This window comes from Streptomyces sp. NBC_00322, from assembly GCF_036147535.1.
In the GTDB taxonomy this organism is placed as follows: Bacteria; Actinomycetota; Actinomycetes; order Streptomycetales; family Streptomycetaceae; genus Streptomyces.
Genome location: NZ_CP108019.1, coordinates 5,848,220 through 5,905,890, shown reverse-complemented (window position 1 = coordinate 5,905,890; position 57,671 = coordinate 5,848,220). Strand labels below are relative to the sequence as shown.

The following is a 57,671-nucleotide window of genomic DNA, read 5'->3' as shown; positions in this document are numbered from 1 at the left end:
TTCCTCGGTCTCCTCGACCAGAGTTTCGAGCAGGGTCGAGAGCACCGTGGAGACGGTACCCCGGTCCTCCGCCTCGAAGGAGTCGGGAAGGTCCTGCACCAGCTGCGGCACATCCGCGAAGCGGCGGCCGACGACCCGGCTGTTGAGCCGGGCACGCAGGTCCGCGAGCGAGGATTCCGCGAAAGGCGCGGGGCAGTCGATCATGCGCTGCTCGACCCGACCGGTGTCCGTGATCAGCACGAGCATCAGCCGGGCGGGCGCCAGGGAGAGGAGCTCCACATGCCGGACGGTGGACCGGGTCAGCGAGGGGTACTGGACCACCGCGACCTGCCGGGTCAGCTGCGCCAGCAGCCGTACCGTACGGCCCACGACGTCGTCGAGGTCGACGGCTCCGTCCAGGAAGTTCTGGATGGCACGGCGCTCGGGCGACGACAGCGGCTTGACGCCGGCCAGCCTGTCGACGAACAGCCGGTAGCCCTTGTCCGTGGGGATACGCCCCGCGCTCGTATGAGGCTGGGCGATGAACCCTTCCTCCTCCAGCACCGCCATGTCGTTGCGGACGGTGGCCGGGGAGACCCCGAGCTTGTGACGCTCGGTGAGCGCCTTGGAGCCCACGGGCTCCTCGGTGCCGACATAGTCCTGGACGATGGCGCGCAGCACCTCGAGTCTGCGTTCGCTGAGCATCGCGCACACCTCCAGCTGTGATTCCTCGGTGACTGCTTGGCACTCGATGCGTACGAGTGCCAGCATTTCCCCGTGCCAGTGTACGGCCGTGGGGTACATCCCTAGCAAGGGCGGCCGACCACGCCACCGAGCGACAGTGCTGGTCGGTTGCGGATAGCGTCGCGGTATGGACGTCAGTTGGGAAGACTTCGGCTGGGAGCGGTTGGCCGACGGAGTGGGGCGCCGGCGGCTTCCCGGCTGGGATGCGACCAGTGGTTTGATCGCCGGAGAGGACGGTGTCCTCCTGTACGACACCGGCTCGACACTCCGCGAGGGGGCCGAGCTGCGGGCCCAGGCGCAAGCCCTGCTCGGGGGCCGCCGGGTGACGCATATCGCACTGAGCCATCCCCACTTCGACCATGTGCTGGGCACGGCGGCGTTCTCGGGCGCGGAGGTGTACGGAGCGGTCGGCATCGCCGAATTGATGCGGCGGGAGCGGGACGAGATCCGCGACACGGCGATACGGCACGGGGTCACCGAGGCCGAGGCGACGGAGGCGGCCGACGTGCTGGTGTCGCCGCACCATCTGGTGTTCGGGGAGTGGACGCTGGACCTGGGCGGCCGCCAGGTGCTGCTGGCGAACATCGGCCCCGGCCACTCGGGCCACGATCTGGCGGTCCTGGTGCCCGGCAGCCCGGAGGTCGTCTTCTGCGGCGACCTCGTGGAGGAGTCGGGCGAACCCCAGGCGGGCCCGGACGCGATCCCCTCCCGCTGGCCCGCGGCACTGGACCGGCTGCTGTCGCTCGGCGGCGAGGACGCGGTGTACGTACCGGGGCACGGCGCGGTCGTCGACGCGGCGTTCGTACGCGCCCAACGCGAGCTGCTGGCGGCGCGCTTCGGGGTGTCGTAGCGTCTGGCCAATGCGCAGCTACAGCCCGGATCTGACCCCGCCCTGGAAGAAGTCGCAGCCCGCGCCCGAGGTGCCGGCCGAGCCCGATCTGGTCGTCGAGGAGGTCGGCACGGGCTTCTGCGGTGCGGTGATCCGCTGCGAGAAGACAGCGGAGGGGCCGACGGTCACGCTGGAGGACCGCTTCGGCAAGCACCGGGTGTTCCCGATGGTCCCCCGCGGCTTCCTGCTGGAGGGCCGCGTCGTCACACTCGTGCGCCCCTCCGCCGCCGCTCCGGTGCGCCCGGCCCGCACCGCCTCCGGCTCGCTCGCGGTCCCGGGGGCGCGTGCGCGGGTGGCGCGGGCGGGGCGCATCTATGTCGAGGGCCGCCACGACGCGGAGCTCGTGGAGCGGGTGTGGGGTGACGACCTGCGGATCGAGGGGGTCGTCGTCGAATACCTGGAAGGCATCGACGACCTCCCGTCGATCGTCCGCGACTTCGCCCCGGGCCCGGACGCGCGCCTGGGCGTGCTGGTGGACCATCTGGTCCCGGGCTCGAAGGAGTCCCGCATCGCGGCCCAGGTCACGGGCGAGGACGTACTGGTGGTGGGCCACCCGTACATCGACGTGTGGGAGGCCGTGAAGCCGTCCTCGGTGGGCATCCGCGCGTGGCCGTCGGTCCCGCGCGGCCAGGACTGGAAGACCGGGGTCTGCCGGGCGCTGGGCTGGCCGGAGAACACGGGGGCGGCGTGGCAGCGGATCCTGTCGGCGGTGCGGTCGTACAAGGACCTGGAGCCGGAGCTGCTGGGGCGGGTGGAAGAGCTGATCGATTTCGTCACGGCGGCGGACCTTTCCAGCCCGTCCGGCGTTTGAGGACACTCCCCGTACGCCCTGCGGGCGTGGGGACCCCCAGAACGGCGTACCGGGGTCTGGGAGCTTGCCCCCGGTTCGGGAAGCGGCGGGGTGGGGTGAAAGCCCGCCCCAGGCGCACCCCGCACCACCGCACCCCTAATCCACCAGGTCCCGCACCACCGCGTCCGCCAGCAACCGCCCCCGCAGCGTCAGCACCGCCCGTCCCTCCCCGTACGGCCCCGCCTCCAGCAGGCCGTCCGACAACGCCCGCCCCGCCGCCGCCAGCCCCGCCGGCCGCAGCAGCGTCAGTTCGCAGCCTTCGCGCAGGCGGAGTTCCAGGAGCACCCGCTCCACCCGGCGGTCCTCCGGTGCGAGCACCTCACGGCCCGCCCCCGGCGACCGGCCCTCCGCCAGCGCCGCCGCATACGCCCCCGGGTGCTTCACGTTCCACCACCGCACCCCGCCGACGTGGCTGTGCGCTCCGGGGCCCGCGCCCCACCAGTCGGCGCCGCGCCAGTACAGCTCGTTGTGCAGGCACCGGCCGGCCTGTGAGGTCGACCAGTTGGAGACCTCGTACCAGTCGAAGCCCGCCTCCGCGAGGACCGAGTCCGCGATCAGATAGCGGTCCGCGTGAACGTCGTCGTCGGTCATCGGCACCTCGCCGCGCCGGATGCGCCGCGCCAGCTGGGTGCCCTCCTCCACGATCAGGGCGTACGCCGAGATGTGGTCGGGGCCGGCCCCCACCGCCGCCGCGAGGGACGCGCGCCAGTCGTCGTCGCTCTCCCCCGGCGTGCCGTAGATGAGGTCGAGGTTCACATGCTGGAAGCCCGCCGCCCGCGCTTCCGCGACGCACCCCTCTGGCCGCCCCGGCGTGTGTGTACGGTCCAGCACCTTCAGTACGTGCTGCCGCGCGCTCTGCATCCCGAAGGACACCCGGTTGAAGCCGCCCTCCCGCAGCTCGGCCAGGTACGCCGGATCCACCGATTCCGGGTTGGCCTCGGTGGTGATCTCCGCGTCGTCCGCGAGGCCGAACTCCTCGCGTACCGCGGCCAGCATCCGTACGAGATCCGAGGCGGCGAGGAGCGTCGGCGTACCGCCCCCGACGAAGACCGTCTTCACCTGCCGCGGGTCGTCGCCCAGCACCTTGCGGGCGAGGCGGATCTCCTCGGTGACCATCGCGGCGTAGTTGTCGCGGGAGGCGAGGACGCCGCCCGAGCCGCGCAGCTCGGTCGCCGTGTAGGTGTTGAAATCGCAGTAGCCGCAGCGCGTCGCGCAGTACGGCACATGCAGATAGAAGGCGAGCGGCCGGTCGGCGGCCTCTTCGAGGGCGGATGCGGGCAGCGCCCCGTCCTCGGGCATGGGCTCACCATCGGGCAGTACGGAAGGCATGCCCCCCATTGTCCGTCACCCGCAAGGCTTACATCGCCTGCAGCACGAGCAGCGCGAGATCGTCCCCCGGCGGCGTCTCCGCGAACTCGTGCACCGCCTGCTTGATCCGTTCCGCGATCCCCTGCGCCGTCAGCCCCGCGCACCCCGCGAGCACCGTCGCGAGACCGTCGCCGTCGTCGAACATCCGTGACCCCGAGCGCCGCTCGGTCACCCCGTCCGTGACGCAGAGCAGCGTGTCACCGGGCTCCAGGTCGAAGGTCTGGCTCTGGTACGCCACCTCGTCGACGACCCCGAGCAGTACCTGCGGCTCGGCCGCCGTACGCACGGTGCCGTCGGGCCGCAGCAGCAGCGGCAGCGGATGCCCGGCGCTGGCGACGGTGCACCGCACACCGCCCAGGGGCGAGCGCACCAGCTCGCCGTAGAGCAGGGACAGGAACCGGGCCTGCGGCCCTTCCGGCAGGCCCTGGCCGCCTGCGGCGGCCACCATCAGCGCGGCCGCCTCCGCCGCTTCCATGGCGTCGTCGAGCAGCAGTCCGTTCAGCCGGTCGAGCACCTCGCCGACCTGGTAGCCCTCGCGGGCGAGCAGCCGAAGCCAGGGCCGGGCGAGGCCGGTGACGACGGCGGCCTCGGGCCCGCTGCCCTGGACGTCGCCGAGCATGAAGCACCAGCGGCCGCCGGAGCTCGCCGGGAAGATGTCGTAGAAGTCGCCGCCCGCGACTCCGTCGTCGCTCGGTTCGTACACGAGAAAGCGGTCCACGCCGGGGATCTCGCCGACCTTGCCGGGCAGCAGCCCCCGCTGCAGCACTTTGCTGATGGTGGCCTGCCGGGTGTACTGCCGGGCCGCGCCGATCGCGAGGGAGAGCCGCCGCGCGAAGTCCTCGATCAACGCGGTCACTTCGTCGGGCACGCGCGCCAGGCCCTGCCGGGCGACGAGCAGCGTGCCGAGACCGCGCCCGCCGGTGACGAGACGATAGGCCAGCACCGTCCCGGCGCCCGCGCCCGGCTCGCCCTCGCGCGGCCAGGGGATCGGCACGGGGCCGTTGCGTGGGGTGTCGGGCAGCGGCGGCGGCTCCTTGGCGAGGATCTCGCGCAGTTCCTCGATCCGGGACTCGTCGCTGTGCCAGACCCGGGCGAGCCGGGGCGCGGCTCCCGAGGGGCCACCCGTTCCCCACCTGGAATGGCCGCCCTCGCCATCGAGCCAGATCGCGCACCAGTCGGCGAGCCGTGGCACCAGCAGCTGCGCGGCGAGCGCCGCGACCATGTCCTCGTCGAGCTGTCCGGCGAGCAGGTCGGAGGCTTCGGCGAGAAAGGAGAGCGCCCCTCGGCTGATCCAGTCCGGGTCCTCGCGGGCGGTGCGCCGCGGCGTGGGGGCGAGGATCTCGGCGGCGCGCAGCCCGCGCTGGAGCGCCGGTTCGGCGCCTGGCACGGGGCAGGACTCCAGGCCGTCGACGGGCAGGCGGGCCCAGACGGTCTTGAGGGCGGCGCGATAAGTGATGCCCCAGCGCTCGGCGAGGGCGCCGACGAGATGGAGGCCGCGTCCGTATTCGGGGGTGGCGGTGCGGTCCTCGCCGTGCGATTCGTTGCGTACGGTCCTGGCGGGGTGGTGGTCGGAGACCTCGATCACCAGCGCGGCGGGCTCGCCCTCGGCCGATTCCTCCAGCCGGCAGAGGAGTTCGACGGTGGTGCCCGCATGGACTACGGCGTTTGTCACCAGCTCGTTGACGACGAGTACGGCATCGTCTGCGAGCCGGTCCGTACTGTGCCTACCCGGCGGGCAGCCCCCGCGGCCCGCAGTGCCCCGGCAGAAGGCGCAGGTGGCGAGCAGTCCGAGGTTGGTCCAGTCGGCGAGTGCGGCTCGTACGAAACGTCGCGCGGCACAGGGCGCGAGAGGGTTTCCGGGCAGGCTCGTGCGGGAAACCGACCGCGCGTCATCCCGTAGTGGGTACAACGGGGTTGCGCGTTGGACGGTGTCTCGCTGCATCGGAATGGGCCCCACTGTGCGGCTCCTGGTCGGTTCTGGCAATGCGCCGCTTATGACACCGACAGAGTGACAGACTGAGCCTGCCCATAAGCGCCGAGTCACTGAAGTGGGCGGATATGAACGAACAGAGTGCTTTGTCGCCCGCCCAGTCCTCCGGGCTGCCCGCCCCGTCGGCCTCCCGGCCGGCTGCCGGGCCGCCGCCCGACGGTGCCTGGATCCGGGTCTCGGAGCTCCGCCCTCTGCTGGCCGCCATGACGGCCCTGCGGGACGGCGACTTCAAGATACGGGTGGCGGAGACGCATGAAGGGATGTCCGCCGAGCTGGCGGCGATGTTCAACCAGATCGCGGTGCGCAATCAGCACTTCACGGATGAACTGACGCGTGTACGCAGGGAAGTCGTACGGCACGGACGCCTGGACGACCGGCTGGCGGCGAGCCCCGGCCAGGGCGCCTGGACCTCCGGCGTGATCAGTACGAACGCGCTCCTCGACGCCCTCGTGGTGCCCGCGGCGAACGCCACCCGGGTGCTGGACGCGGTGGCCGGCGGCGATCTGACCCAGCGGGTCGATCTGCACGACGGCAACCGCCAGTTGCGCGGAGATTTGCGGCGGCTCGGCCGCGCCGTGAACAAGATGGTCGACCAGCTCTCGCTCTTCACCGGCGAAGTGACCCGGGTCGCGCGCGAAGTCGGCACCGAGGGCCGCCTCGGCGGACGCGCCAAGGTCCAGGGCCTGTCCGGGAGTTGGCGGGATGTGACGGAAGCGGTCAACACCATGGCCTCCCGGCTGACCGCGCAGGTGCGGGACATCGCGGCGGTGACCACCGCCGTCGCCCGCGGCGACCTGACCCGTACGGTCACGGTCGAGGCGACCGGTGAGCTGCTGGAGCTGAAGCTCACCGTCAACACGATGGTGGATCAGCTCTCCGCCTTCGCCGACGAGGTCACGCGCGTCGCCCGCGAGGTCGGCACGGAGGGCCAGCTGGGCGGCCGCGCCCAGGTCCGCGGTGTGTCCGGCGTGTGGAAGGACCTCACGGACAACGTCAACTTCATGGCGTCCAACCTGACCTCGCAGGTCCGCAACATCGCCCAGGTCACCACCGCCGTCGCCAACGGCGACCTGTCCCAGAAGATCACCGTCGACGCCCAGGGCGAGATCCTGGAGCTCAAGTCGACCATCAACACGATGGTCGACCAGCTCTCCGCCTTCGCCGACGAGGTCACCCGCGTCGCCCGCGAAGTCGGCACCGAAGGAAACCTCGGCGGCCGCGCCCAGGTCCGCGGCGTCTCCGGCGTCTGGAAGGACCTCACCGAGAACGTCAACTTCATGGCCGACAACCTCACTTCACAGGTGAGGAACATCGCGCTCGTGTCGACGGCCGTGGCTCAGGGCGACCTCGGCAAGAAGATCACGGTCGAGGCGAAGGGCGAGATCCTGGAGCTCAAGTCGACCATCAACACGATGGTCGACCAGCTCTCCGCCTTCGCCGACGAGGTCACCCGCGTCGCCCGCGAAGTCGGCACCGAGGGCAACCTCGGCGGCCAGGCCCAGGTCCGCGGTGTGTCCGGCGTCTGGAAGGACCTCACGGACAACGTCAACTTCATGGCGTCCAACCTGACCTCGCAGGTCCGCAACATCGCCCAGGTCACCACCGCCGTCGCCAACGGCGACCTGTCCAAGAAGATCACCGTCGACGCCCGCGGCGAGATCCTGGAGCTCAAGGACACCGTCAACACGATGGTGGAGCAGCTGCGCGCGTTCGCCGACGAGGTGACCAGGGTCGCCCGCGAGGTCGGCACGGACGGCAGGCTCGGCGGCCGCGCCCAGGTCCTCGGCGTCACCGGCCTGTGGAAGGACCTCACCGACAACGTCAACTACATGGCCGACAACCTCACTTCACAGGTGAGGAACATCGCCCAGGTGGCGACGGCCGTGGCCCAGGGCGACCTGTCCAAGAAGATCGACGTGGACGCCCGCGGCGAGATCCTGGAGCTCAAGACCACCATCAACACCATGGTGGACACGCTCTCCTCGTTCTCCTCCGAGGTCACGCGTGTGGCCCGCGAGGTGGGCAGCGAGGGCCAGCTCGGCGGCCAGGCGCGCGTCGAGGGCGTGTACGGCACCTGGAAGCGCCTGACCACCAATGTGAACGAGCTCGCGCTCAACCTCACCACTCAGGTCCGCGCCATCGCCGAGGTGGCGTCCGCCGTCGCCCAGGGCGACATGTCCCGCTCGATCACCGTCGAGACCCGCGGCGAGGTCTCCGAACTCAAGGACAACATCAACCTGATGGTGTCCAACCTCCGTGAGACCACCCGCGCCAAGGACTGGCTGGAGTCCAACCTCGCCCGCCTGGCGGGTCTGATGCAGGGCCACCGCGATCTGATGGAGGTCGCCGACCTGATCCTGCGCGAGCTGACCCCGCTGGTGAACGCGCAGTACGGCGCCTTCTTCCTGGCCGACCCCGACGGCGACGGCACTCCGTCCCGTACGACATCGACCACCAAGGGACTCGCCTTCATCGCGGGTTACGGCTCGGCCCAGTCCGCCACCATCGACACGACCGGCATGCCGGGACACGGTCTTGTGCGCCAGGCGGCCCTGGAGAAGAAGCGGATCCTCCTGGAGGAGGCCCCGCCGGACTACATCAAGATCAACTCGGGGCTCGGTGAGGCGTCCCCCGCCAGCGTCGTCATCATCCCGATCCTCTTCGAGGACAAACTGCTCGGCGTCATCGAGCTGGCGTCCTTCTCCCGCTTCTCCGATGTCCACCTGGCCTTCTTCGACCAGTTCGTGAACACCATCGGCGTCGCGATCAACACGATCATCGCCAACTCCCGTACGGAATCGCTCCTCGGCGAGTCCCAGCGACTGGCCATCCAGCTCCAGGAGCGCTCCGACGAACTCCAGCGCCAGCAGGCCGAGTTGCAGCGCTCCAACGCCGAACTGGAGGAGAAGGCGGCGCTTCTGGCCACCTCCTCGCAGTACAAGTCGGAGTTCCTGGCGAACATGTCGCACGAACTGCGCACCCCGCTGAACTCCCTGCTGATCCTCGCCCGGCTGCTCTCCGACAATCCGGACGGCCATCTCTCCGACCAGGAAGTGCAGTTCGCCACCACGATCCATCGCTCGGGCTCCGACCTGCTCCAGCTGATCAACGACATCCTGGACCTCTCGAAGATCGAGGCGGGCCGGATGGATGTGCGCCCGAAGAAGCTGCCGCTGATCAAACTCCTCGACTACGTCCACGCCACCTTCCGCCCGATAACGCTCGACCGCGGGCTCGCCTTCGAGGTCGCGGTCGGCGAGGACGTACCGCGCGAGATGTACTCCGACGAGCAGCGGCTCCAGCAGATCCTGCGCAATCTGCTCTCCAACGCGATCAAGTTCACCTCCAACGGCCGCGTCGAGCTGAGGGTGAACCGGCTCAAGGACCCCGACAACAAGCTGCTCAAGGGCATCGACGACCTGATCGCCTTCGCCGTCACAGACACCGGAATCGGCATCGCGCCAGAAAAGCTGCCGGTGATCTTCGAGGCGTTCCAGCAGGCCGACGGGACCACCAACCGCAAGTACGGAGGCACGGGCCTGGGCCTGTCCATCAGCCGCGAGATCGCAGGGCTGCTCGGCGGCCGCATCATCGCGGAGAGCGAGCCGGGCCGCGGCTCCACCTTCACGCTGTACGTCCCCGTCCTCTACCCCGGCCACATCGGCGCCGACAGCGACGGCTCCCACGACGGCCTGGGCATCCACGACATCCACGACGTGCCGATGACCTCGCCGGAGCGCCATCACGCCGAGCACATGCAGCGCACGGACCTGGACGACGGCTGGCCGACCACCACCAAGCTGGAGGAGTGGAAGTCCGGCCGCGCGGGCCGGATCCTGACGGGCCGGCGCGTCCTCATCGTGGACGACGACATCCGCAACGTCTTCGCACTCACCCATGTGCTGGGCAGGGTGGGCATGCCCGTGCTGTACGCGGAGAACGGCCGGGAAGGCATCGAGACGCTGGAGCGGAACAACGACGTCGAGCTGATCCTGATGGACATCATGATGCCCGAGATGGACGGTTACGAGACGATCGAGGCGATCAGACGGAGCCCGCTGTGGACGGATCTGCCGATCGTGGCTCTCACCGCCAAGGCGATGCCCGGCGACCGTGAGAAGTCGATCGCCCAGGGCGCGAACGAGTATGTGCCCAAACCTGTGGACGTCGACCGTCTGCTGACCGTCGTCTGCGCCCTGCTGGACCCGGAGGGCGGCGGGACGAGCGGACCGGACGGCGCGACACCTGGAGCAACACCCGCGATACCGGGACAGTCAACCGGCGATGGGGATCCGGCAGTCCCACCGACGATCACGTGAGGCAGACACCATGAGCACAGAGGCGACCACCGCCGACCGCGCGAGCATCCTCCTGGTGGACGACATGGAGGACAATCTCGTCGCCTTGGAGGCTGTACTGGGGTCCCTCAACGAACCGTTGGTGCGCGCGCGTTCGGGGGAGGAGGCGATGAAGGCACTGCTGCGGCAGAAGTTCGCGGTGGTCCTGCTGGATGTACGGATGCCGGGCATGGACGGCTTCGAGACCGCGTCCAACATCAAGCGCCTCGACCAGACGAAGGACGTTCCGATCATCTTCCTGACCGGGACGGAAGCGGACAGCGGCTATGCGTTCAGGGGGTACGCGACGGGGGCGGCGGACTTTCTGACCAAGCCCTTCGACCCGTGGGTGCTGCGGGCGAAGGTGAACGTGTTCCTCGATCTGCACCGCAAGAACCGCCAGTTGGAGCGGATGCTGGCGCGCGAGCAGGAGCAGTTGGGCGAGCTCGCGGAGCGGCTGACCACGATAGAGACGGAACTGGGCCGCAGCGGTCCGGCGGATGTGCCGGAGCTGCGGATGCAGCTGACGCGGATGGAGGAACTCCTGACGGACCTGCGCCGCGGCAGGTGCGTGTAGCCGCGGGCGGGGCCCAGAATCAGCCCCGCCGGGCCCGAGGCGCGGGGTCCGGGGCCGAAGCCCCGGCGGAAGGCCCGGCCGGGCTCCGGCCCCCGCCCTCGGCCTACGCCTCGCGCGAGCCCGCGTACATGTCCTCGATCAGGTCCTTGTACTCCCGCTCGACGACCGGCCGCTTCAGCTTCAGGCTCGGAGTCAGCTCGCCGTGCTCAATGTCCAGGTCCCGCGGAAGCAGCCGGAACTTCTTGATCGTCTGCCAGCGCTGCAGCCCCTCGTTGAGCCGCTTCACATAGCCCTCGATGAGCTGCTCGGCCTCCTTCGTGGCCACGACCTCCGCGTACGACTTGCCGTCAAGACCGTTCTCCTTGGCCCAGTCGAGAATCGTGGGCTCGTCGAGCGCGATCAGCGCGGTGCAGAAGTTACGGTCCGCACCGTGCACCAGGATGTTGGACACGAACGGGCAGACCGCCTTGAACTGACCCTCGACCTCGGCCGGCGCGATGTACTTGCCGCCCGACGTCTTGATCAGGTCCTTCTTGCGGTCCGTGATCCGCAGATAGCCGTCCGCGGACAGCTCACCGATGTCCCCGGTGTGGAACCACCCGTCGGACTCCAGGACCTCGGCCGTCTTCTCCGGCAGCCCGTGGTAGCCCTCCATGATGCCGGGACCGCGCAGCAGGATCTCGCCGTCGTCCGCGATGCGCACCTCGGTGCCGGGCAGCGGCTTGCCGACGGTGCCGGTGCGGTACGCCTCGCCCGGGTTGACGAAGGACGCCGCGCTGGACTCCGTCAGGCCGTAGCCCTCCAGGATGTGGATCCCGGCGCCGGCGAAGAAGTAACCGATGTCCGGTGCGAGGGCCGCGGAGCCGGAGACCGCGGCCCGCAGCCGCCCGCCGAAGGCGTCGCGGAGCTTGGAGTAGACGAGCACGTCGGCGACCTTGTGCTTGGCACTCAGCCCGAAGGGCGCGCCGGCCGTGCCCGTACGCCGGTAGTTGTCCTGCGTGGCCTTGGCGTACTCGCGGGAGACCCCGGCCGCCCACTGGAAGATCTTGTACTTCGCGCCGCCGCCGGCCCTCGCCTTGGCCGCGACGCCGTTGTAGACCTTCTCGAAGATGCGCGGCACGGCGGCCATGTAGGTAGGCTGCACGACCGGCAGATTCTCGATGATCTTGTCGACGCGGCCGTCTACGGCGGTGACATGGCCGACCTCGATCTGTCCGGAGGTCAGCACCTTGCCGAAGACGTGCGCGAGCGGCAGCCAGAGGTACTGGACGTCGTCCGGGCCGATCAGGCCGGTGGCGGCCATGGCCTTGGCCATGTACGACCAGTTGTCGTGCGGCAGCCGGACGCCCTTGGGGCGGCCCGTGGTGCCCGAGGTGTAGATCAGCGTCGCCAGCTGGTCGGCCCTGATCGCACCGACCCGCTCCTTGACGGCCTCCGGGTGCTTGGCGAGATACTCCGCGCCGCGCGCCTCCAGGTCGGCGAGCGAGAGGACCCAGCCCTCGGGGTCGCTCTCGTCCGGCTCGACGCCCGCCATGTCGATGACGACGACATGCTTCAGCCCCGGCAGATCGGCCCGCTTCTCACGCGCCTTGGCGAGCTGGGAGGCGTTCTCCGCGATCAGCACCCGGCTCACGGAGTCGGCGAGGATGTACGCCGACTCCTCGGCGTTGGTGGACGGGTAGACCGTTGTGGTCGCGCCGCCCGCGCACATCACGCCGAGGTCGACGAGGATCCACTCGACGCGGGTGGAGGAGGCGAGCGCGACCCGCTCCTCGGGCTGTACGCCGAGATCGATCAGGCCGGCCGCGATGGAGTAGACCCGCTCGGCGGCCTGGCCCCAGCTCAACGACTTCCAGTCGTCGGGTCCATGACCGGAGGCGGGGGCCACCGGATACCGGTAGGCCTCGGCGTCGGGCGTGGCCGCCACGCGCTCGGCGAAGAGGGTCGCCACCGAGGGCGGTCGGTTCTCGATCAGGGTCTGTGTGTCGCTCACGACGTCCTCCGGGCCTGCGGCAGCACTGCACGACTGGCTGGTTGTTTAACTGGCGAGTAACCATCGAGCCGTGATCAGAGTAGAGCGCACCAAGCCGGTGCGTAAGAGGCAGCGGGCTGCCGCTTCATAACGAACAGACGGCAGGATCACTGGCCGGAACCGATAATCGGTGCACCTCTCACGTATCGGGGGATGCGCTTGCCTGACACGCGAAAAGCGCCCGTCCGGACCCCCGGCGGGCGCTTTCGCTCGTCATGTCAGCCTGTCGGTCTCCACGTGCCGGTCCCGACTCGTGGGCCACTCCCCTTGGGCTGCTTCTCCCCGGCTACTTCTCCGGGCCACTTCTCCTGGGCTACTTCTTCGCCTTGCCGCCCTCGTCGCTGGACAGCACCGCGATGAAGGCCTCCTGCGGGACCTCCACGCTGCCGACCATCTTCATCCGCTTCTTGCCTTCCTTCTGCTTCTCCAGCAGCTTCCGCTTACGGGAGATGTCACCGCCGTAGCACTTGGCGAGGACGTCCTTGCGGATGGCGCGAATGGTCTCGCGGGCGATGACCCGAGAGCCGATGGCGGCCTGGATGGGCACCTCGAAGGCCTGCCGCGGGATGAGCTCCCTGAGCTTGGCGACCAGCCGCACGCCGTACGCGTACGCCGCGTCCTTGTGCGTGATGGCGGAGAAGGCGTCGACCTTGTCGCCGTGCAGCAGGATGTCGACCTTGACCAGGCTGGAGGCCTGCTCGCCGGTGGGCTCGTAGTCGAGGGAGGCGTAACCGCGGGTCTTGGACTTCAGCTGGTCGAAGAAGTCGAAGACGATCTCGGCGAGGGGGAGGGTGTAGCGGATCTCGACCCGGTCCTCGGAGAGGTAGTCCATGCCGAGCAGCGTGCCGCGACGGGTCTGGCAGAGCTCCATGATCGAGCCGATGAACTCGCTGGGGGCGAGGATGGTGGCCCGCACGACCGGCTCGTGCACCTCGTCGATCTTGCCCTCGGGGAACTCGCTCGGGTTGGTGACGGTGTGCTCGGCGCCGTCCTCCATGACCACGCGGTAGACCACGTTGGGGGCGGTGGCGATCAGGTCGAGCCCGAACTCGCGCTCAAGACGCTCACGGATGACGTCCAGGTGCAGAAGCCCGAGGAAGCCGACGCGGAAGCCGAACCCGAGCGCGGCGGAGGTCTCCGGCTCGTAGACCAGGGCGGCGTCGTTGAGCTGCAGCTTGTCGAGGGCGTCGCGCAGCTCGGGGTAGTCCGAGCCGTCCAGTGGATAGAGGCCGGAGAACACCATCGGCTTGGGGTCCTTGTAGCCGCCCAGCGCCTCGGTTGCGCCCTTGGTGAGGGAGGTGATCGTGTCACCCACCTTGGACTGACGTACGTCCTTGACGCCCGTGATGATGTAGCCCACCTCGCCGACGCCGATGCCGTCGGCCGGGGTCATCTCGGGAGAGGAGACGCCGATCTCGAGGAGTTCGTGGGTGGCGCCGGTGGACATCATCCTGATGCGCTCGCGCTTGTTGAGCTGCCCGTCGACGACTCGTACATACGTCACGACTCCGCGGTACGAGTCGTAGACCGAGTCGAAGATCATCGCGCGGGCGGGGGCGTCGGCGACACCGACCGGGGCGGGGACGTCGCGGACCACGCGGTCCAGCAGGGCCTCCACGCCGACACCGGTCTTGGCCGAGACCTTGAGGACGTCCTCCGGCTGACAGCCGATGAGGTTGGCGAGCTCCTCGGAGAACTTCTCCGGCTGTGCGGCCGGCAGGTCGATCTTGTTGAGGACCGGAACGATCGTGAGGTCGTTCTCCATCGCCAGATAGAGATTGGCGAGGGTCTGCGCCTCGATGCCCTGCGCGGCGTCGACCAGCAGGACCGTGCCCTCACAGGCGGCGAGGGACCGCGACACCTCGTAGGTGAAGTCGACGTGCCCGGGGGTGTCGATCATGTTCAGGATGTGGGTCCTGCTCTGATCCGGCCCCTCGGTCGGCGCCCAGGGCAGCCGGACTGCCTGGGACTTGATCGTGATGCCGCGCTCGCGCTCGATGTCCATACGGTCGAGGTACTGAGCACGCATCTGCCGCTGCTCGACCACCCCGGTCAGCTGAAGCATCCGGTCGGCAAGGGTCGACTTGCCGTGGTCGATGTGCGCGATGATGCAGAAGTTGCGGATCAGCGCCGGGTCGGTACGGCTCGGCTCGGGCACGTTGGTAGGAGTCGCGGGCACGCAGGGTCCTGATTCTTGAGACGCGGGGCGTCTCGTCTCGGGCGATGGCGGATCGATACGTAGCCTCTATGGTCCCATGGCTGCGGGGCTGCGCCCGGTTTGGGCCGTCGGATGAACGGCTGGTAACCTGGGCAGCTGTGTCTCGTGCCCTCTCAGTGCGGGACGCAACCTCAGAGATCGAAGTTTCACCGAACCTGAAAAGGCTCTTTCGTGGCGAACATCAAGTCCCAGATCAAGCGGAACAAGACGAACGAGAAGGCGCGCCTGCGCAACAAGGCCGTCAAGTCGTCGCTCAAGACCGCGGTCCGTAAGGCCCGTGAGGCTGTCGCAGCGGGTGACGTCGAGAAGGCCACTGTGGCCGTCCGTGAGGCGTCGCAGAAGCTGGACAAGGCCGTCTCCAAGGGTGTCATCCACAAGAACGCCGCCGCCAACAAGAAGTCGGCGCTGGCCGCCAAGGTTGGCTCCCTGCAGGGCTGAACCTCTTGATTGTCGCCGGTAGGGATTCAGCGGGCCCTCTCTTCCGCTCCTGACCCGGCACCCTTCGCGCCGCACGCGGCCTGCGTTCGCCACGCGGGTGCGGCGCACCAAGCTTGATCCGTGGCCCCGGTCACCGTCCTTCCCCAGGACGGGACCGGGGCTTTCGGCGTTGGGGGGTGCGGGGGCGGGGCGGGCGCCGGGTGGGTCGCCTGCTCGGCGCCGCGAGAGCGGCCCTTCGGGGTGCGCCGGGCGCAGGGGTGGCCGGGACGCGGGTGCGCCGTCACGCCGGGCCGCGCCTGTGCCGCGAAGCCAGCGTCGGGCGCGGAGGCGGGTCGCCGTCACGCCGAGCAGCATCGCCGGCGCTTCGGGGTGTGTGCGGGGTACGAAGTACCCCGCACGTCTCCCCTCCCCGGGGGTCCGGGGGCCTACCCCCCGGTTCGGGGAGGGGCGGGGTGGGGAAAAGGCCACCGCAGGGCTCAGCGCCGCGACCTCGCCGCCCGCGCCACCGCCACCACCGCCTTCTCCAGCGCGTACTCCGCGTCGTCCCCCCCGCCCTTGACCCCCGCGTCCGCCTCCGCCACCGCCCGCAGTGCCACCGCCACCCCGTCCGGCGTCCAGCCCCGCATCTGCTGCCGCACCCGGTCGATCTTCCACGGCGGCATGCCCAGCTCACGCGCGAGATCCGCGGGCCGCCCGCCACGGGCCGAGGAGAGCTTGCCGATCGCCCGCACCCCCTGCGCCAGCGCGCTTGTGATCAGGACCGGGGCGACCCCGGTCGAGAGCGACCAGCGCAGCGCCTCCAGCGCCTCCGCCGCCCGCCCCTCCACCGCACGGTCGGCGACCGTGAAGCTGGAGGCCTCGGCCCGTCCGGTGTAGTAGCGCCCGACGACCGCCTCGTCGATGGTCCCCTCCACGTCGGCCGTCAGCTGGGACACCGCACTGGCAAGCTCGCGCAGATCGCTGCCGATCGAGTCGACCAGTGCCTGACACGCCTCGGGCGTCGCCGACCGCCCGAGCGCGCGGAATTCGGAGCGTACGAACGTGAGCCGCTCCGCGGGCTTCGTCGTCTTGGGGCAGGCGACCTCGCGCGCCCCCGCCTTACGAGCCGCGTCCAGCAGCCCCTTCCCCTTCGCCCCGCCGGGGTGCAGCAGAACCAGCGTGATCTCCTCCGCGGGCGCGTCGAGATACGCCTTGACGTCCTTGATGGTGTCCGCGGACAGATCCTGCGCGTTCCGCACGACGACGACCTTGCGCTCGGCGAAGAGCGAAGGGCTTGTCAGCTCGTCAAGAGTGCCCGGATGCAGCTGATCGGCGGTGAGGTCGCGCACGTCCGTATCGGCGTCGGCGGCCCGGGCGGCCGCCACCACCTGCTGTACGGCACGGTCGAGGAGCAGGTCCTCCTGGCCCACGGCGAGCGTGACAGGGGCGAGGGGATCGTCGGTCGAATTCTTCCTGGTGGCCATCGCGGTCCAGCATCCCACGCACCACTGACACCGCCCCCGGCCCCGCGATCACTACGGCTTCTCGAGTACTACGGCTGCTCGAGCCAGCCGTCCCACTCCCCCGCGAATTCGTCCAGCTTCACCGGATCGAGCCGCCGCTCCGGGTCCTCGACCACCACCAGCCACTGGGCGTCCTCGGCATCGTCCTCACCGGCCAGCGCGTCCCGTACGAGCAAGGGCTCATCGGCGATACCGAAGCGGTCCCGCAGGGCCTCGGCCGTCTCCTCCGCGGCGTCGCGGTCGGGCAGCACCAGTACATGTCTCACAGCACTCACAGGGTCATTGTTCAGGTGGCCCGGCCGGGAGCCGACGGCAGGCGGTCGAGCACCAGCCCGAAGTGCTCGCGGTAGGCCGCGAGCACCGCCGCGTCGTCGGCCAGCGGCTGCTCGTGGCGCTCGCCCCTCACGGTGGTGACCAGCTTGCGGCCGCTGAGCGTGATCCGGCCCTCCGGGGTGAGCCGCGAGCACACGACCGACCGCGGGAAGTGGGAATCGGGCGAGGTCCGGTGCCACCAGGCCCCCGCCCGGAAGTCGTCCAGGACGCGCGGCCGCCGCTCCAGGCGGAACTGCGGCTTCCCGTCGCGGTGGACATCGAGATCACCGCTCTCCGGAACCTCGACGATCCTGAACGTACCGGCCGGGTCCTCCTGGTCCCCCCTCTCGTCGAACGCCAGCGGGTAGTGGCAGTGGTCGCCGAAGCCGACATCCGCCAGCCAGGGACCCGTCGAGTCCGCCGTCTCGACCAACAGGGCGAGATGGTCGTACGGGATACCGAGGCGCCCCCCGTCGCCGAAGCCCCGCCCCTGGAGGAGGCTGACACCGAAGCCGAGGTCGCGCAGCAACCCGGCGAAGGCTCCGTTGAGTTCGTAGCAGAAGCCCCCGCGCCCGGCCTCCACGATCTTGGCCAGGAGCGCTTTCTCCTCCAGCACGATGTCCTCGCCGAGATGGATGGAGAGGTTCTCGAAGGGGACCGTCTGCAAGTGCCGCAGCTGCAGCTCGCGCAGTGCGTCGGCATCGGCGCGCCGCGGGCGGCTCGCGCCGATACGGCGGAGGTAGGCATCCATGAGCAGAGTGTGGCGCGCGGGGTGTCCGCACGCCATGGACCCCTGGTCCTAGGCCTGTGGCCCGATGCGCCGGCGTCATCCGCGGCGGCGGATCGGGGCCGCGCGGCACCGCCCGCAGGTCCCGGCCGCCTCCCGTCACCGCGACCGCCCCGTCCGTGTCCGTACGCAGCACCACCGCGCCCCCGGCCCGCAACGCGCCGATCGTCCGAGGCGAGGGATGGCCGTACGTGTTGTCCGCGCCCACAGAGATCAGCGCCAGCCGTGCGCGTACGCCCCGCAACAGGCCAGGGTGCTGATGGGCCGAGCCGTGGTGGGCGACCTTGAGGACGTCGACGGGAGGGAGTGCCGGGAAGGCACGCAACAGCCCCCTCTGGGCCGGTGGTTCGAGGTCGCCCAGAAGCAGCAGGGTCGGGCCGCCCTCGATCCGTACGAGCAGCGTCACGCTGGCGTCATTGGGCCCCTCCGGTACGTAGCCCAGCCCCGGAAGGCCAAGCCCGGCCGCACGGGCTGCCCCGGATGCACGGGCAGCCGGCGGCCACAGCACCTGCCACGCAAGCCGCCCCACCCTCCGCCTCTCCCCCGGCCCCGCACGGACCACGGGCACCCCGGCCGCAGCCGTCGTCCTCCGCACGAACACGCTCTGCTCCCAGGGCTCGTCGTACGTCGTCGTCTGGACCACGCCGACAGCTCGGCCCCGCAACACACCTGGCAGCCCCCGGACATGATCGGCGTGGAAGTGCGTCAAAAGGATCAACGGAACCCGGGTGACTCCCAGGTCACGCAGGCAGCGGTCAGCGAGCTCCGGATCGGGCCCCGCGTCAACGACGACGGCCGAACCCCCGCCCGCCGCAAGCACGATGGCGTCCCCCTGACCGACATCGCACATCGCGAACGTCCATCCCCGCGGCGGCCAGCCGGACATGGCTCTGGTGAGCGGGGCCGGACGCAGCACGGCGAGCAGAAGCAGCAGCGTGCAGCCTGCCGCCCACCAGGGATGCCTGGGAAGGCGCCGCGCGCCAAGCACGACCAGGACCGTGACGGCGGCCAGCAACAGCCCGCCCGGCCAGCCGTCCGGCCACCCCACCTCAGCCCCGGGCAGCGCCGCCCCGGTGCGCGCGACGGAGGCGATCCACCCCGCGGGCCACCCCGCACAGCGGGCCACCGCCTCGGCAACCGGCATCGCCACCGGCGCCGCGGCGAGAGCGGCGAACCCGAGAACCGTGGCCGGGGCGACCGCGAGCTCGGCGACGAGATTGCAGGGGATCGCCACCAGGCTGACCCTGGCCGCGAAGACCGCCACCACGGGAGCGCACACCGCCTGTGCGGCAGCCGCCGCACCCAGCGCCTCGGCGAGCCGGGGCGGCACCCTTCTGCCTTGAAGGGCCGCGCTCCAGCGGGGGCCGATGGTGAGCAGCGAGCCCGTGGCCAGAACGGAGAGCAGAAAGCCGTAACTCCGCGCGAGCCACGGGTCGTACAGGACGAGCAGGAGTACGGCGGTGGCCAGCGCGGGCAAGAGCGACCGGCGGCGTCCGGTGCCGATGGCGAGCAGAGCGACGGTCCCGCAGGCCGCGGCCCGCAGCACGCTCGGTTCCGGTCGGCACACGACGACGAAAGCGAGCGTGAGCCCACCGCCGAGGAGTGCGGCCCCTCGCAGGGTGATACCCAACCGGGGTGCGAGACCCCGCCGTTCGGCCAGCAGCGCGGTGCCCGGCGGTCCGATCAGCAGTATGAGCACGACGGTCAGATTGCTGCCCGATACGGCGAGCAGATGCGTGAGATCCGTTGCCTCGAAGGCATCTTGGAGGTCGGGCGGGACCCGAGTGGTGTCGCCCACGACCAGCCCGGGGAGCAGAGCGCGGGCATCCGGGGCGAGCCCGTCCGTTGCAGCGCGCAGTCCTGCCCTGAGCCCTCCGGCCGTGCGCTGAAGGGCGGTCGGCGGCCCCGTGATCGGCGGCGGACCGGCCCCGTCCGGCCGCAGGACCGCGGCGAACCGGTCGTCGGCATTCAACGGCGGCGCGAGCCGGCCCGCCAGCCGGAGCGGGGTGGAGGGCAGCAGCCGCAGCCACCGGGCTGCGGAATCGCCCGCCTCTCCGGACGCACCTGCCCGCACGATCACCAGCACGGGCGTCCGGGTCACGGTCACGGTGCCGCCTGGCCCCGTCACTCGGCTCACCTCCGCGTCCAGCACCACGGATCGTCCGGCCATCTGATCGCCGCGGACCCGGGGCCGGGTCAGTCGCGGATCTGAAGTGACGGTCAATTCGGCCGTGACGTGGGCATATTGGTCCGCCAATTCCGGCAGTGGACCGCGCCGCAGATCCGCGCCGTGCAGACCGGCCGAGGCCGCACCCGCGGCACCGCACAGCAACATGGCCGCCAGCGCGGTGGCGTTGAGCCGGAGCCCGCGTCGGCCGGAGCCCGCATCCTCGCCATCGGCCGCCGGACCTCCGCCGCCCGTTCGGGCACGCATCGCCCGCACCGACATCGGAGCCAGCAATAGCCCCGCGACGACAACGCAGACGGTCACGGCCAGCCCGGCCCACCAGCCCGGCACGCCCACGGCAAGAGCAGCCGCGGCCCAGGCCGCCAGGGCCGGGGGCACCAGCCGCAGATCCGCCGGTCCCTCCTGCCGCGGGTCGGACGCCCCCAGCCGACGGCCCGACGCGGCATGCACCGCGGGGCGCGTCATGGCCGTACGAGGGTCTGGAGGTCCGCGAACCGGCGGTCGCCGATCCCGTTGACCTCGCGAAGTTCGTCGACAGACCGGAAACCCCCGTGCTGGGTGCGGTAGTCGACGATGTGCTGGGCCAGCACGGGACCGACCCCGGGCAGGGTGTCGAGCTGCTCCACGGTCGCCGAGTTGAGGCTCACCGGTCCCGCCGGCTGGGCCCCTGCCGGACCCGGTGTGCCCGGACCCGATCCGGTGGCGGGCAACCCCGGCGGTACGGCGACGCCCACCACCACCTGCTCTCCGTCCATGAGCACCCGAGCCCGGTTCAGCCCGGTCAGGTCCGTACCCGCTCTGACGCCACCGGCCGCCCGCAGCGCGTCGGCCACCCTTGATCCCGCCGGCAGCCGGTGAACGCCCGGCCGCCGCACCTTGCCGCTGACGTCGACGACGACGATCCGCCCGCCGCCCGGCCCCGGATCGGGCGGCGGCGGCCCGGGGGACGGCCGTGGCTCCGGCGTGGCCGCGCCTTGCTGGACCAGCTCCGGGGCCCGTACGCTCTGGGGCCGCCCCACCCAGAAGTGCTGGACCGCGAAGCCCGCGGCCAGCACGAGCACGACGGCCAGGGCGGCGAGAGCCCTGGGCTCCAGACCACATCTGAGCTGCACCCACAACGGCAAGCGCTCCCGCACCGCCAGCCGCATGCGCTGCCGGGCGCTCGGACCAATGTGCACATCCGCGCCGACGTCCACATCCGCGGCTGCGACGGCGCGCCCTTCGGCACGCGAGCGGCCGACAGCAGCGTCGAGACTCGCGCCGGGCGGGTCGGCAGGTCCCGTACCGCCCGGCGATCCGTCGAACAGGGCGTCCGCGCGCCGGCGCAGGGCTGTGGTCGACGCGGCAGCCACCCGCCCGCCGCGAAGACGAGCGGGTCGGCGAGCAGGACGGTGCACGCCACGGCCGGGTCCACTACGCGAGCCGAAGTCGCGGACGCGGCCATCGCCGACGCGGCCGTCGCGAGCGCGGCCGTCCGAAGCCTGCGCCCTGCCCGGGCCACTACGTGCGGAACGTGTTCTCAGAGCCATGTCACAGGACGGTAGGCACATCCACCCGAACCCGCTGAGCAGGCCCAATTTCCGTGGACAACCGCCCTGTTGTGGATAACCCGGTCACCCACAAGAGCGTCGGCAGGTCCTCATCGAGGCGAGACCACAGCCCCCAGCAGCCCCGGTCCCGTATGCGCCCCGATCACCGCGCCCACCTCGCTCACATGCAGATCCACAAGGCCCGGAACCCGTTCCCGCAGTCGCTCGGCCAGCGCCGCGGCCCGTTCCGGCGCGGCGAGATGGTGCACGGCGATGTCGACGCTGCTCGTGCCCGCCCGGTCGACGACGATCTCCTCCAGCCGGGCGATCGCCTTCGACGCCGTACGCACCTTCTCCAGCAGCTCGATCCGGCCGCCGTCCAGCTGGAGCAGCGGCTTCACGGCGAGCGCAGAGCCCAGCAGCGCCTGCGCGGCACCGATCCGGCCGCCCCGGCGCAGATAGTCCAGGGTGTCCACGTAGAAGTAGGCCGACGTGCCCGCGGCGCGCTTCTCCGCGGCGGCCACCGCCTCGTCCAGCGTGCCGCCCGCCTCCGCCGTCTCTGCGGCGGCGAGTGCGCAGAATCCCAGGGCCATGGCGACCATCCCGGTGTCCACCACCCGCACCGGCACCGGCGCGTCCTTGGCGGCCAGCACAGCCGCGTCGTACGTCCCGGAGAACTCGCCCGACAGATGCAGGGAGACGATTCCCGTCGCTCCGGCCTCGGCTCTCGCGCGGTACGCCTCGGCGAACACTTCGGGGCTCGGCCGGGAAGTGGTCACCGGGCGTCGCTTCTGCAATGCGAGCGCCAGCGAGCGGGCCGAGATCTCGGTGCCCTCCTCGAGCGCCTGATCACCAAGTACGACGGTCAGCGGCACCGTGATGATGCCGTGGCGCTCCATCGTCGGCGGCGGCAGGTAGGCCGTTGAATCGGTGACGATCGCGACATGGCGGGACATGAGCGGGAGGTTACCCGCAGGCGCGGCCGGACGGCAGCCCGGGCCCTCGTCAATGATCGCGTCGCCTGCCTGGTGGTTCAGTTCGTGGTCTCCGGACGGGCTGTTTTCTGCCAGGGGTAGGAGGTCTGCTGCCGGGGATCGGGTGCCGTGATCGCCTGCGGCTGCTCAGCCACAGTCTGCCCGGGCCCAACCCCGGCCTCCGGCCACGTCTGCTCCGCGACACCACGGTCGCCACCACCGTCAACGCCACCTCCGGCACCGCCCGTGCCCCCGGCCTCCGGCCACGACGCCGCAGGAACCTGCGGCTCCGCCGCCTCCGACCAGTGCCGCAGCGCGCCGGCCTCCACATCGATCTGCGTGCTCAGCGCGTCCAGATCGTCGTCGGCGAACTTCCGTGCCCGGTCCCGCGCCGCCCACCGCAGCGACTCGGCCGAGCGCGTGATCCGCTCCGTACGCTCACGCAGCCCGGGCAGCAGCGACGCCACCGTCGCGCGGTCCGGCTCGCGCTCCAGTCGCTTCAGCTCGTCGTCGAGCTCATGGCCATGCGCACTCAGCCGCTGGAACAGGCCGATCGACTCCGACAGTGAGGCGTCCTCGGCCTCACCGGCGTGCAGTGCGTCCTGGGTCGCCCTCATCGACGTACGCAGCGACAGCCGCAGCTGCGCCAGCTCGCCGACCACTCCGCCCTGTCCGTAGCTCTTCGCGCGAAGCGTCGTCTCCTCGACGGTGCGGCGCGCCTGCGTGACCGTGCGTTCCACGCCTCGCTTGGCCGCACCGATGACCTTCACGCTGACATACACCCCCAACGCCACAAAGGCGACGAAAAGCAGCGCCAGTATCAGAATCGCGGCTTCCATGAGCGCCCCTCCGGCGTCGGCTGTTGTCCCTCCACCGTAAACGGAACGGGCAGGCCGCGGGTTCCATCGGAACCCCCAACCTGCCCGTAGGGGAAACCCCTGCCGTCAACCGGCCCGCGCTACGCGGGGACGATGTTGACCAGCTTCGGCGCCCGCACGATCACCTTGCGGATGCCCGCGCCGCCCAGCGCCGCGACCACCGCCGCGTCACCCAGCGCCAGCGCCTCCAGCTCCCCGTCCGAGATCGACGGGGAGACCTCCAGCCGCGCCTTGACCTTGCCCTTGATCTGCACCACGCACGTCACGGACTCGTCCACGACATATGCCGGGTCGGCGACCGGGAAGTCCTGGTGCACGACCGAGTCGCCGTGGCCCAGCTTGTGCCACAGCTCCTCGGCGATGTGCGGGGCCAGCGGGGCGATCAGCAGCACCATCCGCTCCGCCACGCTGCGCGACAGCGGACCGCCCACCTTGGTCAGATGGTTGTTCAGCTCGGTGATCTTGGCGATGGCGGTGTTGAAGCGCAGCGCCGCCAGGTCCTGTCCGGCGCCGTCGATCGCCTTGTGCAGCGCGCGCAGCGCCGGCTCGTCGGCCTCGGTGTCGACGACCGTGACCTCACCGGTCGCCTCGTCGACGATGTTGCGCCACAGCCGCTGCAGCAGCCGGTACTGGCCGACCACGGCCCGGGTGTCCCACGGCCGCGAGACATCCAGGGGGCCCATCGCCATCTCGTACAGACGCAGCGTGTCCGCGCCGTACTCGGCGCAGATCTCGTCCGGAGTGACCGCGTTCTTCAGGGACTTGCCCATCTTGCCCAGCTCGCGCTTGACGGGCTCGCCCTGGAAGTAGAACTTCCCGTCCCGCTCCTCGACCTCGGCCGCCGTCACCGGGAAGCCGCGGCTGTCCCGGTAGACGTACGCCTGGATCATGCCCTGGTTGTACAGCTTGTGGAACGGCTCGACCGAGGAGATGTGCCCCAGGTCGAACAGCACCTTCGACCAGAACCGCGCGTACAGCAGGTGCAGCACGGCGTGCTCGGCTCCGCCCACGTACAGGTCGACGCCGCCGTGCGGCAGGCCCTCGCGCGGCCCCATCCAGTACCGCTCGATCTCGGGGTCGACCAGCTTCTCGCTGTTGTGCGGGTCCAGGTAGCGCAGCTCGTACCAGCACGAACCGGCCCAGTTGGGCATGGTGTTGGTCTCGCGGCGGTAGCGCTTGACGCCGTCGCCCAGGTCCAGCTCGACGTCGACCCAGTCCTCGTTGCGCGACAGGGGCGTCTCGGGCTGGGTGTCGGCGTCGTCCGGGTCGAACGTACGAGGCGAGTAGTCGTCGACCTCGGGCAGCTCCAGCGGCAGCATCGACTCGGGCAGGGCGTGCGCGACGCCGTCCTCGTCGTACACGATCGGGAAGGGCTCGCCCCAGTAGCGCTGCCGGCTGAACAGCCAGTCGCGCAGCCGGAAGTTGACGGTCCCCTCGCCGATACCGCGACCGGTCAGCCACGCGGTGATCTTCGCCTTGGCCTCGGCGACACCCAGGCCGTCCAGCGAGATCTCGTCGTTGGAGGAGTTGATCGCGGGGCCCTGGCCGGTGAAGGCCTCGCCCTCCCAGCCCTCGGGGGGCCGGACGGTACGGATGATGGGCAGGTCGAAGGCCTCGGCGAACTCCCAGTCGCGCTCGTCCTGACCGGGGACGGCCATGATCGCGCCCGTGCCGTAGCCCATCAGCACATAGTCGGCGACGAAGACCGGGATCTTCTCGCCGGTGACCGGGTTCAGGGCGTAGGCACCGGTGAAGACACCGGTCTTGTCCTTGTGCTCGGTCTGCCGCTCGACATCGCTCTTCGTCTGGGCCTGCTTGCGGTACGCGGCGACTGCCTCGGCAGGAGTGGCCGCACCGCCCGTCCACTGCTCCGTGACGCCCTCGGGCCACTCGGCCGGGACGATGGAGTCGATCAGGCCGTGCTCGGGCGCCAGCACCATGTAGGTGGCGCCGAACAGCGTGTCGGGGCGGGTGGTGAAGACCGTGATCCGCGCGTCGTCGTGGCCGTCGACGGAGAAGTGGGCGCGTGCGCCCTCGCTGCGGCCGATCCAGTTGCGCTGCTGCAGCTTGATCGCCTCGGGCCAGTCCAGGCCGTCCAGATCGTCCAGCAGCCGGTCGGCGTAGGCGGTGATGCGCATGTTCCACTGGCGCAGCTTGGCCTTGAAGACAGGGAAGTTGCCGCGCTCGGAACGTCCGTCGGCGGTGACTTCCTCGTTCGCCAGTACAGTGCCCAGGCCCGGGCACCAGTTGACGGGCGCGTCGGAGGCGTACGCCAGCCGGTAGCCGCTCAGTACGTCGGCGCGCTCGACGGCGCTCAGCTCGCTCCACGCGCGCGTGGAGCCCGGAACGGCACGCTCACCGCTCTCGAACTGCGTCACCAGCTCGTCGATCGGACGGGCCTTCTGCGCGTCCTCGTCGTACCAGGAGTTGAAGATCTGCAGGAAGATCCACTGGGTCCACTTGTAGTACTCGGGGTCGATCGTCGCGATCGACCGGCGCTGGTCGTGGCCCAGGCCCAGTCGGCGCAGCTGCCGCTTCATGTTCTCCATGGCGGCCTCGGTGGACACCCGCGGGTGCGTGCCGGTGGCGACCGCGTGCTGCTCGGCGGGCAGGCCGAAGGCGTCGAAGCCCAGCGTGTGCAGGACGTTGTGCCCGGTCATGCGCTGGTGGCGGGCGAACACGTCGGTGGCGATGTAGCCCAGGGGGTGCCCGACATGCAGACCCGTGCCCGAGGGGTACGGGAACATGTCCATGACGAACTTCTTGGGCTTGGCCGCCAGGGCGGGGTCCCCGGCCAGGTCACCGCTCGGATTCGGCGCCTCGTACGTGCCCTCGGCGTCCCAGAAGTCCTGCCAGCGTGCCTCGATGTCGGCCGCCATGGCAGCCGTATAGCGGTGCGCTGCGGCCACCTCTGCAGCTGAATTCGTCTCGCTCATGATCTTTGAAGCTCCATCGATTCGTCTCTGCCAGCGGAATCCAAAACGAAAAAACCCCTCGCACAGGAGGGGACGCCGCGCCGATTCCGACCGGATCTTTCATCCGTCGGGACTGATCAGCGCGGCTCGCTAAGCAGAAGGCGTACGGCACGCATGGCGTCAGGGTACCGCAGCGGACGAACCGGCCGCATGGCACCTGAGCGGGGCCGCCGAGCGGCTCCAGTACCCGACCGCGGGGATCAGGGCGGTACGAACCGCGCCTCTGCACACTTCCCCCACCTAACCCGCGCACATACCCCGCGCATGACACTCACTGTTACCCCGTCGAACCCCCGAACACCCCCACGCACCCCTCACGCGCCACCGGCGCACGCCCCTCATCGCGCCCCGGAGCACCCCCCGATTGGCATAGGCCAATACCTCAAGGCGCTCAAGTTACTCCGCGTATCGGGCCTATCCGGGGCAACCCCAGAGTCAGTTGACTGTGGTTCCGCTCTCTAAACGCTGAAACCTCAGACCACTTGGTATGGGTCGACCTAGCATGCGTTAACGGGACCGCATTTCCCGCACCATTCGGAGTCGCCCCATGAACCCTCATCGCAAAAGCCGTTCGTCGCCAGCGCCGGGCCCCGGGCTCAGTCGCCAGGTCCAAGGCGGCCTGACCGCTGCGGCGTTGGTGCTCATACCCCTGCTCGCCGTCGGCGGGAGCGACAGCTTTCGCGCCGCGCTCGACTTCACGACCGGGGTCCTGTCCCTGGTGTCCCTCACCGCTTCCGTGGCGTGGGGCCTGATCGCCACCGACCGGCTGCTGCTCTCCACGCGCCACCGCCTCCTCGCCCAGGGCATCCACCGGAGCACCGCGGTCGCCTCGCTCGGCTTCCTGCTGCTCCACGCCACCGTGAAGGTGTCGCTGGGCCATGTAGAACTCATCGGCGCCCTGGTCCCGTTCGGACTCGGCGTCACCGGGACGTCCAGCCTGATCGGCTTCGGCTCGCTCGCCGGGTTCCTGATGGTGGTGGCAGCCACGACCGGCGCGCTGCGCAGCGCCCTCGCGGCCAACGTCAAGGTGGCGGGCCGCTGGCGGCCGCTCCACATGCTGGCCTACCCGGCCTGGTGCTTCGCCCTTGTGCACGGGCTGTACACCGGTCGACCGGCCGCGACATGGGTGGTCACCATGTACTGCCTGACGCTCACCGCCGTCGCCGCTGCCGTCGCAATGCGGATGCTGCCGCGACCTGTGAAGCGCCGCCTCGCCGCCAAGATCCTTTCCGTGATCGGCTCGGCCGACGACAGGCAGGGCGAGGAGGAATGGGCACAGCGCGATCTGAACGCCTCCCCGCTCCCCGGTGCGAGCGGAGTGACCGCACCGGCCGGACTCAACGGCATGAACGGCATTCCCTCGCAGCGCCCGTACGAGGCCGAGTTCCAGCGCGAGACCCCGCTCGGCGGCCCACTCGGCCAGTCGCGCGCGCAGCCGCGACGGCTCGCCGCCCCCGCGCCCCAGCTCTACGAAGCCCCGCCGCCCCCGATCGCGGAGGCCCCCGCCGAGAGGACCGCAGGCGGCGGCATCGGCCCCGGCACCGGCATCTCCGCCGCGTACCGCGCGGTGTCCCTCGCGGGCGACCAGACGGCCCCGCTGGCCGAGCGCATCCCGATGACCGAGGAGATCCCCGTCGTCTCGGAGTCGGGCCCCAGGCCGGGCCTGTGGCCGGCCCCGTCGCCCCCGCCTCCCGCGCAGGCTTTCCTGCCGGAGCCGTCCGAGTCCCCCGCTCCTTCGGCGTACCAGGCCCCTCCCGTGTACGAAGCACCTCTGTACGAAGCACCTCCCTCCCCCTCGTACGGCACAGCCTCGTACGACACGCCGTCCGCTTATGAACCCTCATCCCCGTACGAAGAACCCCCCTCCCCGTACCAATCCGGCACTGCCGGTGGCTACGAAGACACAGCGCCAATGCCCGGACCCCTCTTTCCGCCTCCGGCGGGAGAGCCCTGGAACGCGCCCGCAGGAGACCGACCGTGAACACCCCCCTTCCTGATGTCCCCGAGGTCCGAGTCGTCGGCCTTCCCCAGCTGACGCAGGGGTTCGACCTTGTCGAACGACTCGACCTCCCCATGCATCTCAAGGTGCACGGCCCTCTTGAACCCATGACCGGCGAGCGGCTCGCCCAGCTCGCCGAGGAGATATCCCTGCGCGGCCGCGGCGGCGCAGGCTTCCCTTTCGGACAAAAACTCAGAGCGGTCGCGAAGTCCGCCATCCGGCGCGGGGTGCGGCCCGTCGTCGTGATCAACGGCAGTGAGGGCGAGCCCGCCTGCCGCAAGGACACCGTCCTGCTCAACCGCGCCCCCCACCTGATCCTCGACGGCGCACTGCTCGCCGCCGAGGCGCTCGGCGCGCGCACTCTGGTCGTCGCGGTCACCCGCAACTCCACGGAGATCTCCATGCGCGCCGCGCTCGCCGAGCGCGGCCTGTCCGACCGGCGCGGGCAGCAGCTGCGCGCGCGGGTGGTTCGCACCCCGGAGCGCATGGTCTCCGGCGAAGCCTCCTCCGTGATCCGTGCCGTCAACGGCGGCCCCGCGCTGCCGCCGGGTCGCCGTGAGCGCGCTTCCGACACGGGCGTCGGCGGCGCGCCGACCCTGCTGTCCAACGCGGAGACGTTCGCGCAGCTCGCCATCGGCGCCCGCATCGGCTCACGCCGCTACGGCCACACCGGCCTGGACACCGAGCCGGGCACGGTCATGCTGACGATCTCCGGGGCGGTCGCGCGCCCGATGGTCGTCGAGGTTCCCACGGGTGTGCCGCTGCGGTACGTGCTGCAGCTGGCTGGCGCCCCGCCGCTCCCCCAGGGCGTGCTGACCGGCGGCTACCACGGCAACTGGATCGACTCGGTCGCCGTCCATGAGTCGCTCGTCTCAAGAGAGTCCCTGGCCTCCGTGGGCGGCTCGCTGGGCGCGGGAGCGATCCTCCCGATCGGCCCCGAGACCTGCCCGCTGGGCGAGGCGCTGAGGGTGGCCAACTGGCTCGCCGCCGAGACGGCCGGGCAGTGCGGCCCCTGCAAGCTGGGCCTGCCCGCCGCGGCCGGCGGTCTGTCCGACGTCATCAACGGCGGTGGCCCTGCCGCCCTGGAGGCGCTGCGCGAGGTGACCCAGGCCGTGAAGGGCCGGGGCGCGTGCAAGCACCCCGACGGCTCGGCGCGCTTCTTCGCCTCGACCCTGTCCGCCTTCACCGACGATCTCGCCGCCCATGTGCTCCACGGCGGCTGCGGACGCGAGACGACCGGCGTGCTGCCGCTCCCGCTGCCCGGCTACGAGGAGGCGGAAGAGTCGATTCCGAGCGGTGAGAAGGTCTTCATCGACTGGACGCTCTGCCAGGGCCACGGGCTGTGCGCGGACATCATCCCGGAGCTGATCCGGCTCAACCCCGACGGCTACCCCTCGGTGGCCGACGCGGTCGTTCCCATGCACCTGCAGGGGCGCGCTCAGCGGGCCGTACGCCGGTGTCCCGCACTGGCGATGCGTATCGAGCAGATGCCCGCCGAGCGGGCCCCCGCGCCCTCCGGCCGGCGGGAACTGCCCGGCGGCAACCGCAAGGCCCTTGGCAGCGGCCGCGGTTGACGGGGCTGACGGGACACAAGGAAGCGGGCCACCCGATCCGGGTGGCCCGCTTCCTTGTGCGTAGCGCTTGATCTGTACTGCTTCTGTGGAGCTAAGGAGAATTGAACTCCTGACCTCCTGCATGCCATGCAGGCGCTCTACCAACTGAGCTATAGCCCCTTGCGATGTGCCGCCCTGCTGGAAGGCTTCCCCCGCGGCGACGTCGACAACATTACACGGTCCCCCCGGCGCTTCACCAAATCGTTTCCGGGGCCGCCCGGACGCTCCGAGGGGGCACCGCCGACGGCGCGAGCCGTCCCTGTCACGCCGTGGCGAAGGAGTAGAACCGTTTCAGGGTGCAGTGCTCGTCCAGCAGCCGCCCGTAGATCGGCTCACCTTCGAGCTCTCTGTACGTCTCGATGGGGTCGCCTTTTATGATCAGCGCCCGCGCACACTCCTCGCACCAGTACTGGTACTCGGGATTGATCGGGTCCATGTCCCGGACGATGGGCGTACCACTGCCGCACCAGTCGCATTTACGCCTGTGTGCACCCATCATTCAGCTCCAGCTGTGGCCGCAGGCCGTGCACACGTAGGACACTCCGCCATTGTCGCCGAGGACTTGGGCGACATGCGCCGAACCGCAGGACGGGCAGCTGAGACGAGCGCGTGCTTCCGCCGCGGCAAGCAGGTCATCCTCGGCCTCCTCGCTCCCGCTGGCGGACATCGTGCTCTCCCTCCCGTTCTGGCCGGTGTCCCCTCCGGCCGTCCGATTCTGCCATGACCACGCAAGAGGGTCAGCGGCGTTTACGTACCAGACCGGCCACCGAACCCAAGATCGAAGCCGCGGCGAGCGCGAGCGCGCACGCCCACAGCGCATCAGCCGACGCCTGCGCCCCAGGTACTGTCTGCCGATTCAGGAAGAGTGTGCCGAATGCGGCGACTCCGATCAGCTGTCCGAGCTGCGCGATCGTCACGAGCAGACCACTGGCGTCCGCGGCATCCTCCTGTCGTACGGTCGCGAGCGCGCCGGTGAGCGTGGGGCTGTAGGCGAGCGCCAGACCGGTTCCGACGCCCATGAAGGCGAGGTACAGCCACAGTCCGCCGTCGCCGCCGTCCCGCAGCGTCAGGCCGACCGCGAGGCAGGCGAGCGCGGTCAGCGCGAACCCGCCCGGGACCAGCGCCTTGTGCAGGCCGGCGGGCCAGCGCCGCCAGGTCAGCCCGACCGCTCCGAAGATCACCGCGGTCGGCGCGAACATCAGCCCCGCGCGCAGCGCACTGTGGCCGAGACCACCCTGGACATGCAGGGTGAGGGTGAAGAGGAAGCCCGCGTTCACCGCCATCACCAATGTGATCCGCAGCACCGCGCGGCCCATGCCGGGGATACGCAGCACGCGCGGCGCGATCAGCGGTGCGCCGCCGCGCGCGGCCAGCCGTGACTCGTACGCGAGGAAGGCGCCGAAGAACACCACGGAGGCCGCGAGAGAGAGCCAGGACCAGGCCGGCCAGTCCTGCTCCTGCCCGAGCACCAGCGGCACGGTGAACAGCGACACAGCGGCGGCGAGCAGCACCAGACCGGGCAGGTCGAGGCCGCGGGCGCGCTCGGGCTCCTCACGCCGGTCCTTGGGCAGTATCCGCGCGCCCAGGACGAGCAGTGCGAGGCCGATCGGGACGTTCACCAGGAAGACCGGCCGCCAGCTCGCGCCGAAGAGGTCGGCGCTGACCAGCACACCGCCCACGACCTGCCCAGCGGCGGCCCCGGTGGCCAGAACCGCCGAGTACGCGCCGAGGGCTCGCACCCGTCCCTCGCCGGTGAAGTTCCGCTGGATCAGGCTGAGCACCTGGGGAATCATCAGCGCCGCTCCCCCGCCCTGGACCAGCCGGAAGGCGATCAACTGGGCGGTGTCCGCGGCGAGTCCGCAGGCGAGCGAGGCGGCGGTGAAGAGCAACAGTCCGCCCAGATAGGCCCGTCGGTGTCCGAGCAGATCCCCGAGCCGCGCGCCGGTGATGAGCAGGACGGCGTACGAGATGGTGTAACCGGCGATGACCAGCTGCAACCCGGCGCCGGACGCGTCGAGTTCGGTACGGATGGTGGGGGCCGCGACATTGACGATGAAGGTGTCGAGGAGCGCCATGAACTGCGCCGCGAGCACGATCGCGAGCAGCAGGCGTGGCCGGTTGTCAGTGCCTGGGTCTTTACTGACCAGTGGAGTTTCCGCGGAGGTTGTCGTCATGGCAGCGAGCCTGACGGCATTCCAGTACGGGTAACGAGAGCCCGCCGATGCTGGTACTGACAGCACCTGGCAAGGACGGGCCCGGGGCCTCGACCATGGGGGATGTGACCACGATGACGGCGACGACGAACACCACAGGCGCGGCGACGCACCACCGCCGCAGACCCGAGCTGGCCGCGTTTCTGCGCAGCCGCCGGGCACGGGTGACACCCGCCGACGTGGGCATGCCGCCCGGGTTGCGGCGACGCACCCCGGGGCTGCGCCGCGAGGAGGTCGCCCAGCTCTCCGGCGTCGGCGTCACCTGGTACACCTGGCTCGAACAGGGCCGTCCGATCAATGCGTCCGCCCAGGTCCTGGACGCCGTGGCGCGCACACTCCGGCTCGACCGGCCGGAGCGGGAGCATCTGTACCACCTCGCGGAGGTGCCGTACGCACCGGACAGGCAGGAGGGCGCGGAGCGCGTCGGCCCGGAGATCCAGGGCATCATCGACGCCCTGGACCCGCACCCGGCCGTGGTCTACAACGAGCGGTACGACGTCCTGGCGACCAATCACGCGTACCGCGATCTGTTCGCCCGCCACGACGCGAAGGGCTTCGGACTGCGGAATGTGCTGTGGTCGCTCTTCACCCTGCCCGAGCCGGACTGCCCGCTGGTCTTCCGGGAGTCGGAGCTGCCACTGATGGTGGCGCAGCTGCGCGGTGCGTACGGACGTCATGTGGGCGAGCCCGCCTGGGAGTCGTTCATCCACCGGCTCTCGGCCGTCAGCGACTACTTCACCGAGCTGTGGGAGAGCGGGAATGTCCTGCCGCCGGGACCGCGGGTGAAGACCTTCCGCCACAAGGCCGTCGGCGAGGTGCGGATGACATCCGTATCGCTGTCGATCAACGGAATGCCGGGGTGCCGGATCGTCGCCTACACCCCGAACGACGAGGAGAGCCGGCAGCGGATCGAGGCGCTGCGCGACCGCCGCGGCCACTGACGAACCGGAGACGATGAACCGGCAGCGACGAACCGGATGACGGCCCGGGAAACGCGAAGTCCCGCCCTCTGGCGAGGACGGGATCCGGATTGTGGAGCTAAGGAGAATTGAACTCCTGACCTCCTGCATGCCATGCAGGCGCTCTACCAACTGAGCTATAGCCCCGCGTGTTCTTCGCGCTCCGCGCTGCGAACAAGAAGAACTTTAGCCTGCGACCTGCCGGAAAGTGAAATCCGGGGTCGCAGGGCCGAACGCCGGGCCCGGAGCCGGTCAGTCGTCGTCGCCGAGGACCGGTTCCGGCAGCGTGCCGGCGTTGTGCTCCAGCAGCCGCCAGCCGCGCGCGCCCTGGCCGAGCACCGACCAGCAGCAGTTGGAGAGGCCGCCGAGGCTCTCCCAGTGGTGGGACTCCAGACCGAGCAGCCGGCCGATGGTGGTACGGATCGTGCCGCCGTGGCTGACCACGACGAGCGTGCCGTCCTCGGGAAGCTTCTCGACATGGTGCAGCACCACGGGAGCGGCCCGGTCGGCGACCTCCGTCTCCAGCTCACCGCCGCCCCGGCGCACGGGCTCACCGCGCTTCCAGGCGGCGTACTGCTCGCCGTACCGCTCGACGATCTCGTCGTGAGTCAGGCCCTGCCAGGCGCCCGCGTAGGTCTCGCGCAGAGCCGAGTCGTAGGAGACGTCGAGGCCGGTGATCCCGGCCAGCTCGCCGGCCGTGGCCGCCGCCCGCTTGAGGTCGGAGGCGACGATCGCGTGGGGCCTGAGGGAAGCGAGCAGCCGGGCGGCACGGCGCGCCTGGGCGACGCCGGCATCGGTCAGGGCGATGTCCGTGGAGCCCTGGAAGCGGCGCTGAAGGTTCCACGAGGTCTGGCCGTGCCGCCAGAGGACGACACGGCGCCCCGCGCCGCTCTTGTTTCCGGTGTCTCTGCCGTTCAGCTCAGCTCACCGTCCGGGTCACCGGTGAGCCGAGCGTGCTCCTCAGCCTTGCCGCGGGTCTTCAGCGCGTCCTCGGGGAGGGGCAGCTCGGGGCAGTCCTTCCACAGCCGCTCCAGGGCGTAGAAGACGCGCTCCTCGCTGTGCTGGACGTGCACGACGATGTCGACGTAGTCGAGCAGGATCCAGCGGGCGTCGCGGTCGCCCTCGCGGCGCACCGGCTTGGCGCCGAGTTCCTTGTTGAGCCGCTCCTCGATCTCGTCGACGATCGACTTGACCTGGCGGTCGTTGGGCGCGGAGGCGAGCAGGAAGGCGTCGGTGATCGACAGCACGTCACTGACGTCGTAGGCGATGATGTCGTGCGCGAGCCGGTCGGCAGCCGCCTGAGCGGCGGTGTTGACGAGCTCGATGGAGCGATCAGTGGCGGTCACAAGCAGGCTTTCGTCGGCGGTCAGGTACCCCTCAAGGGTCTCACGGACCACCGACACCCCTTGCCGGGATTATTGAGCCTTGATCATCCGTCGGTGGACGAGCTCCCGGACTTGTAGTCCGTGCCGAGGACGACGGAGACATCGGCGTTGGGGGCGCGAGCGCCCTTCTTGACCGCGCTCGTCGGAAGGCCCAAGGTCTTGGCGACCTCGACCGCCTTGGCCTTCTGCGCCTCGTCGCCGTAAGTGATCTTCGAGGTGGACTCGGTGTCCGCCTTGCCGGCGTCGACGACGGCGTAACCGGCGTTGACCAGGTCGATCCGGGCCTTCTCGGTGGCGCCCGTGTTCCCGGTGGCGTTCTTGATGCCCACCCGGAGGGCTGCGTCCTTGTCCGGCGCGGTGACCGAGCCACCCAGGATGTCCTTGACCACACTGTTGGCGGCCTGCTCGGTGAGCGTGCCGTCCTGCTGGACCGGCAGCAGCGCCGTCTTGTAGTCGCCGCCCTTCGCGTGCTCGGCGAGCTTGGCCAACGACGCGCCCAGATCGCTCTCGCGCAGCGAGGGGTCGAGGATCTGCGCCAGCGTCTCCACGGTGACGGTCGCGGACTTCGGGTCGTCGGGGAACTTCTTCAGGACGCCCTGCATGACCTGGCCGAAGCGCTGGAGCTGCTTCGCCTCGGCCTCGCCGGGCCCGAGGTAGGTGGCGTAGGCGACGGCCGCGCGTCCGTTGAGCGTCTGGTTCTCGCCCTTCTTCACCAGCGGAGGCTCGCCCTTCTTGGCGCCGGGCACCGCGGTGTCGGTGGTCAGGTCGATGGTGCCGACCAGCTCGACGAGGTTCTCCAGGTACGGGGTGTCGAGCCGCCAGGTGCCGGTGATCTTGGCGCCCAGGAGGGTGCCGATCGACTCACGGGTGCCCGTCGAGCCGTCGTCCTCGACGGACTTGCCGAGGGTGGTGGCGGTGCCGTCGTCGTTCGCGACGGAGAGGGCGTTGGGGAGCAGAACCGTGGTGCCCTGCTTGGTGGTGGCGTTGTCGACGAGAAGGGCCGTGGAGGTGCCCTTCTTCTTTGTGTTGTGCAGATGGACCACGATCACGTCCCGCTTCTGCGGTCCGGTGGCCGTGTTGTTCTTCTTCTCGGCGTCCGCGAGACCGGGCAGCTTGCCCGCGTACCAGAGGTAGCCGACGCCGCCGGCGAGAGCCAGCGCCAGGACGACGAACAGCGCGACGACGCGGTTGCGGCCGCGGCGCTTGGCCTCCTCGCGCCGCTCGGAGCGGCTCTCGGTGAACTTCAGCCAGTCGATGACGTCTTCGGAGTCCTCGTCGGGCTCCTCGATGAAGGAGAACTGCTCGGTGCGGTAGTCACGATCGGGCGCGGGCCTGCGCTGGCCGGGCACCGCGGCCTGCTCCCGCTCCTGCCCGGGCGCCTGTGCGGGCGGGGCCGGGGGCCGCTGCGGGATGTTCCACTGCCCGGTGGTGTCGACGGCGGGCTGCTGGCCGGTGTCATAGCCGTAGCCGTCGTAGCCGTACCCCGGGCCCTGGCCCTGCTGGGAGTGCGGACGGCCGTACGGGTCGTACTGCTGGGACTGGTCGGCCTGCGGCTGCGGCGCCTGCTGCGGCTGCTGTCGCTGCTGCTGTTGCTGCTGTGCGTACGGGTCGTAGCCGTATCCCTGGCCAGGCGCCTGTTGTTGCTGAGGGTGCTGCTGTTGCTGCTGCGCGTAGGGGTCGTACGGCTGGGGCTGCTGATAGACCGGCTGCCCGTACTCGTCGTAGCCGATGACCTGCGGCTGTTGGTAGTACGGGTCGTACGGGTGGCTCTGCTGGTCGTTCACAGGTGCCCCTCTCCGTGGCTCACTCGCCGCGGTACAACTGGCGCTTGTCGATGTAGCGCACCACACCGTCCGGCACCAGGTACCAGACCGGATCGCCCTGCGCCACCCTCGCCCGGCAGTCGGTCGAGGAGATCGCCAGCGCCGGAACCTCCACCAGGGAGACACCGCCCTCGGGCAGCCCGTCGTCCGTCAGATCGTGCCCCGGCCGGGTCACACCGATGAAGTGGGCGAGCGAGAACAGCTCTTCGGCGTCCCGCCAGCCGAGGATCTGGGAAAGGGCGTCGGCTCCGGTGATGAAGAAAAGATCCGCGTTCTTGTTGAGGGAGCGCAAGTCCCGCAGCGTATCGATCGTGTACGTCGGCCCGCCGCGGTCGATGTCGATGCGGCTGACCGAGAACTGCGGGTTGGACGCGGTCGCGATGACCGTCATCAGATACCGGTCCTCGGCCGGCGACACGGCCTTGTGGGTCTTCTGCCACGGCTGCCCGGTCGGCACGAACACCACCTCGTCCAGGTGGAACAGGGCGGCCACCTCACTGGCGGCCACCAGGTGTCCGTGGTGGATCGGGTCGAACGTCCCGCCCATCACACCGAGTCGGCGCTTGCCGGAACCGGAACCGGTAGGCACTTCCTGCTCTCCCATGCGTGCAGAGCCTACTGGCACCGCGGAACGGCCCCTACTCGCCGGCCGCGGACTCAGCGGTCGCGGTTGAAGCGCGTCGTGATCCACAGCAGCAGGAGGAGCGCGAAGAGCGCGCCGCCACCGGTGAGGTACGGGCTGAGGCTTTCGTGGTTGCCACCGTGCTCGGCGCCTTCGGCGAGGGTGACCAGGCTGGCGGCGGTGCTGGTGAGGCTCATCTTCAGCAGGACCTATCGATCGGGAGTCGGAGCTCGGGAATCGGACGCCTCCGACGGAGCGGAGAGACTTCGCGCACATCGTATGCGGGGCGCCCGGGCACGCTCACGCCGACTCAGTCGTTGTCCCGCTCGTCGGTGCCGTTTCCGCGGTAGCCGCGCAGCAGGAAAGGCGGGAGGGGCCCCGCTCCGGCGAGCGATGTCGGGCGTGCTCCTCAGTTATCCACAGCCCCCGCCAGGCCGTAGCCGCAGCACCTACGCTGGGGTCCGTCAGGGGGACGAGCCATCACACGCACCAACAGGCGCAACAGGGGGCTTGAATGACCGAAAGCAGTCACGAGAACGTGCCGAGCAGGCAGCGCAAGCGCTTCGCCGGCATCTCCTCACGAGCGTACGAACATCCCGCGGACCGCTCGGCGCTGGTCGCGCTGCGCAAGCTCAGCGGCTTCGACACCGTCTTCAAGGCGTTGAGCGGCCTGCTGCCCGAGCGCAGCCTGCGGCTGCTCTTCCTCTCCGACTCGGTGCGGGTGAGCGACGCTCAGTTCGCCCATCTCAACACCATGCTGCGGGACGCCTGCTACATCCTGGACCTGGAGAAGGTCCCCGCGATGTACGTCACACAGGACCCGCGGCCCAATGCCATGTGCATCGGCCTGGACGAGCCGATCATCGTCGTCACCACCGGACTGGTGGAGCTGCTCGACGAGGAGGAGATGCGGGCGGTCGTCGGCCACGAGGTGGGCCACGCCCTCTCCGGCCACTCCGTCTACCGCACGATCCTGCTGTTCCTCACCAACCTCGCGCTGAAGATCGCGTGGATCCCGCTCGGCAATGTGGCGATCATGGCCATCGTCACCGCGCTGCGCGAGTGGTTCCGCAAGTCGGAGCTCTCGGCGGACCGCGCCGGACTGCTGGTCGGCCAGGACCTGCAGGCGTCGATGCGCGGCCTGATGAAGATCGCCGGTGGCAACCATCTGCATGAGATGAATGTCGACGCGTTCCTGGAGCAGGCCGAGGAGTACGAGGCGGGCGGGGACCTGCGCGACTCGGTCCTGAAGATCCTCAATGTGCTGCCCCGCTCGCACCCGTTCACCACGGTGCGCGCGGCCGAGCTCAAGAAGTGGGCCGCGAGCCGCGACTACCAGCGGATCATGGACGGCCACTACCCGCGGCGCACGGAGGACAAGGACGCATCGGTGTCCGACTCCTTCCGCGAGTCCGCATCGCACTACGCGGACACGGTGCGCACCAGCAAGGATCCGCTGATGAAGCTGGTCGGCGACATAGCCGGCGGCGCGGGCGACCTGGGCGGCAAGCTGCGGGACAAGTTCACCGCCGCGGGGGCGGCCGGCGGCCCGGGCTCCAGCGGCACGAAGAGCAGCGGCAACGGCAGCGATCCGGCGGGGGAGACCGGGGGCGGAGGCGGTCAGAGCGACAGCTGAGACGGGGCCGGGTGCAACCGGGCGGCCGTCGTGGGCCAGGCGGCCAAGCGGCCGTCGTCGGCCAGGCGGCGCGAGCGGCCGTCGGTCAGGCGGTCAGGCGGTCAGGCGGTCAGCCGGTCAGCCCGAGCCCCGCACCGTCAGTCCGTCATGGCGAGGGCTGCGCGCCTGGTGACAGGGAGCCGCAGAGTGCCGCGGTGGCCTGGCCCGTGGCGTACGGGTCCGTGCCCGCCGGGCCGTCCACGGTCGCCCGCTCGCCGGCGAGCAGCGGACGCAGGGCTCCGGAGGCGTCCGCCGAGCAGGCCTGCGGGCCGGCCTGGACGTAGCTGACCAGCAGCTCCGCGCGATGCTGGTGCAGGTCGTCCCGGTCGAAGCGGAAGTGCAGCTCGCGGCGGACGGTGAACAGTGAGGCCTGGTTCGCCCCGGGTCCGCTCACGCCGACCGGACGCAGCGCATAGGCGAAGGTGTGGTCCGACGTCACCTCCAGGGCGTCGGGCCCCGCCTCGGCGAAGCGCAGCGTGCCCTGCACCCGCACCTGCGTGTCGGCCAGAGCCACCTTCGCCGGGTCGAAGCGGACCAGCCAGCCGGTGGCGGCATGGCGGCCGTCCGCGGCCGGCGTGGCGATACTCCGGTCGAACTGCTCCAGCTGATCCGGGTCGAGCAGCACCCGCACCGGCCGCACCGCGCCGCCCGTGAGGACGTCGGGGTCGAGGGAGGACTCCACGAGGTAGTCCTTCGCCGTGGTCAGGGCCGTCATGACCTGGCTCTCGGAGAAGTTCTTGGTGCGCCGGGCGCCGGGCAGATTGATGCCCGAGGCTCCGAGGCGGAAGTTCGCGGCGGGGCTGTGAGCGTAGAGGTCGGCGGGGGTGCCGCCCGGGACTGGGCCCTGCGGGGCTAGCGGGATCATGGTGATGCGCAGCGGTTCGGCCTGCTTGATGGCCGGTGTCTGGTAGGGGTGGCGGATGCCGAGGTAGATCGCGGTTCCGAAGGCCATCGCGACGAGCATGATGAGCACCAGGACCTGCTTGGAGCCTGTCCTGCGGCTCCAGGCGGGAAGGCTGCGCACAGCGCGCGCGTGCTCGCCCATCCGTTCCTGCGCAGAGAACTCCTGCAGCCGCGCAGCCCGTACAAACGATTCGTCGAAGACGACGGATCGGTACTCGTCCTCACCGCCGGGGAGTCCCTCGGGTGTCCCCTCGGGCGGGTCTCCGCGCCCAGCCATACTTTCAGGGTAGGTCCGCCGGGGCCCCCGTAAACGCGCTGGTACTCCACAATGTCTGACGAGTTCTCACGCAGTCTTTCAAGCGGGCGCACAGCCCCTGATCAGGGGCTTGTCCGAGGGTGCCCAAGGGCTGATCACGGAGTGCGCGGATCCGCCGAAACCGGCGGCGCGGAGTACTCCGCGGAGGCGGAGGGCCCGCCCACCCGGTCGGCGGTCGGGCCGCCGGTGGGGGTGGCGTCGACGCCCGTCGTGGCGGGCGGCGGCACCTGGTCCTGGCGGTTGCCCGAGGCTCCGCGGTAGACGGCCGTGAAGGCGAGGGCGACCATTCCGATGCCCATCAGAAGGGCGAGGATCCAGGCCACGGGGCGGTGCCAGCGGGCGCTGCCGCGGTAGGGGCGCAGAGCGCCGCCATGGCGGCCGTACGGGCCGGTGTACTCGTCGTCGAAGTCCAGGCCGTCGTCATCGTCGTCGTATGCCCGCTCGCGGCCGTAAGGACCGGGGCCGTAGCCGTCGTCGTAGAGCTCTTCGTCGGGCACTCCGCCACGGGATCCGGCTTCGGCGCGGGCCTCGGCGGCAGCCAGAAGACGCTCGACGGCGGTCGGCTCATGGATCTCGGCAGCACGCACGAAATCCTCGTCGAACACCACGGAGGCGAAGTCCTCGTCCGCGCCCCCGCGGTCGTCGTCGGGCTCCCAGCCGTCCGGGAACGGCCTGCCCCCCACGTCGTCCGGCACGCCTTCAGAGTAAACCTGGGCGGTCGCTTTGGGCAGGCAGAGTCCGAAGTCTCCCCGCTCGGGTGACCCGCCCGACGGTCACCGGGTGTGACCGTCTCCTGTCACGATGTACTTCGTCGAGGTCAGCTCCGGAAGGCCCATCGGACCTCGTGCGTGCAGCTTCTGCGTGGAGATCCCGATCTCGGCGCCGAATCCGAACTGGCCACCGTCGGTGAAACGCGTGGACGCGTTCACGGCGACCGTCGTGGAGTCCACCAATTGGGTGAACCGGCGGGCCGCTGCCTGCGAGGTGGTGACGATCGCCTCGGTGTGCCCGGAGGACCAGAGCCGGATGTGGGCGACGGCCGAGTCCAGCGAGTCGACCACGGCCGCGGCGATGTCGTAGGAGAGGTACTCCGTCTCCCAGTCCTCGGCCGTGGCCGCCACGACGGTGGCCTTGGTGGCGTCGCCGTACTCCAGCACCCGCTCGTCGCCGTGCACGGTCACTCCGGCCTCGGCCAGGGCGTCGAGGGCGCGCGGCAGGAACTCGGCCGCGATGTCCTGGTGGACCAGAAGGGTCTCGGCTGCGTTGCAGACGCTCGGCCGCTGCGCCTTGGAGTTGATCAGGATGTCGACGGCCATGTCGATGTCGGTCTGCGCGTCCACGTACACATGGCAGTTGCCGGTGCCGGTCTCGATGACGGGGACGGTGGACTCCTCGACGACCGTACGGATCAGGGAGGCGCCGCCGCGCGGGATGAGCACGTCCACCAGGCCGCGGGCGCGCATCAACTCCCGTACGGAATCGCGGCTTTCACCGGGCACGAGCTGCACCGCGTCGGCGGGCAGGCCCGAGCCGCCGACCGCGTCGCGCAGGACCTTCACCAGGGCGCTGTTGGAGGCGTACGCGGAGGAGGAGCCGCGCAGCAGGACCGCGTTGCCGGACTTCAGGCAGAGCGCGGCGGCGTCCACGGTGACGTTGGGACGGGCCTCGTAGATGATGCCGACGACGCCGAGGGGGACGCGCACCTGGCGGAGGTCGATGCCGTTGGGCAGGGTCGAGCCGCGGACCACCTCGCCGACCGGGTCGGGCAGTGCGGCCACGTCCCGCACGTCGGCGGCGATCGCCCGCACCCGCTCGGGGGTCAGGGTGAGCCGGTCGACGATCGACTCGCTGGTGCCTGCCTCCCTGGCCCGCGCGATGTCCTCGGCGTTGGCCGCGACGATCTCGCTCGTACGGACCTCGAGGGCGTCCGCGATCGCCAGCAGCGCGTCGTCCTTCGCCGAGCGCGGCAGCGGGGCCAGGTCGGCGGCGGCGCCACGGGCCCGGTAGGCGGCCTGGGCGACGGGCGAGAGGTTGTCGTAGGGCGAAAGCGGCGAGGACGTCGTCATGACCGCAGGGTACTGCGCTTTGCGGGGGCTCCCGGCGGGCGTCGCCGGCTGTCCCGAACTGCGAGACAGAGCCTCAGAAGGGATGTACGCCCACCGGGGCGGCCGGCGGCGGACCGTACCCCTCCGCGATGCGCTGGTGGTACGTCTGGCGGTCGATGACCTCCAGGCCCACGATCTCCCACGGCGGCAGCTGGGCGCTGGAGCGGTGCTCGCCCCACAGCCGCAGCGCCACCGCCGCGGCGTCGTGCAGGTCCCGCGCCTCCTCCCAGTAGCGGATCTCCGCGTGGTCGTTGGCGTACCGGCTGGTCAGCAGGAAGGGATGGTCGTGCGCGAGCTGTTCCAGACCGCGGCGGACCTCCTTGAGCGGGGCTTCGGCTCCGGAGACGCTGAGCGTGATGTGCCACAGCTTGGACTGCAGACGGTCCTCGCCGTGTGTGTCCGTCTCCTTCGCACTCTCCCGGCTCTCCGCGCCGTCGTCGAAGTCGGCGCCCGCTCCGACGCTGGTCAGGGCTCGTTCCTCGCCCACGGCCCTACGGGCGTGGGGGAAGCCCCCCGGCCCTCGGGGCACATCCCCTGGGCGCGCTCGTCTCACCGGCGGCCTCCTGTTGTATGTGTCGTCCTGCTGTACCCCGCCATGCCTCAGCAACAAAGTTGACCAGTCCCGGACGGGATGTGGGGCGCTTTTGGTGAAGGTCTCTGAGAGAAGACGGGACTTTCAGCCGATTCAGGGGTGCAGGACGACCAGATCGTCCCTGTGTACGACTTCACGCTCGTACGCCGGGCCTAGCTCCTCGGCGAGTTCCCGGGTCGAGCGGCCGAGCAGCTGCGGGATTTCCTTGGCGTCGAAGTTGACGAGCCCACGGGCCACTGCGCGGCCCGCCGTGTCGCGCAGCTCGACCGGGTCGCCCGCGCTGAACTCACCCTCGACGGCGGCGATCCCGGCGGGCAGGAGCGACTTCCTGCCCTGCACCACCGCCCGTACCGCGCCGTCGTCGAGGGTCAGTGCGCCCTGCGGCGTCGAGGCGTGGGCGAGCCAGAGCAGCCGGTCGGCCGAGCGTCGTCCGGTGCTGTGGAAGTACGTGCCGGTGGCGCGGCCCGCGAGGGCGTCGGCCGCGCGGACGGCCGAGGTGAGGACGACGGGGACACCCGCCGCCGCGGCGATCCTTGCGGCCTCGACCTTGGTGACCATCCCGCCGGTGCCGACGCCCGCCTTGCCCGCGCTGCCGATCTGTACGTGTGCGATGTCCTCCGGGCCGCGCACCTCCTCGATCCGCGAGGTGCCGGGCCTGGCCGGATCCCCGTCGTACAGCCCGTCGACGTCGGAGAGGAGGACCAGCAGATCGGCCCGTACGAGATGGGCGACGAGGGCGGCGAGCCGGTCGTTGTCGCCGAAGCGGATCTCGTCCGTGGCGACGGTGTCGTTCTCGTTGACGACCGGGACGGCGCCCATGTCGAGCAGCTGGTCCAGGGTCCGGTAGGCGTTGCGGTAGTGGACGCGGCGACTGGTGTCGTCGGTGGTGAGGAGCACCTGGCCGACGCGTACGCCGTAGCGGGCGAAGGAGGCGGTGTAGCGGGCGACCAGCAGGCCCTGGCCGACACTGGCGGCCGCCTGCTGGCGGGCCAGGTCCTTGGGGCGGCGGGCCAGGCCCAGCGGTGCGAGACCCGCGGCGATGGCGCCGGAGGAGACCAGCACTATCTCCTTCTCGCCGCCGCTGCGGACCTTGGCGAGTACGTCGACCAGGGCGTCGACGCGGTCGGCGTCGAGCCCTCCTGATGCCGTGGTCAGCGAGGACGAGCCGACCTTGACGACGATCCTGCGGGCTTGCGTTACCTGCTGTCTTGCCACTGTCACAGTGCCGAATCTATGTCAGGGCGCGGGGCGGGTGCGCGGTCATTTCACCGGCTGGACAGCGCACACCCACCCCGCGCCACGGCCTTTCAGCGTGCGACCGCGGTCGACTCCTGGGACTCCGCGTCCGGGGTCTCCGACTCGGGGTCGAGCTCGCCGATGATCTGGCCTCCGACGCGCTGCTCCACACCGGCGTTGCGTGCCTCGGCCTTGGCCGTCAGCAGCCGTACGGCCGCGTTGAACAGCTCGATCGAGCTGGGCTCCTCCGGGCCGAGCAGATAGCGCCTCAACTCGCGCCTGGCGTCCGCCAGCTTGTCGCCGGAACGATCCGCCACCGCGTCGAGCAGCTCGCTCAGTTCCTCGGCGCTGTTGGAGAGGATGACCGCGGCCCGCACGGCGGTGTTCTGCCGCTTGAACTCCTCCTCGCCCAGTTCGGCCGAGTCGGTCACGGCGTAGGGCTTGCCGCTCGCGATGAAGTCCGAGACCACGCTGGAGATGTCGGAGACCATGCCGTCGGCCTCGTTGAAGCAGTCGTACAGCTTGGGCTCGGAGCCCGTGACGACCCGGTGCTCCCACCAGCCGCAGGAGCGCCAGTACGCGTCGTTCCACTCGGCCCGCAGCCTCTTGATCTCGGCCAGGCGCTCCGGGTCGGCGAGGGAGACCCGCGACTCCTCCGACTCGTCGCCGCCCGCGCGGCCGGGCTTGGACAGTTCGGCCAACCGGGCCTGGATATGGGCCAGTTCGGCCTTCGCCTCGGCCTGGTCCGACTGGGTGGCGGCGGCTTCGCCGGCCCAGCGGGGGTCGACGGCACGCTCGGCGGCCGCGGCGCGCACCATCGCGGTGATGCGCTCGTGGACGGCGAGGGCCTTCTTGTTGCGGATGCCGGTGAAGGGGTGCGGTTTGTAGATGACGCGGACCGGCTTCTCGGCCTCCAGCAGCCGCCGGACGATGTTCTCGCCTGCCAGCAGCAGAGAGGTGTTGCCGGGGTTGTCGTCCCAGCCCTCCCAGGTGGGGGCGTACAGCACCGTGGGGATGGGGTTCTTCGGGGCGCCGGCCCAGGAGGTGATGGGAGCCAGCTGCGGGCGGCCCACCTCGACGATGTCCTCGTCGCGCACGCCGACGTCGGCCAGCGCGTAGCGGTCGCGACCCGCGCGGCCCGCGGTCCATACCTCGTCGTACACCTTGCTGAACGGGTTGACGCTGGCCAGTTTGTCGCTGTCGCCGTGACCGATGAAGACGTGCTTCATGGTCGGCACGCGCAGGAAGTGGATGTTCTTTCCGACGTTGGCCGGGTACAGCGCGACGCGGACCGAGGACAGGTCGAGGTTCATCAGATGCATGCCGCCGGGCACGCAGATGACCGGTACCGCGGTCGCGGCGAGCTTCTGCACCATGCCGCGTTCACGCATGATGATCAGAGGTCGGCCGTCGATCTGCTCCATCGTCTCGAGCCACATGTTGACCTGGTACGCGGAGTCGTCGGAGCCGGAGAAGTACAGGACGACGGTCGGCTGGTACTCGCGCAGCCAGGTCTCGACGCCCTTGAGCACGGCGGCCGCGCCCGGCACGCGGCGATTGCGCCGCAGATACGGGACGAGGACGGCTGTGTAGAGCAGTCCGAGGGCGAGGGTGACGGCGACGCCCGCATACCCGATGACGTGCTTGCCGGTCCCCGCGGCGATCACCACGCCGGCCATCGCCGGGATGTCGAGGTGGAGCATCTTCTCGCCGGAGCGGCGCAGCAGCGCGTTCGGCGGAGCGTCGGGGATACGGACGGCGTTCAGGTCGACGTTGCGCGTGACGACCGGCATCGTGCGGCGCAGGCGGATCAGGGTCGCGAGCGCGCCCTGCGGTGCCTGGAGGCCGTAGAAGATCAGGAACCCGGCGACGGCCGCGTAGAACAAGTTGGTCTCCGCCAGACCCTCACGGGCGAGCAGCAGAACCAGCAGGAGCTGACGCAGCAGGAAGCGGATCGGCAGACCGGCCCGGACCTTGTTGAGCCGGTTGACCAGGTAGCTGCCCTTCTGGTGCAGATACCAGTCGGCGGGGTAGGTCACGGCAGCGGCAGCCGCGAAGAACCAGAGGCTCGGGATCAGTGCGGCGATCATCACGCACGGATAGCCGACTCCCATCAGAGCCGCTGCGGCCAGCTCTGACCGGCTGCCGACGCGAGCCAGTCGAATGGCGGTCGAAATCACGAAGAACCTGCTCCAAGGGGTGCCGGTTGATTCACGTTTGGGGCGTTTTGTGAAGGTGGGGCTTCACGAACTCGGGCCTCTGTCCTCGCCTTAAGGTTTTCGCCTCAGGGCGACCACAAAGGCCCGATAATTACTTTAACGAACGATTATTACACATCCTCCTGGCGGTCCAGGACCGCTTCGAGGGCCTTCTCGAAGTCTGATGCCTCGCTCGCCTCACGCGTCGGATCCTGCTGCCGGACATCAATGACATGGCCGGTGAGTTCGGACAGCAGCACGTCCAGCGAGGTCCTTGCCACGGCCTCGGAAGAGAGCAGCGAGCCCTCCGGTTCCGTGCCGAAAGCCTTGGTGCGCATGGGAGTCGCCGTGCGCTCGGGATTCACGCAGTTGACGCGAATTCCGTCGCCCGCCCATTCGTCGGAAAGGGCCTGGGTGAGATTCACCATGGCCGCCTTGGTCGACGAATAGAGGCTGTACTCGGCGCGACCGCGGGTGTAGCTGGAGGAGGTGTAGAGGAGCAACTGCCCCTTCGTCTCCGCCAGATACTTGTACGAGGCACGAGCGATCTGCACCGGCGCGAGGTAGTTGACGTTCAGCGCTTCCTGGATGGTGCTGTTGTCGGTCTCGGCCAGCTTGCCGATACGCAGCACACCGGCCGTGTTGATGACGTAGTCGACCCGGCCCGTCTCGGAATACGCCCGGGAAAGGGCGTCGTCGACATGCTCGGGATTCTCCACGTGCGTACCGGTGGTGGAGCGGCCCAGCGCGTAGACATGGGCGCCGTACTCCTTCGCGATCGCGCAGATGTCCGCGCCGATGCCGTACGAACCACCGAAGACCACCAGCGTCTTGCCGGTCAGCAGCTCGCGGTAGGCGGCCGCGTCGGCCTGGCGCGGGGCCGCGCTGGATGCCAGCTGGAAGAGCTTGTCGGCGATGAAGACGTCGACCGGCTGCGTGACCTTCATGTTGTACTCGTCGCCCGCGACCACGTAGATCGGTACGTCGGGCAGGTATTTGAGCACGACGCTGCAGTCGTCGGTCGCCTGGAAGTTGGGGTCGCTGGCCGCGATCTCGTAGGCCCGCCGGATGGTGGAGAGCTTGAAGGCCTGCGGGGTCTGGCCACGGCGCAGCCGCGAGCGGTCCGGGACGTCGGTGATGAACTCGCCGTCCTCGCCGTGGGTTCGGGTCACGATGATCGTGTCCGCCGACGGGATCGCGACATCGACGGCCTGATAGCGGTCGAGAGCGTCGACACAGCCCTTGATCACACGCTGTGACAGAAGCGGACGGACAGCGTCATGGAAGAGGACGTTGTGGTCCTCACCCTCGGCGAGCCCCTCGCTGAGCGCCTCGATGGCGCGCTCGGTGGTCTCGTTGCGGGTCGCGCCACCCTCAATCACCTTCGTCACCTTGGTGAGTCCGGCCCTCGCGATGATCCGCTCCACATCGGGCACGAAACCCGGCGCCATCAGTACGATGACGTTGTCGACGGACTCCGCTTGCTCGAAGATCGACAGTGTGTGCTCGATGACGGCCTTGCCGGCAATCTTCAGCAGCTGCTTCGGGATCGCCAGTCCCACTCGCTGACCGGTACCACCGGCGAGCACAACGGCTGTAGTGCGGGGCTTGGCTACGTGCGGCACAGACACAGACGACCGACCTACCTTGCGACGAATGGGGGACGGGCTGATGGTCGCACTCTCCGTGACGGTCTCGCAAGGCGGTGGTCAAGCACCCCACACCTCCGCGAAACCGGGCGTTCACCCCCTGGACAGGGGGAACTGCTGGGTCCCGGCGCAGGGTCCGGGTGACTGAAACCACAGTTGTCAAGAGTGCGCACGGCTACTTGATCGGCTTGTCGACAACGTTCAGTACGAGTTCGTTGGCCGCGCTGTAGAAGACCTTGACCGTGACCAGCTCCTGCGCCTTGCCGCCGAGCCTGCGGGCCACCGCGCGCAGCGACGCCAGGGGGCGCCTCTTGCGCAGGTCGATGCCGGGATACGGGAAGAGGGAACCCTTCTCCACCACGTCGTCCAAGATCCGAGCGAGCCTGACCGGCTGCGCGTCGGGCGTATGGCGCAGCCACAGGTCCCAGACGTCGTGCGCATCCGCCTGGCGGTCCGCCGGAGCCGCGCACGGGACGGTGACCCGGAAGCCGTCCGCTCCCTCGCGGCTCGCCGGGAACGTCAGCTCGGCGGGAGCCTTGCCACGGCGGCGCAGCAGCAGAGCCGGGTCGCCGGCGGGAGTGCCGGGGGCGAACAGCCGCCCGGAGATGATGATCCTCTGCTGAGTGAGCCGGATCTCACCGACCTCGGCGTGGACCGGCCTGACCCAGGACCGCAGGGAGAGCACTCCCTGCTTCACATACGGGACGAGATTGCGGACCGGGCCGCCCGCGGGCGTACGGGCCGCGGCCCGCATCGATCCGCGCTGGTCGACGGCCCGGGTCGCCAGCGCGATCCGCTCGCCGTCCGGCAGCTCCACCTGGCAGGTCCACACGCCCTCCGGGAACTGGTCACCGGCGGGCACCCTCGCCCGCCCCTCCCCGTCGAACGCGAAGCGCCGCGCCTCGACCCCGGCGTCCGGGTGCGTACACACCAGATGCAGCCCGGCACCCCGGCCGATGAGTCGGCCGCCGCCGGGGATCAGACTGACCGTCAGCCCGCCGTCATCGGCGACCAGGCAGTCCGCGAGGGGCGTGAACTGCTCGCCCTCACCCGCCGCCCGGGCCACCTGGCCTGCGCCTCCGCGCGATGCCGTGGCCGCGCCCAGCTCCGCGAAGAGCTCCTCGTACTGCTTGGCGACCGGGCCTGGGGCGAAGCGACGCGCGTTGCGCAGCGCGGCCGCGCCCATCCGACGGCGCAGCTCCTCGTCGTCGATGAGCTTCAGCAGGGCATCGGCGATGGCTTCGACGTCACCGACCGGGACGAGCAGCCCGTCCACCCCGTCCTCGATGATCTCCCTCGGGCCGTAGTCGCAGTCCGTGCTGACGACCGGCAGACCGCAGCGCATGGCCTCCACGAGCGTCATGCCGAAGGATTCGTGCCGTGAAGTGGAAACGGCGATCGCGCCCTTGACCCACTCCGGCTCGATGGGCGAGCGGGGACCCATGAGATGGACGCTGTTGTAGAGGCCGAGCTCGTCGATCTTCCGGCGGAGCCGGTCCTTCTGGCTGCCCCAGCCGCAGATGCGCAGCGTCCACTCGGGCCGGGCCGCGACGACCTTGCCGAAGGCCTCGATGAGCACCTGGTACTGCTTCTCCGAGGCGAGGCGTCCCGCCGCCACCACGGTCGTCCCCGAGGTGTCCGACGGCGCGACCATCGGCTCGGGCACGCTGTTGGGGATGGCGAGCACGCGGGTGTCGGGCAGCGGCATCTGCGCGCGGTAGGAGGCGGCGTCTCCCTCGGAGACGGTCACAAAAGCGTCGAGCCGTGCGAGATGGTCGCGCATCTCGGCGCGCAGCTCGGCCTTGTGATGGTTGTGCGTCATGTGCTCCTGCCCGATGAGCACGGCGCCCTTGGGGCCGAACTGCGCGACGTACGCGACGAGTCCCGGCCGGGTCCCGATGACCACATCCGCGTCGGAGCCCGCGTAGTGGGCCTGCACCCGCTCGTCGCTGAGCCTGCTGTACTCCTTGTGCCGCGCCTCGGACCGGGGCAGGCACGCTGCGGGCTCCAGCTGGAGCGGGTGCTTCGTCTCCTTGGACGGGGAGGCGGGGCGGGTGTCGACGAGGGGTACGACGGTGATGCGCGGGTCGATGGCGAAGATCGGGTCGTCGCGGTGCCGGAACACCGAGACGATTTCCACCTCATGCCGGTCGGCGAGTTCCTCGGCGAGGTTCAGCGTGGTCCGGATGGTCCCGCCGATGCCGTAAATCGTGTGGATGAGGAAAGAAATCTTCATCGACGCTCCGTTCCGTGTGCCGGGGCGATACGCCCCACCCCCGCGTACAAGACGGTCATTGGGGGCGAGAGGTTGTGCCGCTTCACGCGATAGAGCGAATCGGACGGGCTTTCTCTCCAAGCCCGTCCGGCGATCGGGGCCGAACTCTTGGAACGAACCCCTGGAAGGGGTCGAACTCGTCGAACTCCCGCTGCGCGTCGTCCCGTTCCGCCTCGCGGACCGATCTTCAACGCCGCCCTCGCGCCACTCGGCCGCAAGCGGCCTCCCGGGCTTCGGACGGCTGCGCCGGACTCCGTCCGCCGACCCGGCTCAGCCATCCGCACGTGCCCTAGAACGGATCGAACTCGTCGAACTCCCGCTGCGCGTCGTCCCGTTCCGCCTCGCGGTCCCGGCGGCGCTGGGCCGCGGGGCGCGGGGCCTCCAGGCGGTGGTCCTCGCCGCGGCGGCCGAGCATCTCCGCGCCCGCCATCATCGAGGGCTCCCAGTCGAAGACGACCGCGTTGTCCTCGGGGCCGATGGCCACGCCGTCGCCCGCGCGGGCACCGGCCTTCACCAGCTGCTCCTCGACGCCGAGGCGGCTGAGGCGGTCCGCCAGGTAGCCCACGGCCTCGTCGTTGTTGAAGTCCGTCTGGCGGACCCAGCGCTCCGGCTTCTCGCCGCGCACCCGGAAGAGGCCGTCCTCTTCCTGCCCGACCGTGAAGCCCGCGTCGTCGACCGCCTTCGGGCGGATGACGATCCGGGTCGCCTCCTCCACCGGCTTGGCCGCGCGCGCCTCGGCGACGATCTCGGCCAGCGCGAAGGACAGCTCCTTCAGGCCGGTACGCGCCACCGCGGACGCCTCGAAGACGCGGTAACCGCGCGCCTCAAGGTCCGGGCGGATCATGTCGGAGAGGTCCTGGCCGTCCGGGATGTCGATCTTGTTGAGGACGACGATGCGCGGACGGTCGTCGAGACCGCCGTACTGCCGAAGCTCCTCCTCGATCACATCGAGGTCGGAGACCGGGTCACGGTCGGACTCCAGCGTCGCGGTGTCCAGGACATGCACGAGCACGGAGCAGCGCTCGACATGGCGCAGGAACTCCAGGCCCAGGCCACGGCCCTGGCTGGCGCCCGGGATCAGGCCGGGGACGTCGGCGATGGTGTAGACGGTCGACCCCGCGGTGACCACCCCGAGGTTCGGTACGAGCGTGGTGAAGGGGTAGTCCGCGATCTTCGGCTTGGCCGCGCTGAGCACCGAGATCAGCGAGGACTTGCCCGCGCTCGGGTAGCCGACGAGGGCCACGTCGGCGACGGTCTTGAGCTCCATGACCACGTCACGGGCCTCGCCGGGCTCGCCGAGCAGCGCGAAGCCGGGCGCCTTGCGGCGCGCGGAGGCGAGCGCAGCGTTGCCGAGGCCGCCCCGGCCGCCCTGGCCCGCGATGAAGGTGGTGCCCTGACCGACCAGGTCGGCGAGCACATTGCCCTGCTTGTCGAGGACGACGGTGCCGTCGGGGACGGGCAGGACCAGGTCCTGGCCGTCCTTGCCGGAGCGGTTGTCGCCGGCGCCGGGCTGGCCGTTGGTGGCTTTGCGGTGCGGGCTGTGGTGGTAGTCGAGCAGCGTCGTCACCGACTGGTCGACGACCAGGATGACATCGCCGCCACGGCCGCCGTTGCCGCCGTCGGGGCCGCCGAGCGGCTTGAACTTCTCCCGGTGAACGGAGGCGCAGCCGTGGCCCCCGTTACCCGCGGCGACATGCAGCTCGACGCGGTCCACGAAGGTGGTCATGGGTGTGCCTCCAGAAAGTACGGAATGTCTTCTACGTAACAAGCGAAAGGCGGACCCGCTTCCCGATCAACGGGAAGCGAGGTCCGCCCTCGCAAAGAAAACCGCTCTACGGGCGCCTGAGTCAGGCGACCGGAACGATGTTCACTACCTTGCGGCCACGGCGCGTACCGAACTCCACCGCGCCGGCGTCCAGCGCGAACAGCGTGTCGTCCTTGCCACGGCCGACGCCGTTGCCCGGGTGGAAGTGGGTGCCGCGCTGGCGGACCAGGATCTCACCGGCGTTGACGACCTGACCGCCGAAGCGCTTCACGCCGAGCCGCTGAGCATTGGAGTCGCGCCCGTTCCGAGTGGACGATGCGCCCTTCTTGTGTGCCATGTCTCCTCAGTCCCTTACTTCGCAGCCGCGGGGATGCCGGTGACCTTGATCGCCGTGTACTGCTGGCGGTGACCCTGGCGACGGCGGTAGCCGGTCTTGTTCTTGTAGCGAAGGATGTCGATCTTCGCGCCCTTGTGGTGGTCCACGACCTCGGCCGTGACCTTGATTCCGGCCAGCACCCACGGGTCGCTGGTCACGGCGTCGCCGTCGACAACGAGCAGGGTCGAGAGCTCGACCGTGTCGCCAACCTGGGCAGTGGAAATCTTGTCAACCTCAACGATGTCGCCGACAGCAACCTTGTGCTGGCGACCACCGCTGCGCACGATGGCGTACACGCGGATCTCTCTCTCGCTCGGAACGGACCCCCTGAAGCCAGCCGCTCGCACAGGCTGAAGCCCGCGACGATCCGGAAGGATGAGCGGCCTCTCCTGACCGGCGGAGCCGTCGGGAGGGAGTTGCTCAGGGGTGGGTGTGCATGGAAACACACCGAGGGTCAAGGTTACGGGGCCCGCCCCCAGGGGGTCAAACCGGGTACCCGGCCCCAGTCTCCCGGGGACCTGGCACCCGTCTCTGGTGGATGCTCACCGCGGCCTGTTCAATATCAGCTCGTGTCCCTGCGCTCCCTCATCACGATGCCTCGCATGCTCCGCCACGGCTCGGCCGTGGGCGCGGATCTGCCACCTGACGAGGCCGTCACCGTCGGTGCTGTCGCCGACCCCGCGCTGCGTGCCGCGCTCGCCGCCGCCGCGAGCGGCGATGCGGCACCTGCCGGCGAGTTGCTCGCCGAGACCCGGCTGGGCGCCCAGTGGGAGCGGCGCAGTGTCTGCGTCTCGGAGCTTGCCGAGTGCGCGCTGCACAGCCCGGGCTGGCTGGAGGACTGGCTGGGGAAGTCGCCCGATGACCCCGACGCGGTGCTGGTGAAGGCGGATCTGTGCATCCAGCAGGCCTGGGAGATACGGACCGGCCACCGCGCCCGGCATGTGTCGCAGGACCAGTTCCGGGCCTTCTTCGCGCTCCTGGAGGACGCTGTTCCGGTCATCGCCGCCGCGGCCGAGCTGAACCCCACCGACCCGGTGCCGTGGGAGATCGCGCTCACCCACGCCCGGGGCATCCAGGCGCCGCGCGATGTGTTCGACGCGTACTGGGCGGAGGCCGTCGCCCGCGCGCCGCACCACTACGGCTGTCATGCCACGGCCCTGCAGTACCTGTGCGACAAGTGGTACGGCTCGCACGAGGAGATGTTCGCCTTCGCCGAGCGGGCCGCCGAAGGGGCGCTGCCCGGCTCGAAACTGCACGCGCTGCCGCTGCTGGCCGCGGTCGAGTACGAGGTGGTGTCCGACGACTCCACCGAGGACGGCCCGATCGACCGCGCCCGCGTCGAGGCCGCCGTGACCCGGGCCCTGGAGCTGTCGGGCTGGTACGAGCCGGGCGACCCCGAAGCCGCCGGGTTCCGCAACCACCTGGCTCTGATGCTGATCTTCGCCGAGCGCTGGAGCGAGGCCCTGGAGGTCTTCCGGGCGATCGGCGTGCACGCCCGCGAATTCCCGTGGGCGTACGTGGGTGACAGCCGCAAGGAGTTCCTGGAGTTCCGTCTCGGCGTACGGATGCAGGTCGCCTCCCAGACCCCGTTCTTCGGCCGTCCGCCGGGGCACGCCCGGCCGGCCGCTCCCGTACCGGCCGTCCCGGCGCCGCGCTCCCTGGCGATAGCGGCTGCCCGCCCTCACCAGGTCGCCGAGGCGGCCTTGATGTGCGGTGTCTCGCTCCGTATCGCCCCCGCCCCGTCCGCGACGGGGATGAGCTACGTCGAACTCGTCCCCGACGCGTCCCCCGGCAGACGCGCGAGCCTCCTCGCCGGCGAGGAGATGCTGACGGCGGCCGCGGACAACTTCACCACAGGCGAGAAGTGGCCCGCCCTGGTGCTGCGCCGCACCGCCGACCGCTGCGGCTTCACGCTGTTCCACAAGGGCAGGGCCCGCGCCTCCCATCTGTGGGACCCGGCGGCCCCGGTCACCGACCACGCACAGGCCACCGCCACCGCGCAGGCCCTTGCCGCCGTCTTCCCCGCGGTGGACCCGCGCCCGCTGGTCACGCTGCTGCGCGGCACCGACAGCCCGGCCCGGCGGCAGTCGGAGCTGGTGGCCGCGCTCGGACTGCCCCCGCTCCCGGACGGCTTCGGCGAGCGCGAGGAGATCCTGGGCGGCGTGCCCGGGGCCCAACTCCTCGCCAAGCGCGGGGTGTTCAAGGGCATCCGCGACACCATGTCGACGGACCTGGGCACCCCGGCCCTGCCCATCCCCCGCCCCAGGCGCTGGTGGGTGCTGCGCATCGTGGGCCTGGCGATCCTCGTCCCCGCGGCGGCGTACGCCTGGTGGGTCCCGGACGTGAGCTGGTACCGCACGATCGTCCCGACGGCGGCCGGGTTGTACCTGGCGCTCCAGCTCAGGAAGGCACGCACCCAGAGGCCATGAATGGACGGCGGGCCGTATGCTCGCCGGGCGAAGCAGCGCACCGGAAGGCAGAACAGTGAACTACAGGGTCCAGCCCACCGCCCAGGTCGACGAGACCGCCGTCATCGGCGCCGGGAGCAGCGTCTGGGAACTCGCCCAGATCCGCGAGGGCGCCAAGCTCGGTGAGGGCTGTGTCGTCGGCCGCGGCGCCTACGTCGGCACCGGCGTGCAGATCGGCGACAACGTCAAGCTGCAGAACTACGCCCTGGTGTACGAGCCCGCCGAGCTCGGCGACGGTGTCTTCGTCGGCCCGGCCGTGGTGCTCACCAACGACCACAACCCGCGCTCCGTCGACCCCGACGGCAAGCAGAAGCGCGGCGGCGACTGGGAGGCCGTGGGCGTCAAGGTCGCCGAGGGCGCATCGCTCGGCGCACGCTCGGTGTGCGTCGCACCGGTACGGATCGGACGCTGGTCCATGGTCGCCGCGGGCGCGGTCGTCACCAAGGACGTACCGGACTTCGCGCTGGTCGTGGGCGTGCCCGCCCGGCAGATCGGCTGGGTCGGCCGGGCCGGTGTCCGTCTCGTGGAGCGCGAGGGCGAGGCGGGCGTCTGGGAGTGCCCGCAGTCCGGCACGGTGTACATGGAGAAGGACGGCGTCCTCGCCGAGCAGGCGGTCTGACGCGACGGCTCCGCCAAGGCAGACGAAACCCCCCGGACCCCGTCCGGGGGGTTTCGCGTGCCGCTCTGACCTGGGTGCCTGTCAGTCCCGGATGGCCGTCAGACCCGGCTCCAGGCCTCCAGCGCCAGGCCCGACTCGTCCTTCTGGCGCGTGACCCGCAGCGTGCCGTCAGTACCGAACGCCGCCATCACGACCCGGCCCCTCGCGTCGATCGCGAGCGCCGGAGCGCCCACGCAGGGCTCACCCGTAAGAGTCCAGCTGACACCCGAGGACTCGTCCTCGGTGGGGTACGCGGCCAGCGCCGGGCGGCCGGTTGCGGCGTCGCGGTGGGCGAGGATCGTGCAGTCGTGACCGTCGACCGGGGTGCGCAGCAGCGCGACCGGTCCGGTGCCCGCACCGTTGCCGAGCGGGGCCGCGTCGCAGCTCGGGCGCCAGGCGCGGACCGTGTTGTCCCCGGCGTCGTGCCAGAAGTGCGTGAGCCGGTTGCCGCCGGTGCGCTCCGAGCTGAGCGAGTCGGCCGCGGCCTTGGCGGGGATGTCGTCGGCACGCTGGAACTTGACGCCCGGCGTCTCCTGCTCCCAGCGCATGATGTGGTCCGCGGTCGGGACGAGCAGCTCCATCAGGCCGTCCGGAGTCAGCGAGGCGGAGACCGTACCGACCCCGTCGCTGCCCTTGAGGTCGGCCCACTTGTTCCACTTGCCCGAAGGCACCTGGGCGCGTCCGCAGACGCCGCCGCCCGCGTTGCGTACGAACACGTGCAGCGAGCCCTCGGCGTCGATCACGGCCGACGGGAGGCCGATCTGCTGGGCGAGATCGGGGTCGTTCGGGTACGGGGAGCCGAGCGGATACCAGTCACGTACGGCAAGACCGGACTGGTACTGCACGCCGTACACCACATCGGTGCCGGTCCGGCCGTCCGCGAGGCGGCTGCGGCGCAGGCTCACCAGGTGGACATAGCCGTCGGCGCCCTGGGCGATGGAGAGATACGGCAGCAGGCCGCGTCCGGGGATCAGTTCGGGCCCGGTCCACTGGGGGCCACCGGGCCGGGTCTCGGTCCAGCGCAACACGCCGTCCGAGCCCGGTGCATACGCTGTGAGCCTGCCGTCCTTGCCGCGCACCAGCCAGCCGGTGGTGGGGGCCAGCGAGGTGTCCACAGTGGGTATCGGAGCGGCCTTTCGGCTCGGCGGCTCGTCCGAGCTGCGCGCAGATTTCCGTCCGGACCAGACCGCCATGGCTCACCATCGTCTTTCGCGTGACCGCCCCGCAAAACTTGCGCGACGATAGTACGACAGGTTTTCGCAGCACCGACCGGGCCGCGGTCGGCCCTCACTCCTGTGCCTCGTTCACGAAATCGTTATCGAGGACGCGCGCCCCCGCGCGAAGCCCCGGCCGCCGGTCCGCCCACCTCGGCCATTGCCTACCATTGCGTAGAGCACCCCTGGGAGCGCGCGCTTCGCCGGGCCGGTCCGGCCGCGTCGGCGGTGGCGCGATCGCGCGGGGTGTCGGCCCGCAGTATGAGACCGTGACACGCCCCGCCAGTGACCTGACCCAGAAGAAGAGTGTTCAGTGAAAGTCATCAGCATCGTCGGTGCCCGTCCGCAATTGGTGAAGCTCGCCCCCATCGCGGCCGCGTTCGCCGAGACCGACCACGAGCACGTCATCGTGCACACCGGGCAGCACTACGACGCCGACCTCTCCGACGTCTTCTTCGACGGTCTCGGCATCCCCGACCCGGATGTCCACCTCGGTGTCGGCTCCGGCAGCCACGGCGTCCAGACCGGTTCGGTGCTCACCGCGCTCGACCCGGTGCTCGAGCGCGAGCAGCCCGACTGGGTCCTCGTCTACGGCGACACCAACTCGACGATCGCCGGTGCGCTCTCGGCAGTGAAGATGCACCTGCCGGTCGCGCACCTGGAGGCCGGTCTGCGCTCCTTCAACCGGCGCATGCCGGAGGAGCACAACCGCGTACTGACCGACCACTGCGCCGACGTCCTGCTGGCCCCGACCGAGGAGGCCATGCGCCACCTCGCCGACGAGGGCCTCAAGGACCGCGCCGTGCTGGCCGGTGACGTGATGGTCGACATCTGCCTGCGCATCCGCGACGCGGTGCTCGCCGGCGAGCACGCCGCGCCCGCGCTGCCCGAGGGCATCGACCCCTCGAAGCCGTTCCTGCTGGCGACCCTGCACCGGCCCGACAACACCGACGACCCCGAGCGCCTGGCCGCGATCATCGGCGCCATGGCCAAGCTGCCGGTGCCGGTGGCGCTGCTCGCGCACCCGCGCCTGGTCGCGCGGGCCGAGCAGCACGGCATC

The 57,671-nt window shown here is 70.3% G+C and carries 44 protein-coding genes, 2 tRNA genes and 1 pseudogene (2 of these 47 running past the window's edge); 12 read left to right on the top strand and 35 right to left on the bottom strand.

Annotation, left to right across the window (positions count from 1 at the left end; genetic code table 11):
- Positions 1-684, bottom strand: the 5' portion of a protein-coding gene (hrcA, locus tag OG905_RS26955) for a heat-inducible transcriptional repressor HrcA (RefSeq protein ID WP_328682639.1). 342 nt of this gene lie to the left of the window's left edge; 684 of the gene's 1,026 nt are visible here — the first part of the coding sequence; it begins with the start codon at positions 682-684; the stop codon falls past the left edge of the window.
- A gap of 166 nt (positions 685-850) precedes the next feature.
- Here hrcA and OG905_RS26950 point away from each other — a divergent pair, with 166 nt between their 5' ends.
- Complete coding sequence (locus tag OG905_RS26950; RefSeq protein ID WP_328677878.1) at positions 851-1,573, top strand: MBL fold metallo-hydrolase; 723 nt, start codon at positions 851-853, stop codon at positions 1,571-1,573.
- Positions 1,574-1,583: 10 nt separating this feature from the next.
- Complete coding sequence (locus OG905_RS26945; RefSeq protein WP_328677877.1) at positions 1,584-2,423, top strand: DUF3097 domain-containing protein; 840 nt, start codon at positions 1,584-1,586, stop codon at positions 2,421-2,423.
- A 135-nt stretch (positions 2,424-2,558) separates the two neighbouring features.
- Here OG905_RS26945 and hemW read toward each other — a convergent pair whose 3' ends face one another.
- Together hemW and OG905_RS26935 are read right to left on the bottom strand one after the other, a co-directional pair.
- On the bottom strand, positions 2,559-3,791 hold the full coding sequence (hemW, locus tag OG905_RS26940; protein ID WP_328677876.1) for a radical SAM family heme chaperone HemW: 1,233 nt from the start codon (positions 3,789-3,791) through the stop codon (positions 2,559-2,561).
- A gap of 28 nt (positions 3,792-3,819) precedes the next feature.
- The gene (locus OG905_RS26935; protein ID WP_328677875.1) at positions 3,820-5,772 is read right to left on the bottom strand and encodes an ATP-binding SpoIIE family protein phosphatase; all 1,953 of its coding nucleotides are present in this window, start codon (positions 5,770-5,772) and stop codon (positions 3,820-3,822) included.
- A gap of 251 nt (positions 5,773-6,023) precedes the next feature.
- On the opposite strand from OG905_RS26935, the gene OG905_RS26930 reads away from it, so the two are divergent.
- Both OG905_RS26930 and OG905_RS26925 read left to right on the top strand, forming a co-directional pair.
- Entirely contained in the window at positions 6,024-10,139 is a 4,116-nt protein-coding gene (locus OG905_RS26930; RefSeq protein ID WP_328682637.1) for a HAMP domain-containing protein, read from the top strand.
- Positions 10,140-10,149: 10 nt separating this feature from the next.
- Complete coding sequence (locus OG905_RS26925) at positions 10,150-10,734, top strand: response regulator (RefSeq protein ID WP_328677874.1); 585 nt, start codon at positions 10,150-10,152, stop codon at positions 10,732-10,734.
- A gap of 103 nt (positions 10,735-10,837) precedes the next feature.
- Here the strand turns inward: OG905_RS26925 and OG905_RS26920 are convergent, their stop codons facing one another.
- Positions 10,838-12,727, bottom strand: coding sequence for an AMP-dependent synthetase/ligase (locus tag OG905_RS26920; protein WP_328677873.1), 1,890 nt, complete (start codon positions 12,725-12,727; stop codon positions 10,838-10,840).
- Positions 12,728-13,079: 352 nt separating this feature from the next.
- Positions 13,080-14,945: a translation elongation factor 4 gene (gene lepA / locus OG905_RS26915; protein ID WP_328677872.1), complete on the bottom strand. Its 1,866-nt coding sequence runs from the start codon at positions 14,943-14,945 to the stop codon at positions 13,080-13,082.
- A gap of 210 nt (positions 14,946-15,155) precedes the next feature.
- On the opposite strand from lepA, the gene rpsT reads away from it, so the two are divergent.
- The gene (rpsT, locus tag OG905_RS26910) at positions 15,156-15,422 is read left to right on the top strand and encodes a 30S ribosomal protein S20 (RefSeq protein ID WP_328677871.1); all 267 of its coding nucleotides are present in this window, start codon (positions 15,156-15,158) and stop codon (positions 15,420-15,422) included.
- 476 nt (positions 15,423-15,898) lie between these two features.
- Here rpsT and holA read toward each other — a convergent pair whose 3' ends face one another.
- The 8 genes and pseudogenes from holA to leuS form a co-directional block, all read right to left on the bottom strand.
- Complete coding sequence (gene holA / locus OG905_RS26905; protein WP_328677870.1) at positions 15,899-16,885, bottom strand: DNA polymerase III subunit delta; 987 nt, start codon at positions 16,883-16,885, stop codon at positions 15,899-15,901.
- 68 nt (positions 16,886-16,953) lie between these two features.
- Entirely contained in the window at positions 16,954-17,199 is a 246-nt protein-coding gene (locus OG905_RS26900; protein ID WP_328677869.1) for a hypothetical protein, read from the bottom strand.
- An 11-nt stretch (positions 17,200-17,210) separates the two neighbouring features.
- Positions 17,211-17,987: an arylamine N-acetyltransferase family protein gene (locus OG905_RS26895; RefSeq protein ID WP_328677868.1), complete on the bottom strand. Its 777-nt coding sequence runs from the start codon at positions 17,985-17,987 to the stop codon at positions 17,211-17,213.
- Between the two features lie 100 nt (positions 17,988-18,087).
- A pseudogene (locus OG905_RS26890) lies at positions 18,088-20,676 on the bottom strand (ComEC/Rec2 family competence protein); the annotation flags it as partial.
- Entirely contained in the window at positions 20,673-21,740 is a 1,068-nt protein-coding gene (locus OG905_RS26885; RefSeq protein WP_328677867.1) for a ComEA family DNA-binding protein, read from the bottom strand. The gene OG905_RS26885 and the pseudogene OG905_RS26890, both read right to left, overlap by 4 nt.
- Positions 21,741-21,850: 110 nt before the next feature.
- On the bottom strand, positions 21,851-22,696 hold the full coding sequence (locus OG905_RS26880) for a DegV family protein (protein ID WP_328677866.1): 846 nt from the start codon (positions 22,694-22,696) through the stop codon (positions 21,851-21,853).
- 77 nt (positions 22,697-22,773) lie between these two features.
- Positions 22,774-23,553: a hypothetical protein gene (locus tag OG905_RS26875; RefSeq protein ID WP_328677865.1), complete on the bottom strand. Its 780-nt coding sequence runs from the start codon at positions 23,551-23,553 to the stop codon at positions 22,774-22,776.
- A gap of 119 nt (positions 23,554-23,672) precedes the next feature.
- Positions 23,673-26,528: a leucine--tRNA ligase gene (gene leuS / locus OG905_RS26870; RefSeq protein WP_328677864.1), complete on the bottom strand. Its 2,856-nt coding sequence runs from the start codon at positions 26,526-26,528 to the stop codon at positions 23,673-23,675.
- A 586-nt stretch (positions 26,529-27,114) separates the two neighbouring features.
- Between leuS and OG905_RS26865 the strand changes: the two genes are divergently transcribed.
- A complete protein-coding gene (locus OG905_RS26865) occupies positions 27,115-28,548 on the top strand; it encodes a hypothetical protein (protein ID WP_328677863.1) in 1,434 nt (477 codons plus the stop codon).
- Positions 28,545-30,140 (top strand): ferredoxin, encoded by a 1,596-nt coding sequence (locus tag OG905_RS26860; RefSeq protein WP_328677862.1) that lies wholly within the window; start codon positions 28,545-28,547, stop codon positions 30,138-30,140. The genes OG905_RS26865 and OG905_RS26860 overlap by 4 nt, the downstream gene beginning before the upstream one ends.
- Before the next feature lie 86 nt (positions 30,141-30,226).
- On the opposite strand, the gene OG905_RS26855 is transcribed toward OG905_RS26860, so the two are convergent.
- The 4 genes from OG905_RS26855 to OG905_RS26840 form a co-directional block, all read right to left on the bottom strand.
- Positions 30,227-30,299 (bottom strand) — tRNA-Ala (locus OG905_RS26855).
- A 142-nt stretch (positions 30,300-30,441) separates the two neighbouring features.
- On the bottom strand, positions 30,442-30,675 hold the full coding sequence (locus OG905_RS26850; protein ID WP_040916346.1) for a hypothetical protein: 234 nt from the start codon (positions 30,673-30,675) through the stop codon (positions 30,442-30,444).
- Between the two features lie 3 nt (positions 30,676-30,678).
- Positions 30,679-30,846: a hypothetical protein gene (locus OG905_RS26845; RefSeq protein ID WP_324980570.1), complete on the bottom strand. Its 168-nt coding sequence runs from the start codon at positions 30,844-30,846 to the stop codon at positions 30,679-30,681.
- A 70-nt stretch (positions 30,847-30,916) separates the two neighbouring features.
- Positions 30,917-32,353: an MFS transporter gene (locus OG905_RS26840; RefSeq protein ID WP_328677861.1), complete on the bottom strand. Its 1,437-nt coding sequence runs from the start codon at positions 32,351-32,353 to the stop codon at positions 30,917-30,919.
- Positions 32,354-32,448: 95 nt separating this feature from the next.
- On the opposite strand from OG905_RS26840, the gene OG905_RS26835 reads away from it, so the two are divergent.
- Positions 32,449-33,333: a helix-turn-helix transcriptional regulator gene (locus OG905_RS26835; RefSeq protein ID WP_443044087.1), complete on the top strand. Its 885-nt coding sequence runs from the start codon at positions 32,449-32,451 to the stop codon at positions 33,331-33,333.
- Positions 33,334-33,425: 92 nt separating this feature from the next.
- On the opposite strand, the gene OG905_RS26830 is transcribed toward OG905_RS26835, so the two are convergent.
- From OG905_RS26830 to OG905_RS26805, 6 genes are all read right to left on the bottom strand, one after another.
- Positions 33,426-33,498 (bottom strand) — tRNA-Ala (locus tag OG905_RS26830).
- A gap of 105 nt (positions 33,499-33,603) precedes the next feature.
- A complete protein-coding gene (locus tag OG905_RS26825; protein WP_328682633.1) occupies positions 33,604-34,269 on the bottom strand; it encodes a histidine phosphatase family protein in 666 nt (221 codons plus the stop codon).
- Positions 34,266-34,697: a ribosome silencing factor gene (gene rsfS / locus OG905_RS26820; protein ID WP_266478842.1), complete on the bottom strand. Its 432-nt coding sequence runs from the start codon at positions 34,695-34,697 to the stop codon at positions 34,266-34,268. The genes OG905_RS26825 and rsfS overlap by 4 nt, the downstream gene beginning before the upstream one ends.
- 83 nt (positions 34,698-34,780) lie before the next feature.
- On the bottom strand, positions 34,781-36,520 hold the full coding sequence (locus OG905_RS26815; protein ID WP_328677860.1) for an LCP family protein: 1,740 nt from the start codon (positions 36,518-36,520) through the stop codon (positions 34,781-34,783).
- A gap of 19 nt (positions 36,521-36,539) precedes the next feature.
- The gene (gene nadD, locus OG905_RS26810; protein WP_142217123.1) at positions 36,540-37,163 is read right to left on the bottom strand and encodes a nicotinate-nucleotide adenylyltransferase; all 624 of its coding nucleotides are present in this window, start codon (positions 37,161-37,163) and stop codon (positions 36,540-36,542) included.
- Positions 37,164-37,216: 53 nt separating this feature from the next.
- Positions 37,217-37,378: a hypothetical protein gene (locus OG905_RS26805; protein WP_186357104.1), complete on the bottom strand. Its 162-nt coding sequence runs from the start codon at positions 37,376-37,378 to the stop codon at positions 37,217-37,219.
- Positions 37,379-37,695: 317 nt separating this feature from the next.
- Between OG905_RS26805 and OG905_RS26800 the strand changes: the two genes are divergently transcribed.
- Positions 37,696-38,817, top strand: coding sequence for a M48 family metallopeptidase (locus OG905_RS26800; RefSeq protein WP_328677859.1), 1,122 nt, complete (start codon positions 37,696-37,698; stop codon positions 38,815-38,817).
- Between the two features lie 145 nt (positions 38,818-38,962).
- Here OG905_RS26800 and OG905_RS26795 read toward each other — a convergent pair whose 3' ends face one another.
- From OG905_RS26795 to rplU, 11 genes are all read right to left on the bottom strand, one after another.
- Entirely contained in the window at positions 38,963-40,036 is a 1,074-nt protein-coding gene (locus tag OG905_RS26795) for an SCO2583 family membrane protein (RefSeq protein WP_328677858.1), read from the bottom strand.
- Positions 40,037-40,170: 134 nt separating this feature from the next.
- Entirely contained in the window at positions 40,171-40,770 is a 600-nt protein-coding gene (locus OG905_RS26790; RefSeq protein ID WP_328677857.1) for an SCO2584 family spore wall biosynthesis protein, read from the bottom strand.
- Between the two features lie 78 nt (positions 40,771-40,848).
- A complete protein-coding gene (locus OG905_RS26785; RefSeq protein WP_328677856.1) occupies positions 40,849-42,141 on the bottom strand; it encodes a glutamate-5-semialdehyde dehydrogenase in 1,293 nt (430 codons plus the stop codon).
- A gap of 73 nt (positions 42,142-42,214) precedes the next feature.
- On the bottom strand, positions 42,215-42,733 hold the full coding sequence (locus tag OG905_RS26780) for a hypothetical protein (protein ID WP_328677855.1): 519 nt from the start codon (positions 42,731-42,733) through the stop codon (positions 42,215-42,217).
- Positions 42,734-42,865: 132 nt separating this feature from the next.
- Positions 42,866-43,993: a glutamate 5-kinase gene (gene proB, locus OG905_RS26775; RefSeq protein ID WP_328677854.1), complete on the bottom strand. Its 1,128-nt coding sequence runs from the start codon at positions 43,991-43,993 to the stop codon at positions 42,866-42,868.
- A gap of 86 nt (positions 43,994-44,079) precedes the next feature.
- A complete protein-coding gene (locus OG905_RS26770) occupies positions 44,080-46,188 on the bottom strand; it encodes a hypothetical protein (protein ID WP_328677853.1) in 2,109 nt (702 codons plus the stop codon).
- Positions 46,189-46,337: 149 nt separating this feature from the next.
- Complete coding sequence (locus tag OG905_RS26765) at positions 46,338-47,837, bottom strand: bifunctional cytidylyltransferase/SDR family oxidoreductase (protein ID WP_328677852.1); 1,500 nt, start codon at positions 47,835-47,837, stop codon at positions 46,338-46,340.
- Between the two features lie 193 nt (positions 47,838-48,030).
- Positions 48,031-50,091, bottom strand: a complete 2,061-nt coding sequence (locus OG905_RS26760) for a glycosyltransferase family 4 protein (RefSeq protein WP_328677851.1) — start codon at positions 50,089-50,091, stop codon at positions 48,031-48,033.
- Positions 50,092-50,419: 328 nt separating this feature from the next.
- On the bottom strand, positions 50,420-51,856 hold the full coding sequence (gene obgE / locus OG905_RS26755; protein ID WP_328677850.1) for a GTPase ObgE: 1,437 nt from the start codon (positions 51,854-51,856) through the stop codon (positions 50,420-50,422).
- Between the two features lie 121 nt (positions 51,857-51,977).
- Positions 51,978-52,232 (bottom strand): 50S ribosomal protein L27, encoded by a 255-nt coding sequence (gene rpmA / locus OG905_RS26750; protein WP_142217134.1) that lies wholly within the window; start codon positions 52,230-52,232, stop codon positions 51,978-51,980.
- 14 nt (positions 52,233-52,246) lie between these two features.
- Positions 52,247-52,567, bottom strand: coding sequence for a 50S ribosomal protein L21 (gene rplU / locus OG905_RS26745; RefSeq protein WP_147986440.1), 321 nt, complete (start codon positions 52,565-52,567; stop codon positions 52,247-52,249).
- A gap of 306 nt (positions 52,568-52,873) precedes the next feature.
- Here rplU and OG905_RS26740 point away from each other — a divergent pair, with 306 nt between their 5' ends.
- Both OG905_RS26740 and OG905_RS26735 read left to right on the top strand, forming a co-directional pair.
- Complete coding sequence (locus OG905_RS26740) at positions 52,874-54,700, top strand: hypothetical protein (protein WP_328677849.1); 1,827 nt, start codon at positions 52,874-52,876, stop codon at positions 54,698-54,700.
- A 55-nt stretch (positions 54,701-54,755) separates the two neighbouring features.
- The gene (locus OG905_RS26735; RefSeq protein ID WP_328677848.1) at positions 54,756-55,358 is read left to right on the top strand and encodes an acyltransferase; all 603 of its coding nucleotides are present in this window, start codon (positions 54,756-54,758) and stop codon (positions 55,356-55,358) included.
- Between the two features lie 98 nt (positions 55,359-55,456).
- On the opposite strand, the gene OG905_RS26730 is transcribed toward OG905_RS26735, so the two are convergent.
- The gene (locus OG905_RS26730; protein WP_328677847.1) at positions 55,457-56,512 is read right to left on the bottom strand and encodes a hypothetical protein; all 1,056 of its coding nucleotides are present in this window, start codon (positions 56,510-56,512) and stop codon (positions 55,457-55,459) included.
- 412 nt (positions 56,513-56,924) lie between these two features.
- Here OG905_RS26730 and wecB point away from each other — a divergent pair, with 412 nt between their 5' ends.
- Positions 56,925-57,671, top strand: partial view of a non-hydrolyzing UDP-N-acetylglucosamine 2-epimerase gene (gene wecB, locus OG905_RS26725; RefSeq protein WP_266476415.1) — the 5' portion only. It continues 357 nt past the right edge of the window; the window shows 747 of its 1,104 coding nt (coding positions 1-747); the start codon lies at positions 56,925-56,927; the stop codon falls past the right edge of the window.

Coding starts and splice junctions, on each gene's coding strand:
- OG905_RS26950 (WP_328677878.1), top strand. CDS start 851: ATGGACGTCAGTTGGGAAGACTTCGGCTGGGAGCGGTTGGCCGACGGA.
- OG905_RS26945 (WP_328677877.1), top strand. CDS start 1,584: ATGCGCAGCTACAGCCCGGATCTGACCCCGCCCTGGAAGAAGTCGCAG.
- hemW (WP_328677876.1), bottom strand. CDS start 3,791: ATGCCTTCCGTACTGCCCGATGGTGAGCCCATGCCCGAGGACGGGGCG.
- OG905_RS26935 (WP_328677875.1), bottom strand. CDS start 5,772: ATGCAGCGAGACACCGTCCAACGCGCAACCCCGTTGTACCCACTACGG.
- OG905_RS26930 (WP_328682637.1), top strand. CDS start 6,024: ATGACGGCCCTGCGGGACGGCGACTTCAAGATACGGGTGGCGGAGACG.
- OG905_RS26925 (WP_328677874.1), top strand. CDS start 10,150: ATGAGCACAGAGGCGACCACCGCCGACCGCGCGAGCATCCTCCTGGTG.
- holA (WP_328677870.1), bottom strand. CDS start 16,885: ATGGCCACCAGGAAGAATTCGACCGACGATCCCCTCGCCCCTGTCACG.
- OG905_RS26895 (WP_328677868.1), bottom strand. CDS start 17,987: ATGGATGCCTACCTCCGCCGTATCGGCGCGAGCCGCCCGCGGCGCGCC.
- OG905_RS26885 (WP_328677867.1), bottom strand. CDS start 21,740: ATGGCTCTGAGAACACGTTCCGCACGTAGTGGCCCGGGCAGGGCGCAG.
- OG905_RS26880 (WP_328677866.1), bottom strand. CDS start 22,696: ATGTCCCGCCATGTCGCGATCGTCACCGATTCAACGGCCTACCTGCCG.
- OG905_RS26875 (WP_328677865.1), bottom strand. CDS start 23,553: ATGGAAGCCGCGATTCTGATACTGGCGCTGCTTTTCGTCGCCTTTGTG.
- leuS (WP_328677864.1), bottom strand. CDS start 26,528: ATGAGCGAGACGAATTCAGCTGCAGAGGTGGCCGCAGCGCACCGCTAT.
- OG905_RS26865 (WP_328677863.1), top strand. CDS start 27,115: ATGAACCCTCATCGCAAAAGCCGTTCGTCGCCAGCGCCGGGCCCCGGG.
- OG905_RS26850 (WP_040916346.1), bottom strand. CDS start 30,675: ATGGGTGCACACAGGCGTAAATGCGACTGGTGCGGCAGTGGTACGCCC.
- OG905_RS26845 (WP_324980570.1), bottom strand. CDS start 30,846: ATGTCCGCCAGCGGGAGCGAGGAGGCCGAGGATGACCTGCTTGCCGCG.
- OG905_RS26840 (WP_328677861.1), bottom strand. CDS start 32,353: ATGACGACAACCTCCGCGGAAACTCCACTGGTCAGTAAAGACCCAGGC.
- OG905_RS26835 (WP_443044087.1), top strand. CDS start 32,449: ATGGGGGATGTGACCACGATGACGGCGACGACGAACACCACAGGCGCG.
- nadD (WP_142217123.1), bottom strand. CDS start 37,163: ATGGGAGAGCAGGAAGTGCCTACCGGTTCCGGTTCCGGCAAGCGCCGA.
- OG905_RS26805 (WP_186357104.1), bottom strand. CDS start 37,378: ATGAGCCTCACCAGCACCGCCGCCAGCCTGGTCACCCTCGCCGAAGGC.
- OG905_RS26800 (WP_328677859.1), top strand. CDS start 37,696: ATGACCGAAAGCAGTCACGAGAACGTGCCGAGCAGGCAGCGCAAGCGC.
- OG905_RS26795 (WP_328677858.1), bottom strand. CDS start 40,036: ATGGCTGGGCGCGGAGACCCGCCCGAGGGGACACCCGAGGGACTCCCC.
- OG905_RS26785 (WP_328677856.1), bottom strand. CDS start 42,141: ATGACGACGTCCTCGCCGCTTTCGCCCTACGACAACCTCTCGCCCGTC.
- OG905_RS26760 (WP_328677851.1), bottom strand. CDS start 50,091: ATGAAGATTTCTTTCCTCATCCACACGATTTACGGCATCGGCGGGACC.
- obgE (WP_328677850.1), bottom strand. CDS start 51,856: ATGACCACCTTCGTGGACCGCGTCGAGCTGCATGTCGCCGCGGGTAAC.
- rpmA (WP_142217134.1), bottom strand. CDS start 52,232: ATGGCACACAAGAAGGGCGCATCGTCCACTCGGAACGGGCGCGACTCC.
- OG905_RS26740 (WP_328677849.1), top strand. CDS start 52,874: ATGCTCCGCCACGGCTCGGCCGTGGGCGCGGATCTGCCACCTGACGAG.